The sequence below is a fragment of the Bradyrhizobium sp. LTSPM299 genome (assembly GCF_000938235.1).
In the GTDB taxonomy this organism is placed as follows: domain Bacteria; phylum Pseudomonadota; class Alphaproteobacteria; order Rhizobiales; family Xanthobacteraceae; genus Bradyrhizobium.
In genome coordinates, this window is sequence record NZ_JYMU01000007.1 from 115344 (window position 1) to 172895 (window position 57552).

The window sequence follows — 57552 nt, forward strand, 5'->3', positions numbered from 1 at the left end:
GGCGGGCCATCGATCCCCACATGTCACCGAAAGAGCTGGCCAGCTTTGCGAGCAAGCGTGTCGCCGAGGTGAAGGCAGGCAATCATGTCCGCGAGTTGCAGACCCCTGATAACCGACGCCTCCGGGCGCATTGCACCACGATGGCCGGCGGCGGCCGCATGATCACCTACTACGATGTCACCGATCTGATCCGCAATGCCGAGCAGCTTGAACGGCTCGCGACCACCGACCCGCTCACCGGTCTCTATAATCGACGGCATTTCCTCGAGGCGCTGGACGCCGAGTGGAGCCGCTTCCAGCGTTATTACCGCTCGGTCTCGGTGCTGATGGTCGACATCGATCACTTCAAGGACGTCAACGACCGCTACGGACACGCTGTCGGCGACGAGGCGATCAAGGCCATGACCGAGGCCTGCCTTCACGGCAAGCGGAAATCCGACATTGTCGGCCGGGTCGGTGGCGAGGAATTCGCCATCGTGTTGCCGGAGACAAGCCTGTCGCGAGCGAAAATCGTCGCGGAGCGCATCCGCAAGCGCATCGCCGCGCAAACGCTCGGCGCCCGCGATGGATCTTTCCAGATCACGGCGAGCATCGGCGTCGCCGAGGCCTCGGTCAGCATGTCCGGCATAGAGGCCCTGATGAGCGCCGCCGATCAGGCGCTGTATCAGGCGAAAGACCAGGGGCGGAATTGCTGCGTGTGCTGGTCGCCGCCAGCGCCGGCAAAGCTGGCCGCGGAGTAGCACCTCGACCGCACGACGTCGGCCGTGGACGCTGGACGCGTGACACGAGCAGGTTTGATTTCGGCCGCGCCGCGTGCTCGCGATCGACGGCCACCCTCACTCCTTCAATCCTGCCGCCTCAATCAGGCTTCTCCACTTTTCGATATCGCGGGCGATGAAGCTGGCGAACTCGGCAGGCGTGCCGCCCAGCACCTCGATGCCCTGCGCCTTCAACGCCTCCCGGATCGATGGCTGTTGCAGCGCTTCGTTCGACGCCTTGGCGAGGGTGTCGATGATCTCGGGCGCCGTTCCGGCCGGCGCCAGCAGGCCGATCCAGACGCCGACGTCGAAACCGGTCAAACCCGCCTCCTCCATGGTCGGAACATCCGGCAGGATGGCCGTACGTTTCGACTGGCCGACAGCCAGCGCGGTCAATTGGCCGGACGCCACAAAGGGCGCGAGCGGGGCCGCGACGTTGAACATCAGATTGATGCGCCCGGCCAGCAGATCCGTCACCGCCTGGCTGGCTCCGCCCTGATAGGGCACCGCCACGATGTCGGTCCCCGCCTTCATGTTGAACATCGCGACCGCCATGTGGCTCGCCGTCCACAGTCCGGAGGTCCCGAAGGTCAGCTGGCCGGTCTGTCGTTTCGCGAGCGCGATCAGATCGCCCACTGTCTTCACCGGCAAGGACGGGTTAGCCACGAGGACGTTGGGGACGACACCCAGCAGCGCAATCGGCGCGAGCTCCTTGCCGAGGTCAAAGCCGCTCTTCATGCGCGCTGGATTGATCGTGTTGGCCACCGTCGCCACGAACAGGGTTCGGCCGTCATTCGGCGCACGCGCCACCGCTTCTGCCGCGAGCATACTGCTGTTGCCTGGGCGATTCTCGACAACAACCGGCTTGCCGAGGGCCTCCTCCAGGTGCCTTGCGACCAATCTGGCGACGATGTCGGCGGGCGATGCCGAGCCGAAACCGACGACCAGACGTACCGGCCCTGCCGGATAGGATGCAGCGTTCGCCGGCGCGAATCCGGATGCCAGAGCAAGCGCCAGGAAGATGAAGGCCAAACGCAGGCTGATCGTCCCATTCATTTCGGTTGCTCCGCGCGGCCCAGAGCCGCAGCGGCCAGCCTTGCCCGCCGCCGCGATCACTGTTCATGGCGTAGCATTCTCCGGCTATCCTGCCCATCTGTCACTAGGTCATGTGACTCAGCGATCGCAGCGAGCCTGCTTAACCCGTGCATCCGTCAGGAGAGCGTCATGGAAACAAATCAACATCTTCGCCAGCGCGGCGAGCAGAAGATCGGGGAAATCCTCGGACAGACCGCCGCCGATATCGAGAAGTCCCTGGGCGATCTCGCCCCATCGCTGGCGACCTATGTGCTGGAGACGATCTACGGGCAGATCTATCAGTCGCCGACGCTTGATAGCCGGACACGCCAGATCGTCACCGTGGCAAGCCTCGCAACGCTTGGCACGGCGGACCACAATTGCGGACCCATATCGGTGGCGCTTTGAAATGCGGGGTGACCCGCGAGGAGTTGATCGAGATCATGGTGCAGCTTGTGCCCTATGCCGGCGTTGCAACCGCGATCAATGGCGTCGCCGCATGCCGTGACGTCTTCGCCAAGCTCGATCGACATCCAGACGCATAGGCCTGGGAACTCACACACCGGGACAACGATGCCGCATCCAACCGGCGACATCTCCGTTTCTTCGTCGATGGCAGTGCATCGCTGGCGAGCATCCTGCTCGCCAGCGATGGTGTGTTCCGGTAGACAGCTCTTCGGCCTACGGTCAGCCCTGTGCGCGCCTTGAAACGTCCGACCATGCGTCCCAGGTCGCAAGCCGTTCGGCGTATTGCTTTTGCGCAATACCGAGAGCGATCTCACCGAGGAAGAGCCGGAGTGGCGGCGATGACGCGTCAACGACAACACTCAGGATGGCTTCAGCAGTCGCCACAGGGTTGCCGAGCTTGCGCGACGATGATGCCAGCTTGAGCCGATCCCGAAGCCCGCCATATTCCGACATCGGCGCAAGATGCGTGGAGGAGCTTCCACGCCAATCGGTATCGTAGCCGCCAGGCTCGATCAGCGTAACCTTGATTCCGAAATCTGCGACCTCGGAGGCCAGCGTTTCTCCAAGACCCTCCACCGCCCACTTAGTCGCATTATAGACGCCCGCGGTCGGGAAGGTGATGATGCCCGCGAGGCTGGACGTGATCAGGATGTGTCCGCCGCGCAGGACAGGCAGCGCGGCCTGGATGACCCAAAGCGTGCCAAAGAAGTTGGTGTCGAATTGCGCCCGTGCATTCTCCTCATCGGTTTCCTCGATGGTCCCGAAGACGGCGTAACCGGCATTGCTAACGATCACATCGAGGCGTCCGAACGTCGTCACGGCGGTGTGCACGGCCGCCCTGACGGCCTCCTCGTTGCGCACGTCCAACTCGATCGGCAATAGTGCAGAGCCGTGGACCTCGCGGAGATCCGAGAGTGCTCGTCTGTCTCTGACGCACGCAGCGACTTTGTCGCCACGCGCTAGCGCAGCCTCCGTCCAGGCGCGCCCCAAACCGCGCGACGCTCCCGTGATGAACCAGATCTTTTCGGCCATGGTCAAACTGTTCTCCAACATGGTGCAAGCGGCCCGGAGACAGTGGAGGTCTCACTTGGCCATGACCAAAGCTAACGGCGATGCCCGTCCGACCTGTAATCGATACGCGCCACATAATGCGCCGATCCGGCCATCTTCGTTTGGGCAGGATCACAATCGATCCAATCGGCGGGCAGCGAGAGACGGCGGCTGCCTGCGCGACAGCTACTCACGAACGCGGCTTGGCATGCCGCTGACTGGCCGCCTCGAAATCCACGATGTCCGCGACAGCGGAGGTTTCACTATCGGGAGATCGATCGGCATCGCTGCCGGATTGCAGCAGCTTCCGCGTACCTCGATCGAGGTCACCGGCCGCGGCCTCGGTGAAGTACCGGGCCGGCGTCGTTGCAAGCATTCGCCTGAACATCGCGATGAAGGCGCTCGGGCTTTCATAACCGAGGTCGAACGCGATATTCGTCACGGATTGTCCGGAAGCGAGGCGCTGCAACGCCAGGCCGATGTGCAACTGTTGCCGCCACCGCACGAACGACATGCCCGTCTCACGCTGGAATAGCCGGGTCAGCGTGCGGTTGCTCGCACCAACGCGCGCGCCCCACTCCTCGATCGTGAAGCGCAGTGAAGGATCGTCGATCAACGTTTCAACCAGGCGCCGCAGCCGCCGGTCAGTCGGCATCGGCAGATGCAACGGCTCGAGCGGCGCAGCCTGCAGCTCGTCGAGCAGGACGGAGACCAGCCGCTGCTCGCGCGTATCGCCCTCGGGATAGAGCGATGGCGCTGAGATGAATCGAAGCAGCAGCTCGCGAAGCAGCGGCTGGACGAACACAATCCCACACTCGTCGCGGAGCGAGCCCGCAAGCGAGGGATCGATGTAGAGACTGCCGACCGTGATCCGGCCGGACGCGCGGGCATGATGAGCAACGCCGCTCGGCATCCAGATTGCGCAATGAGGCGGCACAGTCCAGATGCCGCCGGCGGCTTCGACTGTGATGACTCCCCGGATGACGTAGAGCAATTGCGCCTTGCGGTGGCGGTGCGGTTCGGTCTTATCAATGGAGGCAAGGTCGATCGTGAGGCCAACGACGGAGCGCGGCACTTGATCGGGATCGTCCAGGTCCGGAGTGGTCGAAAGGCTCATTGAACCAGCTCCTGCGAGAGGAGGCGCGACTATCGCAATTCGCGCCTCCTCAGCGCATCAGACCCCGGCCATCATCACGTATTTGATCTCGACATATTCATCCATGCCGTGACGCGAGCCTTCGCGGCCGAGGCCGCTTTCCTTGACGCCGCCGAAGGGGGCTACTTCGGTGGTGATCAGGCCGGAGTTGACGCCGACCATGCCCGACTCCAGCGCCTCGGCGACGCGCCAGACGCGGCCGATGTCACGGGAATAGAAATACGAGGCGAGGCCGAACGGCGAGTTGTTGCACATCGCGATCACCTCGGCCTCGTCCTTGAAGCGGATCACCGGCGCCAGCGGACCGAAGGTCTCTTCGTGCGACACCAGCGCGTCCGGCCTCACGTCGGACAGCACCGTCGGCTCGAAGAAGCTGCGGCCGAGCGACGAGCGCTTGCCGCCGGTCACGATCTTGGCGCCGCCCTTCACCGCGTCCGCAATGTGGCGCTCGACCTTCTCGATCGCTTTCATGTTGATCAGCGGTCCCTGGGTCACGCCTTGCTCGGTGCCGTCGCCGATCTTCATCGCCGCGACCTTTTTCGACAGCTTCTCAACGAACGCGTCGTAGATCTTGTCCTGCGCGTAGAGGCGGTTGGCGCAGACGCAGGTCTGGCCCATGTTGCGATATTTCGAAACGATGGCACCTTCGACCGCGGCATCGATATCGGCATCGTCGAACACCACGAAAGGCGCGTTGCCGCCGAGCTCGAGGCCGAGCCGCTTCACGCCGACCGACGCCTGCCGGTAAAGGATCTTGCCGACCGCCGTCGAGCCCGTGAAGCCGACAAAGCGCACCGCAGGATGCTCGCACAGCACCTTGCCGATCGGCGGCGCATCACCGGTGACGATGTTGAACACGCCCTTCGGCACGCCGGCCTTTTCGGCCAGCACGGCGAGCGCGAGCGCCGACAGCGGCGTCTCGTTGGCGGGCTTCAGCACGACGGTGCAGCCGGCCGCCAGCGCCGGCGACACCTTGCGCGTGATCATCGAATTCGGAAAATTCCAGGGCGTGATGGCGCCGCAGACGCCGATCGGTTGCCGGATCGCCAGCAGGCGGGCATCCGGCCGCTGGGTCGGAATGGTCTCGCCATAGACGCGGCGCGCTTCCTCCGCAAAGAACTCGACATAGGCCGCGCCGATGTCGACCTCGCCGAGCGCTTCCGACAGCGGCTTGCCCTGCTCGGAGGTCAGGATCAGCGCGAGGTCCTCGCGGTTGGCGATGATCAGGTCGAACCATTTGCGCAGGATATTGGAGCGCTGCTTGGCGGTCAGCTTGGCCCAGGCCGGGAACGCGCGCTGCGCGGCCTCGACAGCGAGGGTCGTTTCAGCGGCGCCCAGTTGCGCGATCTTGATCAGCTCGACCCCGGTGGCCGGATTGTTGACCGCGAACTCGGGCGTGCCGACCCAGGCGCCATCGATGTAGCAACGGTCGCGCAGCAGCGAGGGGTCCTTCAGGCGGTCGTGGAGGAAAGATGCTGCGGGCTGCGAAGCGCGTGCGGCAACGGGCGGGGTCATGGCGGTGGTCCTCGGCTTTTTGGAGGGGGTTTTCGCCGCCTATATAGGCCGAAACGCAGCGCAATGCATTGTCCGCAAACGCGGCTCTGCTCTTAGCAATTTCGAGGGCCGATGGCGTCAGGCCGCACCGCTCATATAGGTCTCGCGGCGGCCGATCATGCGCTGGGCGGCGGCCTTGGCATCGGCCTTGGTCGAGGTTGCGCAGGTCCGGTATTCGAGCTCGGCCTCCGCCTTGGTATCGCGGCGGCCGAACCAGGATTTCGAGCCGGTCTGCAGCAGTGCCAAAGCCTGCGCCACATTGTCGACTGCCTCGAAAGAGTGCAGCGCACCGGTGCCGGCGTAGCGGACTTCGTAGAGGCCGGGACTGATCGGCGCTTCGATATTCTCGCCACGCCCTAGCCGCGGATAGCGCTTCCACTCACTCCAGGTCGAAATCATTGCCGCGTCCCCGCAACCCCTCAAGAAAGACGATCAATTTTCGTCAAATGAACTCGATTTTCCGCACCGTTTGTGCAGTGATCTGAATGCGTTAATGCAAAAAATCAGGTCCGAAAATCAGTCTCGCAATCACGTTACCGTGGTTGTTCCCAACGGTCACCCGGGATTGCAGCAAAGTCCACCGCAAAATCTCTGCGCGTGGTGAACGTCGGTTGCGCGCGGGCCTTGTGCAAGGCCGTTTCCGCGGCCCTCCGGTTCACGAGATCGCGACTTCATCGCCCCGCGGCCTCCTTGCGGGACCCCGAAAGCGGGAGGATGATCGGCGCCTTCCAAAATAAATAAATCCGGAGGACAACCCCATGCAAAGTAAGGCCCAGATCGATCAGGTGCTGCTTCAGAAGAGCGAGGCAAAGGAGATTCCCGGCGTCGTCGCGATCGCGGCAACCGGCAAGGACATCATCTACCAGGGCGCGTTCGGCAAGCGCGACCTGTCCAAGGACGACGCCATGACCGCGGACAGCGTGTTCTGGATCGCCTCGATGACCAAGGCGGTGACATCGGCGGGCGCGATGCAGCTGGTCGAACAGGGCAAGCTGTCGCTCGATGAGCCGATCGGCAAGCTGTTGCCCGACCTCGCCGCGCCGCAGGTGCTTGACGGCTTCGACGCCAAGGGCGAGCCGAAGCTGCGGCCGGCCAAGTCGCCGATCACGCTGCGCAAGCTCATGACCCACACTGCCGGCTTCTGCTACGACCTGTGGAACGCCGACATGGGGAAGTATATGGAGAAGACCGGCACGCCCGGGATCATCTCCTGCTCGAATGCTGCGCTGAAGACGCCGCTCGCGAGCGATCCCGGCACGCGCTGGGAATACGGCATCAATATCGACTTCGTCGGCAAGGCCGTAGAGGCCGCGAGCGGCAAGAAGCTCGATGCGTATTTGCATGACCACATGTTCGCACCGCTCGGCATGAGCGACACCGGCTTCAAGATCACGGACAACATGCGCAAGCGGCTGGTCGGCATGCATGCTCGCGGCGAGGACGGAGCATTGGCCGCGATCCCGTTCGAGCTCGAGCAGAATCCGGAATTCCACATGGGCGGCGGCGGCCTCTACTCCACCGCGGCTGATTACATCAAGTTCTGCCAGATGATCCTCAACAAGGGCAAAGGCAACGGCAACCAGGTGCTGAAGCCCGAGACCGTCGCGGCCATGGGGCAGAACCAGATGGGCGATCTCACTGTCGGCAAGCTGACATCAGCGGCGCCGCCGTTCACCAACGACGTCGACCTCTATCCGGACATGATCAAGAAGTGGGGGCTGAGCTTCCTGATCAACACCGCCAAGACGCCGGAAGGCCGCAGCGCCGGCAGCCTCGCCTGGGCAGGCCTCGCCAACACCTACTACTGGATCGATCCGTCGCGCGACGTCTGCGGCGTGATCCTGACGCAGCTGTTGCCGTTCGCGGACAAGCACAGCCTGGAAGCCTTCGCGGGCTTCGAGCGCGGCATCTATGCCGGACTCGATGCCGGCAGCGGGCAGAAGGCGGCCTGACGTTCCACCCATAGAACGCCACAGTCCCTCCCCTCGCGGGGAGGGATTTTTTTGCACCCTCGGGCCTGTCCGGCCCGCGCCAAATGACTAAGATCGCGCGCAAAGCGCGGTCACGCGAGGGAGGACGAACTTGGTATCAAAGGCGGACAGCTACGTTTGCGGCATTTCCGATACGCCGCTGCTCGGCGAAACCATCGGCCGCGCCCTCGACCGTGCGCGCGAGCGCTGGGGCGACCGCGAGGCGCTGGTGTCGCCCAGCCACAATGTGCGCTGGACCTGGAATGAATTCGCCTGTCACGTCGAGGCGCTGGCGGCGGGCTTCCTCGCGCTTGGGCTGGAGCGCGGCGAGCGGATCGGCATCTGGTCGCTGAACCGCCCCGAGTGGACGCTGACGCAATTCGCCGCGGCGAAAGCCGGGCTGATCCTGGTCACCATCAATCCGGCCTATCGCCTGACCGAGCTCGAATTCGCGCTTGGCAAGGTCGGCTGCGCCGCGATCGTGTCCGCGACCGCGTTCAAGACCTCGGCCTATATGGAGATGCTGAACACGCTGTTGCCCGAGCTTGCGAGCAGCGAGCCCGGCCATTTGCGATCGGCACGGCTGCCGCAGTTGCGCGCCGTGATCCAGATCGGTGGCCCCCCGTCATCAGGCACCATTCCATTCGACGAGGTCGCGCGGATGGGTGGGCCCCGGCATCATGAGCAGCTTGCAGTGCTCGCTGAGAGCCTGCAGTTCGACGACCCCGTCAATATCCAGTTCACCAGCGGCACCACAGGCTCGCCCAAGGGCGTGACGCTGACCCATCACAACATCCTCAACAATGGCTACTTCACCGGTCGCGCGATGAAGCTGACGGAGCAAGACCGCATCTGTATTCCGGTGCCGCTCTATCACTGCTTCGGCATGGTGATGGGCAACCTCGCATCGGTCACGCTCGGCACCACCATGGTCTATCCGGGCGAAGGTTTTGATCCCTTGGCGACGCTGACGACGATCGCACAGGAGAAATGCACGACGCTGTACGGCGTGCCGACCATGTTCATCGCCGAGCTCGATCATCCGGAATTCTCGCGCTTCGACCTGTCATCGCTGCGCACCGGCATCATGGCCGGCGCGCCCTGCCCGATCGAGGTGATGAAGCGCGTCAACACCGAGATGAACATGCGCGAAGTGACGATCGCCTACGGCATGACCGAGACCAGCCCGGTGAGCTTCCAGAGCGCGACCGACGATCCCTTGGAGCGCCGCGTCTCCACCGTCGGCCGCATCCATCCGCATGTCGAGGTCAAGGTGGTCGATCTCGACGGCAAGGCGGTAGCACGCGGCGAACGCGGCGAACTCTGCACCCGCGGCTACAGCATCATGCTCGGCTATTGGGACGAGACGGAGAAGACATCAGACGTGCTCGACGCCAATGGCTGGATGCACACCGGCGATCTCGCCGTGATCGACGACGAGGGCTATTGCAACATCGTCGGCCGCATCAAGGACATGGTCATCCGCGGCGGTGAGAACCTTTATCCACGCGAGATCGAGGAGTTCCTCTACCGCCATCCAAAAATCCAGGACGTGCAGATCTTCGGCGTCGCCGACGAGCGCTATGGCGAGGAGCTGTGCGCCTGGGTCAGGGTGCGGCCGGGCGAGACGCTGACACCGGACGAGGTCCGCGCCTTCTGCCAGGGCCAGATCGCCCACAACAAGATCCCGCGCTACGTCGAGTTCGTCGAGGAGTTCCCGATGACGGTCACGGGGAAGATCCAGAAATTCGTGATGCGGGACGCGGTGGAGCAGCGGCTCGGATTGAAAGCGGCGAAGACGGCGTAAGGGCTCTTCCCTCTCCCTCTCCCGCTTGCGGGGGAGGGCCGGGGTGGGGGCTCTCTCCGCGAGTCACGTTGTGGAGAGAGCCCCCCACCCGCACCGCATCTTCGATGCGCTGCGACCTCCCCCGCAAGCGGGAGAGGTGAAGAAAGACCGGTGCCTACACCAGCAGCCCCTTTTGCATCGCCAGCTCCTTCAGCGACACCAGCGGCCGCGCGCCGATGTGCTGGATCACTTCGGCCGCCGCAAGCGCACCTAACCTCCCGGCGTTTTCATAACCGGAATTGCGCACCAGGCCGACCAGGAAGCCGGCGGCGAACAAATCGCCGGCGCCTGTCGTGTCGACGAGTCTGTCGATCGGGTGCGCCGGCACGGATGTGACGCCATCCCTAGCCACGACGACACAGCCCTTCTCGCTGCGGGTGACGACGCCGAGTTTGGTGTCGACACCGAACTGTTTTAGCGCGGTGTCGAAATCCGAGGTCTGGTACAGCGAGTGCAACTCGGCCTCGTTGGAGAACACCAGATCCACGATGCCCTTGCGCATCAAATCGAGGAATTCGTCGCGGTAGCGGTCGACGCAGAACGAATCCGACAGCGTCAGCGCGACCTGGCGGCCGGCGCCGTGGGCGATCGTCGCCGCCTTCACGAACGCGTCCTTGGCGTTCTTCGGGTCCCAGAGATAGCCTTCGAGATAGATGATGCCGGCGGCTTCGATCTGCGCGGCGTCGATGTCGTCAGGCGTCAGATCCTGCGCGGCGCCAAGATAGGTGTTCATGGTGCGCTCACCGTCCGGCGTCACCAGGATGTAGGAGCAGCCGGTGGCGGGCCCGCCGGTGGCCGGCTTGGTGTCAAAGGTCACGCCGGCGGCACGAATGTCGTGGGTGTAGAGCCCGCCGATCTGGTCGTTCTTGACCTTGCCGACATAGGCCGCGCGGGCGCCGAAACTGCCGACGCCGACGATGGTGTTCGCCGCCGAGCCGCCCGATATCTCGGTGGCCGGGCCCATGTCGCTATAGATCGCGGTGGCACGGTTTTCGTCGATCAGCTGCATCGAGCCCTTGGTCATGCCGTGACGGGCGAGGAACGCCTCGTCGGTCTGCACCAGCACGTCGAAGATCGCATTACCGATCCCGAGAACGTCATATTTTGCGTCAGCCATTGACCTGCCCTGTTGTCACGAACGGCTGCGGCCTATCACGTTCGGCCCAGCACCAGCAAGCCGCTGGGCTCGCCCGTCATCCTGAAGGAGGCATGTCCGCCTCCCCGTCATTGCGAGGAGCGTTAGCGACGAAGCAATCCATGGTTCCGCGTACGCGGTGCGATGGATTGCTTCGCGGAGCCTGTCATCGGGCGCGCATTCGCGCGACCCGTTGGCTCGCAATGACGGGGAGAGAGCCGCGCAACCCATACCCGTCCCCTGGCCGGGTCTGATAGGCCGGCTGGCAGCAATCCGCACGACTGCTATACAGCCCAAATGATCCGCTCCTTCCTCACCGTCTCTTCGGGAACGCTGGCCTCGCGGCTGCTCGGGTTCGTGCGCGATTCCGTGATCGCGGCGCTGCTCGGCGCCGGACCCGTGGCCGATGCCTTCCTGGCGGCGTTTCAATTGGTCAACGTGGTGCGGCGGCTGCTGTCCGAGGGCGGGCTGAACGCCGCGCTGGTGCCGGCCTGGCTCAGGGTGCGCGACAGCGATGGCGCGGCAGCGGCGCGCGCCTTTGCCGGCCGCGTGCTCGGCACCGTCAGCGCCGCCGTGATCGCAGCCGCACTGGTGCTCGGCGTGCTGATGCCGCTGGTGATCGCAGCAATCGCCCCGGGCTTCATCGGCCGCGACACGCTGCAACTCGCCGTCGACGACGCGCGGCTGATGCTGCCCTATCTCGCCTTCGCCGGCCCCGTCACGGTCATGATGGCGCTGCTCAATGCGCAGGGCCGCTTCGCGCTGACGGCGTTCTCGCCGTTGCTGTTCAACGTCACGCTGATCGCTGTGATGGCCGTACTGCTGGTGCGGCGACAGGATCCGGTTCAGGCCGCCCTGGTCATGGCGGCAACGATCGGCGTCGCCGGCTTTCTGCAGCTCTCGATGCTGGCCTTGCGCAGTGGCAGGATCGCATCGCCCATGCGGGTCTCCTTCGATCAAGAGATGCGTGGCTTCCTCGGCCGCGCGGTGCCCGGCATGATCGCCAGCAGCGCACCGCAATGGCTGATGGTCGCCGGCGCGGTGATCGCATCCACCTCGCCGTCGGCAGTGTCCTGGCTCTATTTCGCCAACCGCCTGCTCGAACTGCCGCTCGGCATCGTCGGCGTCGCGATGGGCACCGTATTGGTGCCGGAGATGACCCGCGCGGTGCGTAGCGGCGAGCATGCCGCGATCGCGCATGCCGAATCGCGCGGCCTCGAGCTTGCGGTCGGGCTGGCCTTTCCCGCAACGCTCGGCCTGATGGTGCTGAGCGCGCCGATCGCCCGCGTGCTGTTCGAGCACGGCGCGTTCGCGACTGAGGACACCGCGGCGACCGCGCAGGCGCTGATCTGGCTGACGCTCGCGCTGCCGGCGCATGTGCTGGTGAAGGCGCTGTCGCCGGCGTTCTTTGCGCGCGAGGACACGCTGACGCCGCTGCTCGCGACCTTGAAAGCCATTGTGGTCGCGATTGCGACCGCCTTCCTGCTCGGCCATTATTTCGGCGCCAACGGGATCGCCGCCGGCATCGCGCTCGGCGCCTGGAGCAACGCGCTGTCGCTGATCCGGAAAGGTGCGGCAAGCTTCGGCTTTTCGGTCGATGCCAACGCCCGCCGCCGGCTGCCGCGCATCCTCGCCGCAACAGCCGCGATGGGCGCCGTGCTGTGGGTTGCGGCAGGCAACCTGCCGGCGGCGAGCGCACATGGTTTTGTGCAGGCTGCGGGACTGCTGCTGCTGATCGCCGCCGGCATCGCCGCTTACGGGCTGTTTTTGCAGCTTTTCGGCGTCACCGGCTGGCGCGAGGCGGTGAGCGCGATCAGGCAAAAGCGCCCTGCCTGACTTGCGCGCACGGGCCTTAAGTGGCAAACGACGCGGCCAAAGCGGCCATTTCCGGGAATTAAGACCATGGCGTTCGTTGAACGGGTTTTCTCAGGCGTCCAGCCGACGGGCAATCTGCACCTCGGCAACTATCTCGGCGCCATCGTCAACTTCGTGAAGATGCAAGAGACCCACAATTGCATCTATTGCGTCGTCGACATGCACGCGATCACCCAAGGCGTCGACGTCTGGGGCGGCCCGGCCGAGCTCGCGCGCAACACCCGCGAGGTGACGGCTGCGTTCATCGCGGCCGGCATCGACCCGAAGAAACATATCGTCTTCAACCAGAGCCAGGTCGCCGGCCATTCCGAGCTGACCTGGATCTTCAACTGTGTCGCGCGCGTCGGCTGGCTCAGCCGGATGACCCAGTTCAAGGAGAAGGCGGGCAAGGACCGCGAGAATGCGTCGGTCGGTCTCTACGACTATCCGGTGCTGATGGCGGCCGACATTCTCTTGTACCGCGCCACCCACGTGCCGGTCGGCGAGGACCAGAAGCAGCATCTCGAACTGTCCCGCGACATCGCGCAGAAGTTCAACAACGACTTCGGCGATTCGATCCGCGGCCTCGGCTTCAATGAGGGCCTGTTTTTCCCGCAGCCCGAGCCGTTCATCACCGGACCGGCAACGCGGGTGATGAGCCTGCGCGACGGCACCAAGAAGATGTCGAAGTCGGATCCGTCGGACAATTCGCGCATCAATCTGACCGACGACGCCGACACCATCGCGCAGAAGATCCGCAAGGCAAAGACCGATCCGGAGCCGCTGCCGTCGGAGGAGAAGGGGCTGGAGCCGCGCCCCGAGGCCGACAACCTCGTCGGCATCTACGCCGCGCTTGCCGACGTCAGCAAGCAGGATGTGCTGACGCAGTTCGGCGGCGGGCAATTCTCCAGCTTCAAGAACGCGCTGGTCGAACTTTGCGTCGCAAAATTGTCGCCGATCGCCGGCGAGATGAAGCGGCTGGTCGCCGATCCCGGCCATGTCGATTCGATCCTGATCGACGGCGCCAACCGCGCACGCGTGATCGCCGACGAGACCATGCGCACCACCAAGGACATCGTCGGCTTCATCCGCCAGCGCTGACACGGCGAACAGGAACCTCGTCACTCCCTCTCCCAAACGGAGAGGGAGTGTGGCAGCATGGGCGTTGTTTGAGCATGATCTTATCGGAAAACCGCTACACACTTTTCCGGATCATGCTCGTGGGCCAAGCACCGGGACATGCATGACCACCCAGCGACGCAGCTACGAGACCGGTCACAAGCCAAAATGCCTCGTCATCGTTGACGACACGGCGGAATGGGACCGCGCGGTCTATTACGCCAGCCGCTGGGCGATCCGGATCGGCGGCGGCGTCGTGATGCTGCGGGTGATCGAGACCGAGGACCAGAACCAGCAGTGGCTTGGTGTTGCCGACATCATGCGTGCGGAGGCCGAGGAAGCCGCCAATGAGGCGCTCGACCGCGCCGCCGGCCGCGCCAACGGGATCGCCGCGATCACCCCGGAGCGGGTGATTCGCGAGGGCGACCCGACCGAGCAGATCCTCGACGTGATCGACAAGGACGCCGACATCGCTGTCCTGGTGCTGGCCGCCAATCCGGGCGCCGAGGGGCCCGGGCCGATCATCACCACCATGGCCAACGCCATGGGCGAATTCCCGATTCCGGTCACCATCGTGCCCGGCGGCCTGACCGACGCCGAAATCGACGCCCTGTCGTAATGCAGGCCTGGAACTGCTGACCTGCACCTTGATCGGTGCTTTTCGGGTCGCCATCTGTTAAGGGAACCCCAACGCGCCGGCCTTGAACCGGCGACGCCGGAGACAGCAGATGTTCATTCAGACCGAAGCCACGCCCAACCCCGCGACCCTGAAGTTCATTCCGGGCCGCACGGTGCTCGACAGCGGCACCCTGGAATTCTCGACCCCCGAATCCGCCACGCGCTCGCCGCTCGCCGAACGGCTGTTCGCCGTATCAGGCGTCACCGGCGTGTTCTACGGCGCCGATTTCGTCACGGTGACCAAGGCGGACGGCGACTGGCAGCACCTCAAGCCCGCGATCCTCGGCGCCATCATGGAGCATTACATGTCCGGCGCGCCGCTGCTCGCCGACGGTACCGCTGGCAGCGATGACGCCCGCGATGAGGAAGACGAATTCTTCAACGAGGAAGACGCCGAGACCGTCGCGCAGATCAAGGACCTGATCGAGACCCGCGTGCGTCCGGCGGTTGCCAACGACGGCGGCGACATCACCTTCCGCGGCTTCAAGGACGGCATTGTCTATCTCAACATGAAGGGCTCCTGCGCCGGCTGCCCGTCATCGACGGCCACACTGCAACACGGCATCCAGAACCTGCTCCGGCACTATGTGCCCGACGTGCAGGAAGTCCGGCCGATGTAACCGACGTAGGGTGGGCAAAGGCGCACTTGCGCCATGCCCACCATCAATAATCGAGCAAGGAGTGGTGGGCACGCTTCGCTTTGACCACCCATCAAGGGGGAACGAACCGTGAGCCGGCGAACCGGAATTAGCCTTGTAATTAGCCTTGGCATTCCATTCGTCATGATGTTCGTCCCATGCTGATCCTCGCCATCGACACCGCGCTCGACGCCTGCTCCGCTGCCGTGCTCGACACATCGGCGGGCAACACCATCGCCCTTGAGTCGCAGCCGATGCAGCGCGGCCACGCCGAAGCGCTGATGCCGCTGATCGCGCGGGTGATGAAGCAGAGCGGCGTCGCCTTTGCCGCGCTCGACCGCATCGCCGTCACCACCGGGCCCGGCAGTTTCACCGGCCTGCGCGTCGGCCTCTCGGCCGCACGCGGCATCGCGCTGGCCGCTGACAAGCCTGCGGTCGGACTGACGACGCTCGCCGCCTACGCCGCGCCCATTGTCGCCGAGAATGGCGCACGTCCGATCCTGTCGGCGATCGATGCGCGGCACGATCACGTCTACTTCCAGGTGGTCGGCGGCGATGGCAGTCCGCTAGTGAAACCCAAGGTGGCGCCGATCGCGGAAGCCCTCGACGCCGCGCAATTCGGCGCCCTGCACCTGGTCGGCAACGCCGCAAAAATCCTCGCCGAGCGCTGGCCCGCGGAGGCAACGCCGCCGGTCCAGGTCGATCCCCAGGCCGCACCCGACATCAACTGGGTCGCCTGGGTCGGCGCAGCCGTGACCCCGGAGAACGCGCCGGCGCGCCCGTTCTATCTGCGGGCACCGGATGCAAAGCCGCCGAAAGATCAACTCCAGACCAGCGCGCAGCTCTCAGGCACATGATCGGCTGGCTGTCACGGTGGTGGCGCGGCGGCAGCACGCCCGCGGTCGAGCCGGCATCGTTGCGCGACGCGGCGCGGTTGGCGCAATTGCACGGCGCCTCGTTCCATCGCGGCTGGGGCGAAGGCGAGTTCGAGACGATGCTGACCGAGCACAACACCCTCGTGCATCGCTTGAGGCAGGGCCGCAAGGTGATCGGCTTCGCGGTGTCGCGATTGGCCGCGGATGAAGCCGAAATTCTCTCGATCGCGATCGATACCGATGAGCGCGGGCGCGGCCTGTCGCGCAGCCTGCTCTTGACCCATCTCGGCCATCTTGCCGGCCGCGGCGTCCGTACCATCTTTCTGGAAGTGGAAGAAAACAATCAGCCGGCGCGCCGGCTGTATGAATGGGCCGGATTCGGCGTCATCGGCCGCCGTGAGCGCTATTACAAGCAGCCCGGCGGGGAACATTTGAACGCACTTCTGATGCGGCGCGACTTGTCGTAATATCCGCGCGGTGGCAGAACAGCCCTGTTACGCCACCCAAGTTTTCTAAACCCATGTTGTCTGAACCGATGTTTTCTAAACCCATGGCCCTGAACTCATGACCACGGTACGAATCCCGCCTGCGCACAAAAATACTGGCATCGAGGCGCGCTGCGCCGCGACCGGCATGCGCATGACCGAACAGCGCCGCGTCATTGCGCGCGTGCTGGCGGAAGCCCTGGATCACCCTGACGTCGAGGAACTGTATCGGCGCTGCGTCGCGGTCGACGACAAGATCTCGATCTCGACGGTGTATCGCACCGTCAAGCTGTTCGAGGACGCCGGCATCATCGAGCGTCACGATTTCCGCGAGGGCCGTGCGCGCTATGAGCAGATGCCCGAGAGCCACCATGACCATTTGATCAATCTGCGTGACGGCAAGGTGATCGAGTTCACCTCCGAGGAGATCGAGAAGCTGCAGGCCGAAATCGCGCGCAAGCTCGGCTACAAGCTGGTGGATCACCGGCTCGAGCTCTATTGCGTTCCGCTTGATGACGAAAAGTCATAGCGGCAAAGCGTTTTCAAGCGAAGTGGGGACCGGTTCGCGTGAAGAAAACGCGTCAAATAATATCATGAGGTTTGATCTCATCATCTTCGATTGCGACGGCGTATTGGTCGACAGCGAAGTGATTTCCTCTCGCGCGCACGCGGAAACGCTGACCCGTCACGGCTACCCGATCACGCCGGATGGCGTGCTGAAGCGCTTCCTCGGCGTATCCGACCGCGAGGCGCGGCAGATCGTCGAAGCCGAGATCGGCCGCAAGCTGCCCGATGATTTCGAGGCACAGGTCAAGCACGCGACACTCAGCTTCTATGCCGACGATCTCAACGCGATCGATCCTGTCGGCGAGGTGATATCAGGGCTCGATATGCCCAAATGCGTGGCCTCGAGCGGCACGCCGGAGAAGATCCGCCACGGCCTCACCTGCGCCGGGCTCTACGATCAGCTCGCGCCGCATATTTTCTCCGCCATGCAGGTCAAGCGCGGCAAGCCGGCGCCCGACATCTTCCTGTTCGCGGCCGCGCAGATGGGAGCCGACCCTGCGCGCTGCATCGTGATCGAGGACAGCATGCACGGCGTCACCGGCGCCCGCGCCGCCGGGATGACGGTGCTGGGTTTCCATGGCGGCAGCCACTGCGCGCCGGGGCACGAAGAGGTGCTGCGCAAGGCGGGAGCGGCCGTGACGTTCGCCGATATGCGCCAATTGCCCGATTTGATCGCCCGGATTGGGGCCGCAGCCCCGGTAGCGTGAGCCATAAAACACTGTCATTCCGGGGCGATGCGTTAGCATCGAACCCGGAATCTCGAGATTCCGGGTTCGCTCCCTCCGGAGCGCCCCGGAATGACGGGGTGGAACGCTGGATTTTCGCCCCTTTAGGCTATATCTGAGCCCCGCCGCCCTGATGGCGCCGTTTCCACAACCCGGGTTCCATGACCACGCCGCGCAAGCTGCACATCAAGTCCTATGGCTGCCAGATGAACGTCTACGATGCGCAACGCATGGTGGACACGCTGGCTGGCGAAGGCTTTGTCGAGACGGCGAGCGCGGAGGACGCGGATCTCGTCATCCTCAACACCTGCCATATCCGCGAGAAGGCCTCGGAAAAGGTCTATTCCGAGCTCGGACGCCTCCGCGTCGCCAAGGACGAGGCCGCACGCCAAGGCCGCGAGATGAAGATCGCGGTCGCCGGCTGCGTCGCGCAGGCCGAGGGCGCGGAGATCATCCACCGCGCTCCGACCGTCGACATCGTGGTCGGTCCGCAGAGCTATCATCATTTGCCGGAGCTGTTGAAGCGCGCAAAAGCCAACGGCCGCGCGCTGGAAACCGAATTTCCGGTCGACGACAAGTTCGGCTTCCTGCCGCAGCCGAAGCCGGCCGCGATCCGCGCGCGCGGCATCTCGGCTTTCGTCACCGTTCAGGAAGGTTGCGACAAGTTCTGCACCTTCTGCGTGGTACCCTATACGCGCGGCGCGGAAGTCTCGCGCCCAGTCGCGAAGATCATCGACGACGTCACCCAGCTCACCGACAACGGCGTGCGCGAGATCACGCTGATCGGACAGAACGTCAACGCCTATCATGGTGAAGGCCCCGACGGCCGCGCCTGGCCGCTCGGCAAGCTCTTGCAGCGGCTGGCGGAGATCCCCGGCGTGGCGCGGCTGCGCTATTCGACCAGCCATCCGCGCGACGTCGACGACTCACTGATCGCGGCGCATCGCGATTTGCCCGAGCTCATGCCGTTCGTGCATCTGCCGGTGCAATCGGGCGCGGACCGGATCCTTGCAGCCATGAACCGCAAACATACCGCCGACGATTACCGGCGCGTCATCGACCGGTTCCGTGCTGCGCGGCAAGACATTGCTTTCTCATCAGATTTTATTGTCGGCTTCCCTGGGGAGAGCGCGGAAGAATTTTCCGCCACCCTCGCGCTTGTCACGCAAATCGGCTACGCTGGGGCATATTCATTCAAATATTCGCCTCGGCCAGGCACGCCGGCGGCGGAGATGCGGGAGACGGTGTCAGCAGCAGAGATGGACGAGCGTTTGGGGCGGCTTCAGGAATTGATCGACAGCCAGCAATCGGCCTTCAACCGGGCCGCGATCGGCACAACGGTCGATGTGCTGTTCGAGCGCGCCGCGCGCAATCCCGGCCAGATCGTCGGCCGCACCGCCTATCTGCAGCCCGCCCATGTGATGGCCTCATCCGACATCATCGGCAAGGTTCTCCCGGTACGGATCGACAGCCTCGAACGCTACAGCCTGATCGGCGAGCTTGCGGCGCCTTTGGCGCCATCCCCCAATTTGCAGATGACCATTGGAGCCTGAAATCCTTGCCCAAAAGCGCATCGGATTCGCCTGCCCTCGCTCCCAGCCGCAAACCAGACCGCGACATGCAAACCCCACCTGAGACCCAGGTCGTCATCGATTTCGACGACAACCGCGCCGCTTCGGCGCTGGTCGGCCCCTACGGGCAGAACCTCGCACTGATCGAGCGACGGCTCGGCGTCGTGGTCGATTCCCGCGGCAACCACGTCACCATTGCCGGCTCCCGCGACGGCTGCGACGCGGCGCGGCGCGTGCTCGAGACGCTCTACGCGCAGGCCGTCGAAGGCCACGACCTCGATCAGGGCGAAGTGGAAGGCGCGATCCGCGTCGTGATCGCGCAGGGCTCGCTGTTCGAGTTCGACAACAAGACGGCCAAAGCGGCCTTCGAGACCATCAATCTGCGCAAGCGCCCGGTCCGCGCCCGCACCGCGGCGCAAGATTCCTACATCCGCGCGCTGAAGCGGCATGAGATGGTGTTCGGCGTCGGCCCGGCCGGCACCGGCAAGACCTGGCTCGCGGTCGCACACGCCGCGCAACTGTTTGAACGCAAGGAAGTCGACCGCATCATCCTGACGCGTCCCGCGGTCGAAGCCGGCGAGCGGCTCGGCTTCCTGCCCGGCGACCTCAAGGAGAAGGTCGATCCCTATCTGCGCCCGATCTATGACGCGCTGTACGATCTGATGGACTCGCGCGTGGTCGAGCGCGCGATGCAGGGTGGCGAGATCGAGATCGCGCCGCTCGCCTTCATGCGCGGCCGCACGCTGACCAATGCCGTCGTCATCCTCGACGAAGCCCAGAACACCACGTCGATGCAGATGAAGATGTTCCTGACCCGGCTTGGCGAGAACTCCAGGATGATCATCACCGGCGATCCGACGCAGGTCGACCTGCCGCACGGTCAGGCCTCGGGGCTTGCGGAAGCCGTGAAGCTGCTCGACGGTGTCGAGGGCATCTCCCAGGTGCGGTTCACCGCCGAGGACGTCATCCGGCACGAACTGGTTGCGCGCATCGTGGCCGCCTATGAGGGATTGCCGCAAAAGCCGGCAAACGCCAGATCTTGAGATTTTCAGCTTCGACCGGGAGCCCGCGTGCGGCGGGTTCCAGCCCCAACGCAGATTTTGGAACGACCGTGTCCGCCTTTCCCGCCACCGAGGTTCTCGTCACGGCCGAATGCTGGCAGACCGAGCCCGATGCCGAGGCGGTGATCCATCGCGCCATCGAAGCCGCCGCCGAGATCGCCGACGCCGATGTCGCCGACGCCGAGCTTGCGGTGATGCTGACCGACGACACCGGCATCCGCACCCTGAACAACAATTGGCGCAGCATCGACAAACCGACCAACGTGCTGTCGTTTCCGGCGCTGCAGCCGACCGGCAACGAGCCCGCTGATGCCCCGCGCATGCTCGGCGACATCGCGATCGCCTACGAGACGACGCGGCGCGAGGCCGACGAGGAACAGAAACCGTTCGACCATCATTTGAGCCATCTTGCGGTGCACGGCTTCCTGCATCTGATCGGCTACGACCACGAGAATGACGACGATGCCGAAGACATGGAGGCTCTCGAGCGCGAGATCCTCAGCCAGCTCGGCATTCCCGACCCCTATGCGGATCGGATCGCCTGAGATGCCGGATTCCGACCCAATCCAAGACAATCCGCGCAGCGTGAGCAACCTGCCGGCCATCGTGCATGACGGCGAGGTGCAGCGGCCGGCGGCCGAGGGCTGGCTGGTGCGCGCGATCCGCACGTTGTTCGGCTGGAAGGCCGGATCGGTGCGCGACGATTTGCAGGTCGTGCTCGACGCCTCGACGCCCGACGATGTCGGCTTCTCGGCGATCGAGCGCACCATGCTGCGCAACATCCTGTCGCTGAACGAGCGGCGGATCGCCGACGTCATGATCCACCGCGCCGACATCGTCGCGGTCAAGCGCGACATTCCGCTCGGCGAGCTGATGAGCCTGTTCGAGAGCGCGGCGCATTCGCGGCTCGTGGTCTACAACGAGACCCTCGACGACCCCGAGGGCATGGTGCACATCCGCGACCTGCTCGCCTTCATGACGGCGAAGGCACGGATCGGCGACACCACCAAGGCGCGGCGCAAGAAGCCATTCCCGGCAGGGCTCGATCTGCGCGCCGTCGACCTCGCGCTGCCGCTGTCGGAGGCCCACATCATCCGCAAGCTGCTCTACATCCCGCCGTCGATGCGCGCGATCGACCTGTTGGCGCAGATGCAGGCTTCGCGCATCCACTTGGCGCTGGTGGTCGACGAATATGGCGGCACCGACGGGCTGGTGTCGATCGAGGACATCGTCGAGCAGATCGTCGGCGAGATCGACGACGAGCACGATTCCGACGAGCCGCCCTCGATCGTCAAGCAGCCCGACAATTCCTTCATCGCCGACGCCCGCGCCAGCCTCGACGACGTCCGCACCGTGATCGGCGAGGACTTCGTCACCGGCGAGGCCGGCGAAGAGGTCGAGACGCTGGGCGGCTATCTGGTCTCGTTCGTCGGCCGCCTGCCGGTGCGCGGCGAGGTGATTTCGGGACCCGGCCATTTCGAGGTCGAGGTGCTCGACGCCGATCCACGGCGGGTGAAGCGACTGCGCGTCACCACCCGCAAGGAGCGCCCGGCGCCGCGCAAGGAACGCGAGAAGGACCGCGAGCGGCGCCGCGAGCAACCGCCGGAATCAGACACGCCGCAGGCCAACGACAATTCTCCGCCGCCATCCGGCGATGGAGCCGGACAGCCGTGAGGCCCTCCGACAAACTCCGCGCGGCAGGGCTTGCGATCATCCTGACCTGGGGATGGAAGCGCGCCGCCATCGCGCTCATCGCCGGCGCGGCGTCGGCGCTGGCGATGGCACCGTTCAACGCCTGGCCGGTTTTGTTTCTGACTTTGTCCGTCGCGGTCTGGCTGATCGACGGCGCCGCGGCCGGGCGCTGGCGCGGCGTGCCCGCGGCGGCGCTGTCGGGCTTCTGGTTCGGCCTCGGCTATTTCGTGCCGGGACTGTACTGGATCGGTTACGCCTTCTTTGTCGACGCGGACACTTTCGCCTGGCTGACGCCGTTCGCAGTGCTGGGCCTGCCGGCCTATCTCGCGCTGTTCACCGCGTTCGGTTTCGCGCTGGCGCGGCTGATCTGGCCGCGCGACGTCTCGCGCGTGCTGGCGCTCGCGGTCAGCCTGACGATCTCGGAATGGCTGCGCGGCCATGTCCTGACCGGCTTTCCGTGGAACACGTTCGGCTATTCGCTGAGCGAACCGCTGGCGCTGGCACAAACTGCATGTCTTGTCGGGCTGTGGGGCATGACGTTCCTCAGCGTTGCGATCTTCGCGAGCCCGGCCGTGCTGATCGACGGCTCCTCGCGCGGCCGCAAGCCGTGGCGGACGCCGGTCGCGGCATTGGTGGTGCTGGCGGCGATGCTGGTGTTCGGCACGGTCCGGCTGTCGCGTGAGCCGACCCGGCTGGTCGCCAACGTCAAGCTGCGCATCATGCAGCCCAACCTGCAACAGGATGTCAGGTTCAACTACTCCGCCAAGGCGGCGGTGATGCAGAAGTATCTCACATTGTCGGATAGGGCATCCGGGCCGCATTCCACCGGCGTGAGCGATGCAACCATCCTGATCTGGCCGGAATCCGCGTTTCCGTTCTTCCTGACCCGGGAAGCCGACGCGATGGCGCAGATCGCCGATCTGCTGCCCAAGGGCACCGTGCTGATCACCGGCTCGGTGCGCGCGCCTGAACTGCCGCCCGGCGTCCGCATCACGCGTGCTTACAATTCGATCTATCTCATTGACCATGACGGCAGCGTGCTGGCCGTCTACGACAAGCTGCACCTGGTGCCGTTCGGCGAGTATCTGCCGTTCCAGGACCTGATGGAAAAGCTCGGCTTCGTGCAGCTCACCAAGGTGCAGGGCGGCTTCATTCCAGGCACCGTCAGGCGAACGATCGACGTGCCGAACGCGCCGCGCGCGCTGCCCTTGATCTGCTACGAGGCGATCTTCCCCGGCAATGTCGTCAGCCGCGACGACCGTCCGGGCTGGATCATCAACGTTACCAATGACGGCTGGTTCGGATTCTCGACCGGTCCCTACCAGCATCTGCAGCAGGCCCGGATGCGATCGATCGAGGAAGGGCTGCCGCTGGTGCGTGCCGCAAATACGGGCATCTCCGCGGTGATCGATCCTGTGGGCCGGATTGTGGCGCAACTCGGGCTCGGCATCGAAGGCGTGCTCGACGCCAATTTGCCGCAGGCCATCGCGCCGACGATCTACGCGCGTATCGGGAATGGTCCCGCCGCTGTGATTGTGATCGTTGCCTTGGCAATCGTGTTGCGGCGGCGTTTTGCCAGGCGAAAAGCCTGACGTCTGCGTATTGGCGTTGCCGTCAGGTCTCAAAGAGTCTCTAAATTCATTGCTGCGCGAATCCACCAGTTGACAGATTGACCGTGCACTTCGCATTGTACGGTTCCGTACGAAATCAGAAGTCCAGTCAGCCACTTTGCGCAAATTATCCGCATTTCGTCCCGATCCTCCTTGCAGGATTTGACAGCCCCCGCGCCTGAGGCAGACTGCGCTTCCAACTTGCCTCATCGACGGGCGCGCTATCCCTAGGAGAAGTTGGTGATGTCGATCAAAGCGCCCAACCCTGTTGACAAATATGTCGGCAGCCGCGTCCGGATGCGACGCATCATGCTCGGCATGAGCCAGGAAAAACTGGGCGAGGCGCTCGGCCTGACGTTCCAGCAGGTGCAGAAATACGAGAAGGGGACCAACCGCGTCGGCGCCAGCCGCTTGCAGCAGATCTCCGAGATCCTGCAGGTGCCGGTCTCATTCCTGTTCGACGGCGGGCCGAGCGGCATCAAGACCGCCGACGGCTTCAGCGAGGGCTCCTCGCCGGCCTATGTCTCCGACTTTCTTGCGACCGCCGAGGGCCTCGCGCTGACCCGTGCCTTCACCCGCATCAGCGACGGCAAGCTCCGCCGCAGCATCGTCGAGCTGGTCGAGCAGATCGCCGCACGCGAGGCCTCCGACCAGGCCTGAGCGCGGTCATATCCGTTTGAGGGATCGGCAAATCTGGACTATGCCATTCCGGTGCGCTCGATCGCGTCATGTTCCCGCGCGTGCACGCGATGAGAAGTCAACTTCCCCTGAAAATTCACGGCAGCTATGTCCAACCCGTTTGATGCAGCAAATATCCTCGACGGCATCCGCCGCTGGGTCGAGATCGAGTCTCCGACGGAGCGGCCCGATCAGGTCAACAAGGTCGCCGACCTCGTCGCTTCAGGCTATCGCGACCTGCCGGCCAGTATTGAACGTGTCCCGGGACGCGACGGCTGCGGCGACCATCTGGTGGCGCGCTCGTCATGGGGCCAGGACGCGCCGGGCATTCTGGTGCTCAGCCATCTCGACACCGTTCATCCGATGGGATTCATCGAACGCCTGCCGTTCAAGGTCGAGGGCGACAGCGCGTTCGGTCCCGGCATCTACGACATGAAGGGTGGCGCCTATCTCGCCTATCACGCCTTCCGGCAGATCTGCGCCGACGGCGCACGCGCCCCGCTCGGCATCACCCAGCTCTACGTCTCCGACGAGGAGATCGGCAGCCCAACCTCGCGGGCGCTGATCGAGGCCGAGGGCCGCAAGGCCAAATATGTGCTGGTGACCGAGCCCGCGCGCGACGGCGGCAAGATCGTCACCGGGCGCAAGGGCGTCGCGCGCTTCGAGGTGTTCATCAAGGGCGTGCCGTCGCATGCCGGCACCCGTCCCGAGGATGGCCGCAGCGCGATCCGCGAGCTCGGCAATGTTATCCAGGCGCTGGAGGCGATGAACGACCTCAAGCGCGGCGTCACCGTCAATGTCGGCGTCGTCAAAGGCGGCACCAAGCCCAACGTGATCGCGGAAGAGGCTTATGCCGAAGTCGACATGCGGGTGCCGACCATCGCCGATGCCGACGAGCTCGTGCCGAAGATCCTCGGGCTGACATCGCGCACCGATGGCGTCAGCGTCAAGGTGACGGGCGAGCTGAACCGTCCGCCCTATGAGAAGAGCAATGCCGGCGCGGCGCTCTACGAACAAGCCCGGACGCTCGCGACCGAGCTCGGCTTCGATCTCGTCGACGTCTTCACCGGCGGCGGCTCCGACGGCAATTTCACCGCGCCGCATACCGCAACGCTGGATGGCCTCGGTGTCGACGGCAAGGGCGCGCATACCCATTACGAGCAGCTCTACGTCTCGTCGATCGAACCGCGCGCGCGGCTGCTGCACCGGCTCTATCAGACGCTGCGATGATCTCGGCACCGCACGAGACCGGCGATCGCGACGCGCCGTCGGACGATGGCGGGATTGCGCATTCGCGCGGCTCGTTCTTCGGGCGGCGCAAGGGCCACAAACTGCGCTCGCATCAGGCCGACCTGATCGACAATCTGCTGCCGCACCTTGCGCTCGATATCGGCATGCCCGCGCCGGACAGGCTCGTCGAGCTGTTCGATGACGGCATCGAACAGGTCCGGCTCGAAATCGGCTTCGGCGGCGGCGAGCATCTGATCGCGGAAGCGCAGGCGTTCCCCCAGACCGGCTTCATCGGCTGCGAGCCTTACGTCAACGGGATGGCAAAAATCCTGGCGCAGATCGAGGCGCACAATATCGGCAATATCAGGCTGTTCGCCGGCGACGCCGCCGAACTGCTGGCCTGGGCGCCGTCGCGATCGCTTGCACGCATCGACCTGATCCATCCCGATCCGTGGCCGAAGCGGCGGCACTGGAAGCGGCGCTTCGTGCAGGATGCAACTGTGACCGCGATGGCGCGGATCCTCAACGCGAGCGGCGAATTCCGCTTCGTCAGCGACATCGACGATTATTGCGCATGGACACTGGCGCATCTGATGCGTTCGCCGGATTTCGCCTGGCTCGCCGAGCGCGCAACCGACTGGCAATTGCCTTGGCCCGGCTACACGATGACACGCTACGGCGCCAAGGCCGCGCGCGAAGGCCGCAAGGCGGCGTATCTGCGGTTCCAGCGTTCGCGTTAGCTGGTCGCCGTAGGATATTGTGCCCATGAGTGTTGCCGATGCGACACGACGGGCAAATCAGCAAAACCTGTCAATCTCCCGCAGCAAAAATATTTCGCTTTATCCGAAGCGCAACTCAGTGTATAGATGTAGCTGCTTGAACGATGACGCGGAAAGAGCTGTGCGCGAGCGATCGCTTCCGACAACGACGCCGCGACTACCGCGACTTCCAGAAATCCACCACGCGCTGTGCCGTCGACGGCATGAGGCGGGCGAAATTGGCCCGCGCGCCTTCAATGTCGGCGGGCGATACAGTCCGGTTCGGCCCGAGCCGCATCAGGATCAACGCGCGCACCGTCGACCATTCCACGCCGATGGTTTTGCTCGCGATCAGGATCGAGTCGTAGCGTTCGCCGCCGATCAGGCGGTCGAGGGTTGCGATCTTCACGCCGGTCATCGCAGCGAGCGCCGCAACGGCCTCCTCGTACTTGAATACCTTGGCGAAGTTGAGCAACGCGCCTTCGGTCAATTGACCGGCGCGATGCAACGCCATCACCGTGCGTTGTGCCTGCGCATAGTCGCGGCGGCTTTCGGCCTGCTCGGTCGCGCCGGTTATTTCGTTCATGGCCTGATTGATCGCAGCCTGCCGCTCCGGCTTGGCCACGGTGAACAGACGGCGGCGGACCACATCGATCGAACCGGCCAGCAGGCTCTTCAGATGTTCCGGCGGAAGGTCGTCGCGGCGGCCGATCTTCAGCGTCAGCACGCCGTCCTGGCCGGCACGCTGGATCAGCGTGGAGAACCCGTCATCCGAGAAGGCCGCGCCGGCATTGCCGGCGGCACATCTGATCACATCGCGATCGCCACGGCGGACGATGACGTCAGTCAGTTCGATCGAGAGCTTTGGCCGCTCAGCCATTGCAAGCAAATGGCCCTGGCCCTTGGCATTGGCGATTTCGACCAGCGCGGAATCGTCGATGACGGGCGATCGGCGCAGCAGCGGACCTGCGATCGCGATATCGTCCTCGTGCGCGAGCTGGCCGACGAGGTGCCGCGGCGCGTTGGCGAGCAGCGAGAGCCGTTCGGCCAGATCGACCCGTGCGGCGGGTTCGGCATGCGGCACCAGGCTGGTCAGCACGCCATCGAACAGATTGATATGGTCGGGACGGAAATTCGCCGCACCCTGCAGGAACAGCTCGCTGATCCGCCGCGCGGCCTCGGCGCGGCGCCTGGGGTCGCCGCGGCGAACGATCTCATCGAGTTCCGTGATCAGCGCGGGGGCTGTCGTCATGATCCTGTCCAAACCGGCCGGTTCGGCGGGTTTGCGGGCAATCTAGGTGCCGTTCGTAAACGGAGCGTTAGGTCGAGCCTGCCCCGGGAAACCCGCAAAATCACCCGTTCCAAAGCTGGGAGGCCTTGCCGGATCGTGGCAAAAGCGCTATATCGGCCGCAACTTATGGTTCTCATACGATCGCGTATTGAGAGTGGGCCCCTCGGGACCCGCTCTTTTTTATTACCTGAAGGGACCCGGCAGGCCGGGCCTCGTTTGGGTAGCGTTAGCGGCCCCTTAAGGCCCACCGAGCAACACGACAGACCAGACCGCCTTTGACATTCGATATGACCGATCCGACCGCCACGTCCGTGGACGCCGAACTGCTCTCCGAGCCGCGGCTCGTCATCGAGCCGGGTGTGGCAGCGCGCGTGGCTGCCGTCGCGGCTCCCGTGCTGCAAGGCATGGGCTATCGTCTGGTGCGCATCTCGGTGTCGGGCGGCGCCGGCTGCACCGTGCAGATCATGGCGGAACGGCCCGACGGCACGATACAGCTCGAGGATTGCGAGGCGATCTCGCACGCATTGTCACCGGTGCTCGATATCGCCGACCCGATCGAGCGCGCCTACCGCCTCGAAATCTCCTCGCCCGGCATCGACCGCCCGCTGGTACGCCGCTCCGACTTCAAGCGCTACAGCGGCAATCTGGTGAAGATCGAGATGGCGGTCGCGCATCAGGGCCGCAAGCGGTTCCGCGGCGTGCTCGGCGGCATCGAAGGCAATGCGGTGCACTTGCGGCGCGACGACGCGCGCCCTGCCGAAGACCCTGAGGTCCTTCTGGTGATGGAGGACATTTCGGAAGCGCGGCTGGTGCTGACCGACGAATTGATCGCGGAATCGATGCGCCGCGGCAGGGCCGCAGAGCGCGAATTGCACCGCAAGCTTGGCCTCATGCCGCCGCAACCGGCCCACGCCAAGAACAGCGATCCGTCGATAAGTTTCAAGCCGAAGCCGAAGCCAAAGTCCGGCAAGAAGCCGGCCCCGACCAACACCAAAGAACACCGTCTGGCCGCCGCGCGTGCGCGCCGAGGCGAGACCGATCCATTCGAAGGAGACTAAGCCATGGCAGTAAGCGCCAACAAACTCGAACTGCTGCAGATCGCAGACGCAGTTGCGCGCGAAAAGTCGATCGACCGCTCAATCGTGATCGCGGCAATGGAAGACGCCATCGCGAAAGCGGCCCGCGCCCGCTACGGCAGCGAGACCGACGTCCATGCCGAGATCGACGCCAAGAAGGGCGAGCTTCGGCTATCGCGCCACATGCTGGTGGTCGACATCGTCGAGAACTCGTCGAACCAGATTTCGCTGGCCGATGCGCAGCGCGCCAATCCGGGCGCCCAGGTCGGCGACACCATCGCCGACACCCTGCCGCCGCTGGAATATGGCCGCATCGCCGCGCAATCCGCCAAGCAGGTGATCGTGCAGAAGGTGCGCGAGGCCGAGCGTGACCGGCAGTATCAGGAATTCAAGGACCGCATCGGCGACATCGTCAACGGCATCGTCAAGCGCGTCGAATATGGCAGCGTGATCGTCGACCTCGGCCGCGGCGAAGCGATCGTCCGTCGTGACGAGATGCTGCCGCGCGAGGTGTTCCGCAACGGCGACCGCGTCCGCGCCTATATTTTCGACGTCCGCCGCGAGACCCGCGGGCCGCAGATCTTCCTGTCCCGCACCCATCCGCAGTTCATGGCAAAGCTGTTCGCGCAGGAAGTGCCTGAAATCTACGACGGCATCGTCGAGATCAAGGCGGTCGCCCGCGATCCCGGCTCGCGCGCCAAGATCGGCGTGATCTCCCGCGACTCGTCGGTCGACCCGGTCGGCGCCTGCGTCGGCATGCGCGGTTCGCGCGTGCAGGCCGTGGTGAACGAGCTGCAGGGCGAAAAGATCGACATCATTCCGTGGTCGCCCGACATTGCGACCTTCGTCGTCAACGCGCTGGCGCCGGCCGAGGTCGCCAAGGTCGTGATCGACGAGGACCGCGAGCGCATCGAGGTCGTGGTTCCCGACACCAACAACCAGCTCTCGCTGGCGATCGGCCGCCGCGGCCAGAACGTCCGTCTTGCCTCGCAGCTGACCGGCTGGGACATCGATATCCTGACCGAGCAGGAGGAGTCGGAGCGCCGTCAGGCCGATTTCGAGAATTCCACGCGGGTGTTCATGGAAGCGCTCAATGTCGACGAAGTGGTCGGCCAATTGCTGGCCTCCGAAGGCTTTACCTCGGTCGAGGAGCTCGCGCTGGTCGACATCAAGGAGCTCGCCGGCATCGAGGGCTTCGACGAGGAGACCGCCACCGAACTGCAGACCCGCGCCCGGGAATATCTTGAGCAGCTCGAGGCCGAGCTGGAATCCAAGCGCAAGGAACTCGGCGTCGACGACGACATGAAGACGGTCCCCGGCGTCAGCTCGAAGATGCTGGTGAAGCTCGGCGAGAACGACGTGAAGACGGTCGAGGACCTCGCCGGCTGCGCCACCGACGATTTGGTCGGCTGGACCGAGCGCAAGGAAGGCAGCGAGCCGACCAAGCATGCCGGGTTCCTCGACGGCACTGAGATTTCGCGCGACGAGGCCGAGGCGATCATCATGCAGGCCCGCGTCAAGGCCGGCTGGATCACCGAGGCCGACCTCGCCAAGCCTGCTGCTGCAGAGGCCGAGGCCGAGGCCGACGCCGACGCAACGGCTTAAAGGAGATGCCGAACGGATGCTCGCATCAGCTGACCCCGATCTCGACGATGGGCCGCGGACCGGTAAGTCCGCGACCACGCGGATGTGCGCGGTCAGCCGCGAGGTGCATCCGATCGACGAACTGATCCGGTTTGTCGTCACCCCCACGGGCGAGGTGATCCCGGATCTCAAGCGCAAGCTGCCGGGCCGCGGAATGTGGATTTCCGCATCGCGGCGAAGCGTTGCGGAAGCCGTCCGTCGTCACCAATTTAGCAAGGGATTCAAGCGCGATGTCCGCGTCGCGCCGACCCTTCCCACCGATACCGACGCACTCCTGGTACGCAGCCTTACCGAGGCCCTGGCGATGGCCGCCAAGGCCGGCCAGGTCGTTTCGGGCTTCGGCAAGGTCGAGGACGCACTCAAGGCGGGCCAAACCGCAGCCCTGATCCACGCTTCCGACGGCGCCGCCGACGGAATCCGCAAATTGGACGCGATTGCCCGGCAAAGGGACGAAAAACGTGGTGAATCGCCGGTAATCGCCGCCGTCAATGTTTTGACGTCGGCAGAATTGGATTTGGCACTTGGGCGGTCAAATGTGATACATGCTGCCCTGCTCGCGGGCCCGGCGAGCAAGACGTTCCTGTCGCGCTGCCAGATGCTGGTTCGATACCGGATGGCCGACGACGACAAGACCGCCGAAGCGGCCAGAAATTCCAGAGCTTGATCCAGGAAGGCGGAGATCGCCTTTCCGACTGGATCACGCTCAATAAAAGACGACGCGTTGAAGGATTTGTGCGGGAAACGCACAGTGAAACGAGATTAGGACTGCTGAATGGTTGATACCAAATCCCCTGGCGACAAGACTCTGAGTGTTCCGACCAAGACGTTGTCGCTGAAGCCGCGCGTCGAGACGGGCACCGTGCGCCAGAGCTTCAGCCATGGCCGGACCAAGCAGGTCGTGGTCGAGAAGCGCGGCAAGCGCCGCGTCGGTGGCGATGGCCCCGGCGAGACGCACGCTCCGGAACCCGTGGTTGCAAAGCCTGCACCGCCCCCGCCCGCCAGGCCGCCGGCCGGCCGGCCCGGTGGCGCGTCAGGTCAGCCCCAGCGCAATGCCGGATCGGGCGTCGTGCTGCGCACGCTGACCGAGGATGAGCGCTCCGCACGCGCCAGCGCGCTGGCCGACGCCAGGCAGCGCGACGTCGAGGAACGCCACCTTGCCGAAGAAGAAGCCAAGCGCCGCGCTATCCGCGAAGTCGCCGAAAAGGCCGAGCGCGAGGCCGCCGAAGTCCGCCGCAAGGCGGAAGACGAGCGCCATCGCCACGAAGAAGAGGCCAAGCGCAAGGCCGAGGTCGAAGCCAAGCGCCGCTTTGGCGAAGGCGAGGCCAAGCCCGGAGCGTCGGCCGCCGCCAGCACCGCGCCCCGACCGACAACCAGTTCTACGCCGGCCCGCACCACGACGTCTGCGCCGGGCCGCACCACGACATCCGCGCCCGTGCGCACCACGACCGCCGCGCCGGGAAGGCCGCCGGCGGTTGCCGCCGAGGCGGAGGAAGATGAAGCTCCGCGTCTGGTGCGCCGGCCCGGCGGCGCCGTGCGCCCCGTCGTTGCGCCCAAGCCCACCCAGAAGCCCGCCCCGCAGAAGCAGCGCGGCCGCCTCACCGTCGTCACCGCGCTCACCGCCGACGACGTGCGCGAGCGCTCGATCGCCTCGTTCCGCCGCCGTACCCAGCGTCTGAAGGGTCATGCCGCGAACGAACCGAAGGAAAAGCTGATCCGCGAGGTGGTGATCCCGGAAGCGATCACGATTCAGGAACTCGCCAACCGCATGGCGGAACGCGCGGTCGAGGTCATCCGCATGCTGATGAAGCAGGGCGCGATGCACAAGATCACCGACGTGATCGACGCCGACACCGCGCAGCTGATCGCCGAAGAATTGGGCCACAGCGTCAGGCGCGTCGCCGCCTCCGACGTGGAAGAAGGCCTGTTCGACGTCGTCGACAATTCCACCGATACCGAGCCGCGTTCGCCCGTGGTCACCGTCATGGGCCACGTCGACCACGGCAAGACCTCGCTGCTCGACGCGCTGCGCCACGCCAACGTGGTCTCAGGCGAAGCCGGCGGCATCACCCAGCATATCGGTGCCTACCAGGTGACTTCGCCGGAAAGCGGCAAGAAGATCACCTTCATCGATACGCCGGGCCACGCCGCGTTCACCGCGATGCGCGCCCGCGGCGCCAAGGTCACCGACATCGTGATCCTGGTGGTCGCGGCCGATGACGGCGTCATGCCGCAGACCATCGAGGCGATCAATCACGCCAAGGCGGCGAAGGTGCCGATGATCATCGCCATCAACAAGATCGACAAGCCTGACGCGAAGCCCGAGCGGGTGCGCACCGAGCTGCTGCAATACGAAGTGCAGGTCGAATCGCTCGGCGGCGACGTCGTCGACGTCGAGGTCTCAGCCAAGAACAAGACCAATCTCGACAAGCTCTTGGAAATGATCGCGCTGCAGGCCGAAATCCTCGACCTGAAGACCAATTCGGAGCGCCCGGCGGAAGGCACCGTGATCGAAGCCAAGCTCGATCGCGGCCGCGGTCCGGTGGCGACCGTGCTGGTCCAGCGCGGCACGCTGCGGGTCGGCGACATCGTCGTCGCCGGCGCCGAGATGGGCCGGGTCCGCGCTTTGATCAACGATCAAGGCGAAACCATCGACGAAGCCGGACCGTCGGTGCCGGTCGAGGTGCTCGGCTTCAACGGCCCGCCGGAAGCCGGCGATCGTCTGGCTGTCGTCGAGAACGAAGCCCGCGCCCGCCAGGTCACGAGCTATCGCGCCCACCAGAAGCGCGAAAACGCCGCGGCCTCGATTTCCGGCATGCGCGGCTCGCTCGAACAGATGATGTCGCAGCTCAAGACTTCGGGCCGCAAGGACTTCCCGCTGATCATCAAGGCCGACGTGCAGGGCTCGCTGGAAGCGATCCTGGGCTCGCTGGAGAAGCTCGGCACCGACGAAGTCGCAGCCCGCATCCTGCATGCAGGTGTCGGCGGCATCTCGGAATCCGACGTCACGCTGGCGGAAGGCTTCAACGCCGCCATCATCGGCTTCTCGGTCCGCGCCAACAAGGAAGCGGCGGCCGCGGCCAAGCGCAACGGCATCGAGATCCGCTACTACAACATCATCTACGATCTGGTGGATGACATCAAAAAGGCGATGTCCGGCCTGCTCGCGCCGACGCTGCGCGAAACCATGCTGGGCAACGCACTGATCCTGGAAGTGTTCAACATTTCCAAGGTCGGCAAGGTCGCGGGTTGCCGCGTCACCGACGGGACCGTGGAGCGCGGCGCCAATGTTCGCCTGATCCGCGACAACGTCGTGGTGCACGAGGGCAAGCTGTCGACGCTGAAGCGCTTCAAGGATGAAGTGAAGGAAGTGGTTTCCGGCCAGGAATGCGGCATGGCGTTCGAGAACTACGGCGACATGCGTGCCGGCGACGTGATCGAATGCTACCGCGTCGAGACGATCCAGCGCTCTCTGTAAGTCCAAATCTTACGAAGCGCCTGGTTCATGACTCACTGAAAATGCCGCGGCGTGGCCGGACCTGGTCCGGCCACCCGTGCATTGCCTGATTTGAAAATTTGGGAATCGATGCCCGTGGTCGGCCGCGGGCATCACGATTTTGGAAGAAGATCATGCCCCGCCAAACCAAGAGCACCGCCTCCGGCGGCTCGCAACGACAATTACGCGTCGGCGAAACGGTTCGCCATGCGGTTGCCGATATTCTGTCGCAAGGTGACGTTCACGATCCGGATCTCGAAGGCCACATCATCACCGTTCCCGAGGTGCGTATGTCGCCGGACCTGAAGCTCGCCACAGTCTATGTGATGCCGCTCGGCGGACGCGACACCGACGTCGTGATCGCCGCGCTCGAGCGCAACAAGAAATTCCTGCGCGGCGAGATCGCGCATCGCGTTAACCTGAAATTCGCACCTGACATTCGCTTTCGCGTCGATGAACGATTCGACGAAGCGGAACGTATCGAGAAATTACTGCGAACACCTGCGGTGCAGAGAGACCTCGCACCCGATTCGGACGACGAGTGATGACTGTGACGACGACCAGCAGCGCGATCGACGCTGATGATGCCGATAAGCGCGACGCCGAGCGAAATATTTTTTCTGAAGCGCGCGGCGACGAGCAGCGCCGGGTCAACAACGATCCGCGCCCGAGGCAGGGCAAGCAGAACCAGCAGCCGCGCCGCGACAAGCGCGACGTGCACGGCTGGGTCGTGCTCGACAAGCCGATCGGCATGACCTCGACGCACGCGGTCGCGGTGCTCAAGCGGCTGTTCTCCGCCAAGCGCGCGGGCCACGCCGGCACGCTCGATCCGCTCGCCTCCGGCGGCTTGCCGATTGCCCTGGGTGAAGCCACCAAGACGGTGCCGTTCGTGATGGACGGCCGCAAACGCTACCGCTTCACGGTGTCGTGGGGCGAGGAGCGCGACACCGACGACACCGAGGGACGCGCCGTCAAGACCAGCGAGATCAGGCCGACCGCCGATTCGATCCGCGAGCTGCTGCCCCGCTTCACCGGGGTGATCGAGCAGATCCCGCCGCAATATTCGGCGATCAAGGTGCAGGGCGAGCGCGCCTACGATCTGGCGCGTGACGGCGAGACCGTGGAACTGAAGCCCCGTCCGGTCGAGATTCACGAATTAATCCTTGTGGAACATGGAGATAACGGCCAATCCGTGTTCGAGGCCGAATGCGGCAAGGGAACCTATGTGCGGGCCCTGGCCCGCGATATGGGCCGGATTCTTGGCTGTTTCGGCCATATCTGCGCGCTGCGGCGGACCCTTGTCGGCCCGTTTACGGAAGCGGACATGATTCCGCTGGAACAGTTAGAGGCTTTATGCAATAGAGCCGCGTCGGGCGAGGGCAGCCTCGCCGACGCGCTTTTGCCCGTTGAGACCGCGCTGGACGACATCCCGGCACTGGCCGTCACACGGGCTGATGCGGCAAGGCTCCATAGGGGCCAGGCCGTTTTGTTGCGCGGACGGGATGCGCCCAATACTAGCGGCACAGTCTATGTCACGGTGGCAGGCCGGCTTCTGGCCCTCGCCGAAATTGGCAATGGCGAACTCATCCCCAAGCGCGTGTTCAACCTGAACGGACTGACTGCCAGTCCGGCTCGCAACAATGGAAGTGTTTGACGATGTCGATTACCGCCGAACGCAAAGCGGAAGTGATCAAGACCAATGCCAACAAGACCGGCGACACCGGTTCGCCCGAGGTCCAAGTCGCGATCCTGACGGAACGCATCACCAACCTCACCGAGCACTTCAAGACCCACGTGAAGGACAATCATTCACGCCGCGGCCTCCTGAAGCTCGTGTCGACGCGTCGTTCCCTGCTCGACTACATCAAGAAGAAGGACGAGGCGCGCTACAAGGCGCTGCTCGAAAAGCACAACATCCGTCGTTGATGTTGAGAAGTACGCGCGCGCGGTTCGCGCGCGTTTTCATATGATCTTCCGGAAAAGCGGACTTTCGAATTGTCGAAAGATGATCATGCGCACTAGCGTCCAGCAGCAATCCGGCCGCCGGACGGGGCAAGATGCCCAGATGACCGAAGGGATGGAAGCCATCCGAAATCCAAAGACCATGGCAGGATCGCCGGATACTGATCGCCAGATCGCGTCAGTATCTAGCCGTCTTGCGCATGGTCTTTGCGTTTCAGGCTCCGTGCTTTCGTGAAACCATGAAAGAAGACCAAAATGTTCAACAAGCATTCTGTCGAGATCGACTGGGGTGGACGTCCCCTCAAGCTTGAAACCGGCAAGATCGCCCGCCAGGCCGACGGCGCCGTGGTGGCGACCTATGGCGAGACCGTGGTGCTCGCCACCGTCGTGGCGGCGAAGACGCCGCGCGAAGGCGTCGACTTCCTGCCGCTCACGGTCGACTACCAGGAGAAGACCTATGCCGCGGGCCGCATCCCCGGCGGCTATTTCAAGCGCGAAGGACGCCCGACCGAAAAGGAGACGCTGGTCTCCCGCCTGATCGATCGCCCGATCCGCCCGCTGTTCGTCGACGGCTGGCGCAACGAGACCCAGGTGATCGTCACCGTTCTCTCCCACGACATGGAGAACGATCCTGACATCGTGGCGCTGGTGGCTTCGTCCGCCGCGCTGACCCTGTCCGGTGCACCCTTCAAGGGCCCGATCGGTGCAGCACGCGTCGGCTTCGCCAATGACGAATACGTGCTCAACCCGACGCTGGACGAGATGACCGAAACCCAGCTCGACCTCGTCGTCGCCGGCACCGCCGACGCCGTGCTGATGGTCGAATCGGAAGCCAAGGAGCTCAACGAAGACGTGATGCTCGGCGCGGTCATGTTCGGCCATCGCCACTTCCAGCCGGTCATCAACGCGATCATCGAGCTCGCCGAGAAAGCCGCCAAGGAGCCGCGCGAGGTCATCACTATCGACAATTCGGCGATCGAGAAGGAAATGCTTGGTTTCGCCGAGCAGGATCTCCGCAAGGCCTATGCGATCCCGGTGAAGCAGGAACGCTATGCCGCAGTCGGCAAGGTCAAGGAAAAGGTGCTCGCGCACTTCTTCCCTGAAGGCCAGGAACCGAAATACGACAAGCTGCGTGTCGCCGGCGTATTCAAGGAACTCGAAGCCAAGATCGTCCGCTGGAACATCCTCGACACCGGCAAGCGCATCGACGGCCGTGACGCCAAGACCGTGCGTAACATCGTCGCCGAAGCCGGCATCCTGCCGCGCGCCCATGGTTCGGCGCTGTTCACCCGCGGCGAGACCCAGGCGATGGTCGTGACCACGCTCGGCACCGGTGAGGACGAACAGTACATCGACGCGCTGGCGGGAACCTACAAGGAAACGTTCCTGCTGCACTACAACTTCCCTCCCTACTCGGTCGGTGAAACCGGTCGCCTCGGCGGCACCAAGCGCCGCGAGATCGGCCACGGCAAGCTCGCCTGGCGCGCGATCCATCCGGTGCTGCCGCCGCATCACGAGTTCCCCTACACGGTACGCGTGGTCTCGGAGGTCACCGAGTCGAACGGTTCGTCGTCGATGGCCTCGGTCTGCGGCGCCTCGCTGGCGCTGATGGATGCGGGCGTGCCGTTGAAGCGGCCGACCGCGGGTATCGCGATGGGCCTGATCCTCGAAGACAAGCGCTTCGCGGTGCTCTCAGACATCCTCGGTGACGAGGATCATCTCGGCGACATGGACTTCAAGGTTGCCGGCACCGAGCTGGGCATCACCTCGCTGCAGATGGACATCAAGATCGAGGGCATCACCGAGGAGATCATGAAGGTCGCGCTCGGACAGGCCAAGGACGGCCGCATACATATCCTGGGTGAGATGTCCAAGGCATTGACCGCCGCGCGTGCCGAACTCGGCGAATACGCGCCGCGCATCGAGACCTTCAAGATCGCCACCGACAAGATCCGTGAAGTGATCGGCACCGGCGGCAAGGTGATCCGCGAGATCGTCGAGAAGACCGGCGCCAAGGTCAACATCGAGGACGACGGCACCGTGAAGGTCGCCTCCAATGATGGCGAAGCGATGAAGGCTGCGATCAAGTGGATCAAGTCGATCGCATCGGATCCGGAGATCGGGCTGATCTATGACGGCACCGTCGTCAAGGTGATGGAGTTCGGAGCTTTCGTGAACTTCTTCGGCGCCAAGGACGGCCTCGTCCACATCAGCCAGCTCGCTTCGGCGCGCGTGCAGAAGACCTCGGACGTCGTCAAGGAAGGCGACAAGGTCAAGGTCAAGCTGCTCGGGTTCGACGATCGCGGCAAGACCCGGCTCTCGATGAAGGCGGTCGACCAGCAGACCGGCGAAGATCTCGAAGCCAAGCAGAAGACCGACGGACCGGCGCCCCGCGAAGCGGCCGGCGAGTAAAGTCTGATTGGAACGAAATGACCAAGGGCGGCCGAAAGGCCGCCCTTTTGTTTGCTACGATGCTCCGGCGATGCGCGATTCCGACGCAGCGTCACAATGACCGTCTTCGAAACTGCGTACGGTGGCTCGCGCGTATCTCGCTGCGCTCTGTCGACGACGGACCCATAGCTTCAGGTGAGGAGAGAAATGATGTCATCCCTATCCCGGCGCCAGCTTGTGTTAGCGGCAACCACGGCCGCAGTGGCTGCCGCCGCTCCGCGCTTCGTGTTCGCACAAGCGACGTCGCCATCGGCGGCCGCGCCGTTCTCGGTCCCGCCGCTGACCTATCCGACGACCGCGTTCGAGCCGCACATCGATGCCAAGACGATGGAGATCCATCACGACAAGCATCATCAAGCCTACGTCACCAATTTGAACAATTTCGCCAAGGACAATCCGCAGATCGCCGAGAAGCCGATCGTGGAGGTGCTCGGCAACCTCAACAATGTTTCGGAATCGATCCGCACCGGCGTGCGCAACAATCTGGGCGGCCACGCCAACCACACGATGTTCTGGCAGATCATGGGGCCGAACGGCGGCAAGCCGGATGGCGAGGTGCTCGCCGCGATCGAGCGCGACCTCGGCGGCATCGAGAAATTCCAGACCGATTTCAATGCTGCCGGCGGACGCGTGTTCGGCTCCGGTTGGGTCTTCGTCACGGTAACCAACGACGGCAAGCTCGCGATCGAGACGCGGCCGAACCAGGACAACCCGATCATGGACGGCAAGCGCGCGTTGCTCGGCAACGACGTTTGGGAGCACGCCTATTATCTGACCTACCAGAACCGCCGGCCGGACTATCTCAAGGCGTGGTGGAATACGGTGAACTGGACGGCCGTCGGCGAGCGCTATGCGGCGGCAAAGGCCGGGACGCTCGGCGTCTGAGCTCGGCTGCGCGGCTCGCCAGCCGAGACGTCATCCGGTAAGCTGAAAGCCACGATCAAGGCCTCGCGGGAGATCGCGGGGCCTTTCGCATCATGAGACATCCACGATAACGCTCCCCACCATTCGCCGCGCCCGACCGGACGAATATGACGAGATCGCCCGCGTCTGGATGGAGAGCTGGGTCTCGACTGGCCTCGCCGAGGCCAGCGATGTCCTGCTGACCGCTCTGCGGGTACGCCTGCGCGAGGAGGTCGAGAACGGCTGGAGCCTGTTCGTCGCCGAGGATCAGGCAACGCTCGCCGGCATGCTGGCACTGCATCTCTCCGACAACTACCTCGACCAGCTCTTCGTCGCGCCGGCCTATCACGGCAAGAGCGTGGGACGACAGCTGCTTGCCTTCACGCGCCAGCTCTTGCCCGACGAAATCTGGCTGCGCTGCGCGGTCGGAAACGAAAAGGCCTGGCGCTGGTATGAGCGCGAAGGTTTTTTGTTCGAAGGAGAGAAGCTCAATCCGCTGAACGGGCTGATGATGAAGTACTATCGGTGGAAGAAGCGATAAGCGCTGCCGCTCGCCTTGCCGAGCCGGAGCGCACGCTCTAGTTTAGCCGTCAGTCGCATCAACTTTCATTCATCGATCATGTTCCGTCGTTTCGTCGCCGCCGCCGTCCTGGCCTCATGCTTTGCCGCAGCGGGATGGGCTCAATCACCTCCGACACCAACCGCCCCCACAAAACCCAACCCCGCCAAGCCGATTGCAAAGAAGCCCGCGCCGAAGGCCAAGGCGGCGGCGAAGCCACCGGTTGCCGTGGAGACCGGTTCGTGCCGGCTCGGCGTGATCTCGGTGCTCGGAAATCAATTCGCGGTGCAAAAATACGGTGTGACGATCATCGGTAACGAATCGATCAACGTTCCAATCGATTGGGGGCTCGACGACCTCGTCTTCGCGCGCGTTCGCGCGGCGACCGGCAATGATCCCGCGGTCCGCAGGATCAGCTATCCGAGCGGTGCCTTCGACCCGTTCTATCATCCGAAACCGCATCTGCTGCCGGATCCAAGCGAGGGCATCCCGGCGATCGTGCAAAGCTTTACAGCCAATGCGAACTGCGAACGCTATCTCGTCGTGACTAAATTCAGGTTGCATCCGCGGGACACCAACCTCAGTCTCGACGGCATCGGCACCTACAATCAGGGCCTCGGCTCGATGCTCAGGCACTCGCATGTATTCGCCAATGTGGCGCTGACGCTGCTCGACGGCAGGAGCTATGCGAGGATCGACCGCACGCTGGAAACTATGGGTAACCGCTTCTCCGAAAGCATGAGAATGACGGAAAACCCGTTCAAGCATCTCGACAATTCGGACTTTCCCGACCCTCCCGAAGCTGCGGCCTCCAGCGCGACGCTGCGCGAGAAGACCCGCGGCTTGGTTGCGGAACAGATCGACCAGGCAATGCCCGCCTATCTCAAGGAGGAGTAGATGACGATGCGTAGCCCGGATGGAGCGAAGCGCAATCCGGGACAAGTGCAAACGCGGAACGAACTCCCCGGATTTCGCTTCGCTGCATCCGGGCTACAGAGTTCGGCCTAACCCGGCACCACGCGCGGATCCACGTCCTGCGTGTAGTCGACGCCGTCGATGCCGAATCCGAACAGGCGCAGGAATTGGCTCTTGTATTCGCCGAGGTCTGCCAGCTCACCGAGCGTTTCCGTGGAGAGCAGAGGCCACCGTCGCGACACCTCCGCCTGAACCTCGGGCGAAAGCTCCCAGTCGTCGAGTCTGACGCGCTGCGCCTCATCAAGCTTGACGTCAGCGCCAAGGCGGGTCCGGAACAGGCGGTCGATCTGCTCGATACATCCTTCGTGGAGTCCGAGATGCTTCATGACCTTGAACAGCACCGTGCCATAGAGCGGCACCACCGGAATGGCTGAACTCGCCTGGGTGACCACGGCCTTCAACGCCACCACGCGGGCCGCGTCGGGGCCAAGCCGGCCGCGAATCGCTTCCGCCTTGCCGTCGAGATCGACCTTGGCGCGCCCCAGCGTGCCGTTCCAGTAGATCGGCCAGGTCAATTCGCTGCCGATGTAGGTGTAGTTGAGCGTGCGGAAACCTGGCGCCAGGACACCGGCGTCCGCTAGTTGGTCGATCCAACGCTTCCAGTCATCGCCGCCCATCACCGCGACCGTGGCCGCGGTTTGATCCTCGCTTGCCGGCTCAAGGGTCGTCTGGAAGACCTCGCCGGTCTCAGTATCGAGGGTCTTGATCTCGACCGGAGCGCCGAGCGGCTTGATGACCGAGCGATAGGTCGTGCCGGTGTCCGGATCGGTCCTGGCAGGAGCGGCCATGCTGTAGACCAGCAGGTCGAGCTGCCCGAACTTTTCGCGCACGCTCGCGATGAAGGCCTTCTTCAGCTCGTCGGAGAAAGCGTCGCCCTCGAGAGTGACGGGAGAGCGCCCGATTTTCTGGGCCTCGATCTCGAATGCGCGATTGTTGTACCAGCCGGCGCTGGCGGTTCTCTTTTCCGAAGGCTCACGCTCCAGCGACACGCCGATGGTGTCGGCACCGCCGGCGAAGGTCGCGACGATGCGGCTTGCAAGGCCGTAACCGGTCGAACACCCCAGCACGGCGACGCGCTTGGGGCACTCAGGAACGGATCCCTGGCGGAGAACATAAGCGATCTGCTCGCGGACATTTTTGGCGCAGCCGACAGGGTGCGCCGTCGTGCAGATGAAACCTCGCACGCGCGGTTCGATAATCATGCCCACTCCGTTTCGGATCGTCGCAAAGTCGCCAAAGACGTCAGGACGGCATCAAGCGTCCAGCCGCCTGAACACCAGCGTCGCGTTGGTGCCGCCGAAGCCGAATGAGTTCGACAGCACGGTCGTGAGCTTGGCATTGTCGATGCGCTTACGCACGATCGGCATGTCGGCGAAGATAGGGTCGAGTTCAGTGATATGGGCGCTCTCGCAGACGAAGCCGTTATTCATCATCATCAGCGAGTAGATCGCCTCCTGGACGCCGGTGGCGCCGAGCGAATGGCCGGTCAACGCCTTGGTCGCCGAGATCGGCGGGCACTTGTCGCCGACGCCGAACACCTTGCGGATTGCCTCCATCTCAGGCGGATCGCCGGCCGGCGTCGAGGTCGCGTGCGGATTGATGTAGTCGATCGGTGTGTTCACGGTCGCGATCGCCATGCGCATGCATCGCTCGGCGCCCTCACCCGACGGCGCTACCATGTCGTAACCGTCGGATGTTGCGCCATAGCCGACGATCTCACCGTAGATCTTCGCGCCGCGCGCCCTGGCATGCTCCAGCTCTTCCAGCACCACGACACCCGCGCCGCCGGCGATCACAAAACCGTCGCGGCTGATGTCGTAGGGGCGCGACGCGGTGGCCGGTGTATCGTTGTATTTCGAGGACATCGCGCCCATGGCGTCGAACAGCACCGACAGCGTCCAGTCGAGTTCCTCGCAGCCGCCGGCGAAGATGATGTCCTGCTTGCCGATCTGGATCGTCTCATAGGCATTGCCGATGCAATGGTTCGACGTCGCACAGGCCGAGGAGATCGAATAGTTCACACCTTTGATCTTGAACCAGGTCGCGAGCGTTGCGGATGCGGTCGACGACATGCCCTTGGGCACCGCGAACGGGCCGACCCGCTTCGGCCCCTTGGTCCGCGCGATGTCGGCAGCTTCTACCAGGGTCCGTGTCGATGGCCCGCCCGATCCCATGATGATGCCGGTGCGGATATTGGAGACTTCAGTCTCCTCAAGGCCGGAATCGCGGATCGCCTGTTCCATTGCGACGTGATTCCACGCGGCGCCTTCGGCGAGGAACCGCATCGCGCGGCGATCGATCATCTCTGATGGATTGAGGGTCGGTGCTCCGTGCACCTGCGAACGGAAACCAAGCTCCGCGGCCTTTACCGCACGCGTGATGCCCGACTTCGCCTCGTGAAGGCTCGCAAGCACTTCCTGGGTGTTATTGCCGATGGACGAGACAATCCCCATCCCCGTTACGACAACCCGCCTCATGTTCGCCTCGCCCTACCGTTATTCTCTCGCATGATGATCCCGCTCAAGATGGAGCCGTGCCCTGCTTGAACAATCCGACCTTCAGATCCTTGGCGCGATAAATAATCTCACCGTCCATGGAAAGCCACCCGTCTGCGATTCCAAGCACAAGCTTTGACCGCATCACGCGCTTGATGTCGATATTGTACACAACCTTGCGCACGTGCGGCAGCACCTGGCCGGAGAACTTCAACTCACCGAGGCCGAGCGCGCGGCCGCGACCTTCACCACCGACCCAGCCGAGGTAAAAGCCGACCATTTGCCACATGGCATCGAGGCCGAGACAGCCCGGCATCACCGGATCGTTCTTGAAATGACAGCCGAAGAACCAGAGATCGGGCTTCACGTCGAGCTCGGCGCGCACCAGCCCCTTGCCGTACTCGCCGCCGGTTTCCGAGATCTCGCTGATGCGGTCGAACATCAGCATAGGCGGCAGCGGCAACTGCGCGTTGCCGGGACCGAAAAGCTCGCCCCGGCCGCAAGCCAGCAAATCTTCGTATTCGTAACCGCCGCGCCGATCCAGCATCCTATTCAGCCTCTCAAATATCCCGATGAAGCGCTTTTGCCGGAGCCGGACCCCTCTTCCCACGGAACGGGGAACATCCCGTCCGTTGGCGCTACCTGGGTACGCTGCCGACCTTGGTCTCTCTGCCGTAAGCGCATATGTGGTCCGCGCGCTCTCTAACATAGGCCCAACAAGGCGGCAAAGCGCGATTCAAGGGAGAAATCATGGCTTCTCCATGGGTTTCGCCTTTACCTTCGATTCGTTCTAGTTGCGAAAAACTTGCATCTGATGGCCATCCTTTTTATATTTATCGGGAATATCGTCCGAGTTAGGTGCATAGAGTGGATATGAACGACGAAGTATCGGTTTTGAACGATGACGCCGTGCACCCGGCTGCGCGGAGCGGTGGGCATCACCCGGCCCTGACCGGCTGCCCCTGGCATGACGTCAACGAGATGCTGCAGGCCGCAGGCCTTCGGCCGACCCGGCAGCGCATGGCGCTGGGCTGGCTGCTATTCGGCAAGGGCGCCCGGCATCTGACCGCTGAAATGCTGTACGAGGAAGCCACGCTGGCCAAGGTGCCGGTGTCATTGGCGACTGTCTACAACACGCTCAACCAGCTGACCGATGCCGGCCTTTTGCGCCAGGTCAGCGTCGACGGCACCAAGACCTATTTCGACACCAACGTGTCGGCGCATCACCACTTCTATCTCGAGCACAATCACGAGCTGGTCGACATTCCCGACCCGAACCTGATGCTCACCAAGATGCCCGAGGTGCCCGAAGGCTACGAGATCGCCCGCGTCGACATGGTCGTGCGGCTGCGCAAGAAGCGCTGATCATCTCACCGCCGATTTGAAATGTTGATGGCCGGGCTCTGTCCCGGCCATTGTCGTTTTGGGAGGCATCGTCATTCCACCTTCTCGTCGGCGTAGACGCCCCACAAGCGCTGCTGCTCGATCCAGCCATCGAATCCAGTGCCGGAGACCCGGCACCAATTGTTGGCGCATTTCTTGACCTGCGTCACCACACCGGCTTGGAGCCGCGCCGCGACCGCGCTGGTGGCGTCGGGGCGATCGTAGACCGATGCGAGATCGTCCTTGTTCTTCATCGTGACGACGGCCGTGCGGCGGCCGGACAGCAGGGAGTGATAGACCCAGCCTTCGGCGCCCTCGGAATCGCGCACCCGGCGCCAATTCTCGAATTCGGCGGTGATTTCGACCGGCAGGCCGGATCGGGTGTAGACCCAGGCGACATCATTGTCCTTGGTCGGGCCGGCCCTGACGTTCACATGATCGGATTTCAGGCTGACATAGCGCGGGATCGGCAGTCCGCTCGTGGTCGGGCTCGCTTCCTTGGCCGAATGGCCGGGCATGACCGACGCACCCAGCATGCACCCGACCAATGCCGCCAACGAACCGAAACGCCAGAACGCCACCATCAACTCGTCTCCCGTCGAGATGACCAACCCGCATTCGGCGAGTTGTAACCCCAAACCCAAGCTTGAAAACCAAGCCTGAAACCCAGACCCCGTCACCGCCCTGTCCGTTCCCCGACCTGCGATTTCCGAGGGGTTCTTGTCTTGGCCCGGCCTTCTGCTAGAGAGGACGGAACGCTTAAGAACCAGACGCCCGAACTTTCCCCGGCAATGCCAGGGCAAGTATCCGGGAACCCAAGGAAACGCGAAGGAAACGCCGGGACAGCGCGGCTATCTGCAGTGTCGAACAACCGGGTTAATGAGGTCTCAACGGCTTGAATTTTGGCAAGCCGCGCGCCTCATGAGAGCAGGACATGTCGGTAAAGAAAAAGCCTCTCGTCGTCGTCACCCGCAAGCTGCCGGACTCGATTGAGACCCGGATGCGCGAGCTGTTCGATGCCAGATTGAATCTCGACGACACGCCGATGACCGCGGAACAGATCGCGGAAGCCGCGCGCAGCGCGGACATATTGGTGCCGACGGTGACCGATCTGATCAGCGAGGACATGATCAACCAGCCGGACTGCAAGCTGAAGATGATCGCGAATTTCGGCAACGGCGTCGACAATATCGACGTCGTGGCGGCGCATGCACGCGGCATCACCGTGACCAACACGCCGAAAGTGCTGACCGAGGACACCGCCGACATGACGATGGCGCTGATCCTGGCGGTGCCGCGGCGGATGATCGAGGGCGCCTCGATCCTGACTGAAGGCAAGCAGCACTGGGCGGGCTGGTCGCCGACCTGGATGCTCGGCCACCGCATCGGCGGAAAACGGCTCGGCATCATCGGCATGGGCCGGATCGGCCAGGCGGTGGCCCGCCGCGCCCGCGCCTTCGGGCTGCAGATCCACTATCACAACCGCCGCCCGGTGGCGCCGAAGATCGCCGACGAGTTGGGGGCGACCTATTGGGAAAGCCTCGACCAGATGCTGGCGCGGATGGACATCATCTCGGTGAACTGTCCGCACACGCCGGCCACTTACCATCTGCTCTCGGCACGGCGGCTGAAGCTGGTCCGGAAAGAGGCCTACATCGTCAACACCGCGCGCGGCGGGGTGATCGACGAGGACACGCTGATCAAGCTGATCGAAGCCGGCGAGGTCGGCGGCGCCGGCCTCGACGTCTATGAGCACGAGCCCGCGGTGAACCCGAAGCTGGTGCGGCTGGCGCGGGCCGGCAAGGTGACGCTATTGCCGCATATGGGCTCAGCCACAATCGAAGGCCGCGTCGAGATGGGCGAGAAGGTCATCATCAACATCCGCACCTTCCTCGACAACCACAAGCCGCCGGATCGCGTGCTGCCGAGCATGCTGTAGACCAACATTCGGTGTCGTCCCTGCGAACGCGGGGACCCATAACCACCGATGTTCATGGCTGCACTGGGCCGTGGCCCCAACCTTCGCAATCACGTCGGACTGTGGTTATGGGTCCCGGCTCAAGGCCGGGACGACGATGCGGCGCTGGTCTACAAATGCCCGCTCAGATCGGTGATGACTGGGGCATCACCGTTGAGCGGGTTCTCCGGATCGCGCGCGTAGCGCAGGGTTTCGAACCGCATCGCGCGCGCATCCACCATCAGCAGGCGACCGACCAGGCTCTCGCCGAAGCCGACGATCTCGCGGATCGCCTCCAGCGCCATCATCGATCCCAAGATACCGGCGAGCGCGCCCATCACGCCGGCCTCGGCGCAGGCCGGCACCGTGCCCGGCGGCGGCGGCTCCGGAAACAGGCAGCGATAGGTCGGGTTGAGATCGCCTTGCGCGTTCCTCTCATGCGCGCGGATCGTGGTCAGCGAGCCGTCGAACTGGCCCAGCGCCGCCGTGATCAGCGGCTTGCCGGCGAGGAAGCAGGCGTCGGAGACCAGATAGCGGGTCTCGAAATTGTCAGAGCCGTCGAGCACGAGATCGTAACCCGCGATCAGCGGCAGCGCATTGACAGTATCGAGCCGCACCGGATGCGCCTCGAACGTCACGTGCGGATTCAGCGCATGAATCTGCGCGGCCGCGCTGTCGACCTTGCGCTTGCCGATATCAGGCGTCGCGTGGATGATCTGGCGCTGCAGATTCGACAGCGACACGATGTCATCATCGACGACGCCGAGCCTGCCGACGCCGGCGGCCGCCAGATACATCAGCACCGGCGCGCCGAGACCGCCTGCCCCGATCACCAGCACCGAGGCCTGCTTCAGCGCGTTCTGGCCGGGGCCGCCGACCTCGCGCAGCACGATGTGGCGGGCATAGCGTTCGAGTTCGTCGGCACTCAGCATATGACTTCCTGGGGCGCCGTTCCCTGAACCGGGGCGCTGTTGTTGCCGACCAAGCAGATGTGCTTAATTGCGTGGACGTCAATGGCTTCAGTCTTTCCCTCCGGGTTTGTCATGAGATCGGTGCTTTCGGCAACATTGATGGTTGTGACCGCATTCGTCGCAGGAATGGGCGCCGCGCAGGCCCAACTGACACCGCCGTCGACCGCCGGCGCCAAGCCGAAGGTCGTGACGACCGTCCCGGTCCGTCCCGCGCTGCAGAAGCCGGAAGACACCGCGAACGCGATGGCGCAGGCCGAGCGGCTGGCGCTGCAATCGGACCTCGCCTGGGTCGGCGAATATAACGGCGCCATCACCGGCGACGTCAGCGATCGCATGGTCAATGCGATCAAGGAATTCCAAAAGAACCGCGGTGGCAAGCCGACCGGCGTGCTGAACCCGCAGGAACGCGGCCTGCTCGCCGACACCGCGCGGCGACGGCAGGAGAATGTCGGCTGGAAGATCGTCACCGAGCCCGCCACAGGCGCACGCCTCGGCATTCCGACAAAACTGGCGCCGCAGCTCACCAGCGATGCCTCCGGCGCCAAATGGACGTCGTCGACCGGTACCATCCAGATACAGCTGACGCGGCGCAAGGAGGCTAGCCCGACCACCGCGAAACTCGCCGAGCGCGAAAAGAAGGAACCAGCCGGCCGTACCATCGACTATACCGTGGTGAAGCCGGATTTCTTCGTGCTCTCGGGCATGCAAGGCCTGAAGAAGTTTTATCTGCGCGGCACCTTCAGGGGCGACGAAGTGCGCATCCTCACCATCCTCTACGACCAGGCGACCGAAAATACCGTCGAGCCGGTGGTGATCGCGATGTCGAGCGCGTTCAATGCGTTCCCGTCGGGCGTGCAGGCCGGTCCGCCGCCGCGCAAAACCGTGGACTATGGCACCGGCGTCGTGGTCAGCGACGACGGCGCCGTCGTCACCGATCGCGTGGTCACCGACGAGTGCATCGCGCTGACGATCCCGGGCTACGGCCATGCCGATCGGGTCGCCGAGGACAAGGAGCACGATCTCGCGTTGTTGCGTATCTATGGCGCGCGCGGGCTGAAGCCGCTCGATATCGCAGGCAACGCGACAAAGACGGCACTCGACATCGCCGGCATCGCCGATCCGCAGAACCAGGGCGGCGCCGCGGCGGCGACCAGCGTGAAGGCCGCGGTGGCGGAAATCGGCGGCGGCAGCGATGCTGCATTGTCGCCGGCGCCTGCGCTCGGCTTCTCCGGTGGAGCGGCGCTCGACAGCGACGGCAAGTTCGCCGGCATCGCGCTGTTGAAGCCCGTCATCGTGGCAGGCCCAGCCAACGCGGCACCTCCCGCCCAAGCCGCGCTGGTGCCTGCGGACACGATACGCGCCTTCCTCAAGGCGAACGGCGTAACGCCATCGGGCGGATCGGCGGATGCCAAGGCCGCCGTGGTCCGCGTGATCTGCGTCAGGAAGTAGGTCTCACCTCAACGCGAATCGGACACCGGCGCGCGCCAGACCGCCCGCAATGCCGATCGGCGTGCCGTCGGCACGCCAGCAGGCCGCGCCCGACATCAGGCCATCGTCGTGGAACTGGATCGCATTCATGCCGCCGGCGACCGTCGCCACCACCTGCACTCTGTGGCCCTTCGCAGTGAGCGCGGCGCGGATCGTCTCCGGCACCGCCTGCTCGACTTCGAGCGCGTTGCCCTCGGTCCAGACCCGCGGCGCCTCGACCGCCTCCTGCAGGCTCATGCCGTGATCGATCAGGTTGATCAGCGCCTGCATCGCGCTCGGGAAGATGCGCTTTCCGCCGGGCAGCCCGAGCGCGTAGACGAGCTTGCCGTCGCGCAGCGCCATCATTGGCGACATCGACGTGGTGACGCGCTTGCCTGCGGCCAGCGACAGTGCATGTCCCGGCCGCGGATCGAACAGATTCATGTAGTTGTTCGGCACCGTGCCGAGGCCCGGGATCAGGATCCTCGCACCAAACAGATTGTTGATGGTCTGCGTGGTCGCGACCACATTGCCCATCGCATCTGCCGCGGTCATGTGCGTGGTATGCGCGCTTTCGAGTTGCGTGACACCCGCGCTCCAGGCTTGCGCGCGATCAGGATCGATGGCGCGGCGTCGCTCGCCGGCATAGGCCTTCGAGGTAAGCCGCTCCACCGGCACGTTGACATAGGCGGGATCGCCGCTCGCGGCCGCGCGATCAGCAAAGGCTATCTTCAGCACCTCGGCGAGATAATGAATGGTCTGGGCTGAGCCAAAGCCGAGGCCTGCGATGTCGTAGCCTTCGAGGATGTTGAGCATCTCGGTGATGTGCACGCCCGACGCGGCCGGCGGCGGCGGTCCCAAGATTTCCCAGCCGCGATAGTCGGCGCGGATCGGCTGCCGCTCGACGGTCCTGTAGGTCGTGAGATCTTCGCGGGCGATGAAGCCGCCGTTCTTTGTCATGTAATCGACGAGGATGTCACCGAGCGGGCCCTGATAGAGCGCGTCCTCGCCATGCTCCGCGATATAGCGCAAGGTCTCGGCATATTCTGCTTGCACCACGCGATCGCCGGGTTTTAGCGGCGTTCCCTTGGGCAGATAGATCGCCGCAATCGGCTTGTCTTTCAGCATCTCCGCGGCACCATCGGTGATGCATTCGTGCAAGTATGGCGTCGCCGCATAACCGCGCGACGCATGCTTGATCGCGGGCTGCATCACGTCGGCGAGACTCATGGTGCCGAAGCGACGCAACGTTTCGCACCAGGCCTTCAGCGAGCCGGGGACCGCGACCGCCTTGGGGCCATTGAGATTCTCATTGCCAACGGTGTCGAACACGTCATGCGCCGAACCCGGCTTCGAGGTGTAGGTGTCAGGCCGCACCGCTTTCGGCACCGTGCTCTGGCCGTCGATGAAGCGATGGCTACCGTCGGAAGTGCGGATATGCGCCATGCCGCCGCCGATGATGCCGACCATCATCGGCTCGACCACGGTCAGCGTGAACAAGGTCGCGATCGCCGCATCGATGGCGTTGCCGCCGCCGGCGAGCATTTCGGCGCCCGCGCTGGATGCCAGCGGATGATTGCTGACGACCATGCCGCGGCTCCCGCTGGCCGGCTGCTTCTGACATTGAAAGCTCGTCGCCGCGCGATCGCGCCAGTTGTTGCTCATGATCGTCCTCGCTTTATTGTTATTTTTGACATTTCGGGCACCAGAACGTCGAACGGCCGTTCTGGACGAAACGCCTGACGATGCCGCCGCAGCCGGCGGTCCGGCACGTTTCGCCTTCGCGATCGTAAACCTGGAACGAGTGCTGGAAGTAGCCGAGCTCGCCATTGGTCAGCCGATGATCGCTGATCGACGAGCCGCCGGCCTTGATCGCCTGGTTGAGCACGGAGTGGATGGCACTGACCACCCGCTTGGAATGATCCGTCGGCTCGGCCTTCTTGGTCGCAAGCGTCGCGGCCAATCGCCGCGGCGACAAATGCGAGCGAAACAGCACCTCGCAGACATAGATGTTGCCAAGTCCCGCCACCACGCGCTGGTCGAGCAGCGCGGCCTTCAGGCTGGTCTTCTTGTTGTGGCAGGACCGCGCCAGCATCACCGCATCGAATTCGTTGCCGAGCGGTTCGGGACCCAGCCCCTTCAGCAGCGGCTCATCCTCGATCGCGTTGCGGGCGATGATCTTCATGTAGCCAAAGCGACGCGGATCGTTGAAGACAACCGCCGCACCCGACGACATATGGAACACGACATGATCGTGCGCGCGATCCTCGCTGCGCGGATGATGGAATTGGCCTGGCGTCGCGTTGACCTCCTCCTTCAGCACGCGGAACGAGCCCGACATGCCCAGATGCATCAGCAGCACATCGCCCGAGGCGAGGTCCGCCATCAGATATTTGGCGCGGCGGCCGAGCCCGGTGACGGTCTGGCCCTCGAGCCGGGCGATAAAGTCTTTTTGAAAGGGAAACCGCAGATCCTTGCGGCGGGCTTCGGCCTTGACAATTTTTGACCCTTCCATGGCCGGCTGCAGGCCGCGGCGGACGGTCTCGACTTCGGGTAATTCCGGCATGGCAGGCATTCACCTTTTGGAAGTGACGTGATAGCGCCATTGCGGCGGGCGCGCTATGGTCCGGCTGGAGCGTTTTCGAGCCAAGCCTGTCCCGCACTTGATGCGGGATGGGTACCGGTTCGCGTGAAGAAAACGCGACCAAAAAAGAGTATGAGTTGATGGATCGGCCAGATCAAACCACCCATTTTGGCTTCAGGGACGTTCCCCTGGGCGAAAAGCAGACGCTGGTGAACGAGGTGTTTCACAGCGTGGCGTCCCGCTACGATCTGATGAACGATCTGATGTCGGCGGGCCTGCACCGGGCCTGGAAGGACATCATGATCACGGCGCTCGATCCGCCGAAGAACGACAAACCGTTCGCGCTGCTCGACGTCGCCGGCGGCACCGGTGATATCGCGTTCCGTGCTGCCAAGGCCGCCGGCGCAGGTTTTCGCGCCACGGTCTGCGACATCAATGGCGACATGCTCGCCGTGGGCCGCGAGCGCGCCGCCAAGCAGCATCTTGATGACCGGGTATCGTTCGTTGAAGGCAATGCCGAAGCCCTGAGCTTCGCCGACCGTTCGTTCGACGCCTACACGATCGCGTTCGGCATCCGCAACGTGCCGCAGATCGACCTCGCACTTCGCGAGGCCTATCGCGCGCTCAAGCCCGGCAGCCGATTCCTGTGCCTGGAATTCTCCACCGTCGACGTCCCCGGCCTCGACCGGATCTACGACCTGTTCTCGTTCAAGGTGATCCCGCCGCTCGGTCGCGCCATCACCGGCGATGCCGAGTCCTATCAATATCTCGTCGAATCGATCCGCAAATTCCCGCGGCCGAACGCATTCGCCGAGATGATCGGCGCCGCCGGCTTCTCGCGCGTGAAGTGGCAGAGCCTCTCCGGCGGCATCGTGGCGCTGCATTCAGGCTGGCGTTTGTGATCTCTGCACTGACCCACATCACGCGCCTCGCTCGCGCCGGTTTCGTGTTTGCGCGCGAAGGCGTGTTCGGCGTCGTCGATCCCTCGCTGGTGCCGCCGCCCGGACAACTCGCGCTGAAGCTGGCACGACTGATCGAGCGGCCCGGCGCCAAGTCAGGCCCACGGCTGTCGCGCGCACTGACGCGACTCGGGCCTGCCTACCTCAAGCTCGGACAATTTCTCGCGACGCGTCCCGACGTGGTCGGCGTGATGATGGCGCGCGATCTCGAAGCCTTGCAGGACCGGCTGCCGCCGTTCTCGCAGGAAGAGGCTGAGGCTGTGATCGCGCAATCGCTGGAACGGCCCGTGGCGCAGGCTTTTGTCAGCCTCGGCCCACCGGTGGCCGCTGCCTCGATCGCGCAGGTGCATCACGCCGAGGTCGAGCGCAACGGCGAGCGGCACCAGGTCGCGGTCAAGGTGCTCCGGCCCAATGTCGCGTCGCGCTTCCGCCGCGACCTCGGCGATTTCTTTTTTGTCGCGAACAATGCCGAGGCCCATTCCGCCGAAGCGCGCCGTTTGCGGCTGATTGAGGTCATCAACACGATGTCGCGGTCGGTCGCGATGGAGATGGATCTGCGGCTCGAGGCGGCCGCACTCTCCGAGATGGCTGAGAACACGCGCGACGATCCGGATTTCCGCGTGCCTTCGGTGGACTGGGACCGCACCGCTCACAACGTGCTGACGATGGAGTGGATCGACGGCATCGCGCTGAACGACCATGCGCGGCTGGAGCAGGCCAAGGTCGACCTGCCGGATCTCGGCCGCAAGGTGATCCAGAGTTTTCTGCGCCACGCGCTGCGCGACGGCTTCTTCCACGCCGACATGCATCCCGGCAATCTGTTCCTCGACGATGCCGGCCGCCTCGTCGCGGTGGATTTCGGCATCATGGGGCGGCTCGGGCTGAAGGAACGGCGCTTCCTCGCCGAGATCCTGCTCGGCTTCATCACCCGCGACTATCGCCGCGTCGCCGAGGTGCATTTCGAGGCCGGCTATGTGCCCAGCCACCATTCGGTGGAGAATTTCGCGCAAGCGATCCGCGCCATCGGCGAGCCGATCCACAACCGCACCGCCGAAGAAATCTCGATGGCGAAGCTGCTGACGCTTCTGCTCGAGGTCACCGGCCTGTTCGACATGCAGACGCGGCCCGAGCTGATCCTGCTGCAGAAGACCATGGTGGTGGTCGAGGGCGTGGCACGCGGCTTCGACCCGAAGTTCGACATCTGGAAGGTCGCCGATCCCGTGGTGCGCGAATGGATCGCAAACAATCTCGGCCCGCTCGGTCGCATCCAGGGCGCGATGTCGGGCGCGGGCGAACTCGGCCGCGTCATAGCCAGCCTGCCGGCGATCGCTAACCGTGCCGTGACGGTGCTTGAGCAGTTGGAGACCATGACCCGGGAGGGTCACATGATGGCGCCGGAGACGATCGAGGCCATGGCCCGCGCCGAGGGCCGCAAGGCCCGGTGGCAGACTATCGGCCTTTGGGTCATCGCCCTCACCTTCATCGGAATCTTGGTCACCCTCCGGCGACTCTGATTGCAAAGATAGCATGATATGCTAGCATTGCTAGCATATCCCCTTTGAGAGTGCGGCCGATGGCCAATCTGACAATCCGAAAGCTCGACGACGCCATCCGCGACGAATTGCGGCTGCGGGCCGCCCGCAACGGCCGCTCGGTCGAGGACGAGGTGCGGGTGATCTTGCGCGAGGCGGCGGGCGAGCCCCCGCCTGCTGCCGCTCCCAGCGCCGCGGCGCGCCCGCAACCCACCAGCGACGTCGCGGGCGGCGAACGGCGCGTCACCCTGATCATCGGCGGCGGGATTGCCGCCTACAAGGCGCTGGACCTGATCCGGCGGCTGAAGGATCGCCGCTTCCACGTCCGCTGCGTGCTGACCAAAGCGGCCCAGCAATTCGTCACCGCGCTCGCCGCCAGCGCGCTGTCGCATGAGCGCGTCTATACCGACCTGTTTGATGCCGAGAGCGAGTTCGACGCCGGCCACATCCGGCTGGCGCGGGAGTGCGACCTGATCGTGGTGGCGCCGGCAACGGCCGATTTGATGGCCAAGATGGCGCAGGGTCATGCTGACGATCTCGCCAGCGCCATCCTGCTCGCGGCCAACAGACCGATCCTGCTGGCACCGGCGATGAACCCGCTGATGTGGAACAATCCGGCCACCCGCCGCAACGTGCTGCAGCTCCGCCGCGACGGCGTCCACACCGTCGGCCCCAATGCCGGCGAGATGGCGGAAGCCGGCGAGGCCGGTGTCGGCCGGATGGCAGAGCCGACCGAAATCGCCGCCGCCGCCGACCACACGCTGCGGCCGCCGCAGCCGCGCCCGCTGGCCGGCAAGCGTGTGCTGATCACCGCCGGCCCGACCCATGAGGCAATCGATCCCGTCCGCTACATCGCCAACCGCTCCTCCGGCAAACAGGGTTTTGCGATTGCCGCTGCCGCGCAGGCAGCCGGTGCCGAGGTCGTGCTGGTGTCAGGCCCGGTCGAGCTGCGCGACCCGGCTGGCGTCGCGGTGATGCGCGTGGAGTCCGCGCGCGACATGCTGCACCGGGTCGAAGTGGCGTTGCCGGTCGATATCGCGATCTTTGCCGCCGCCGTCGCCGATTGGCGGGTCGCGAGTGAGGGCGAGCAGAAGCTGAAGAAGACCGCCGCCGGCATGCCGCCGCTGCAGCTTGTCGAAAACCCCGACATCCTCGCGACGATTTCGAAGCTCAGGGACAAGCGGCCGCCGTTGGTGATCGGCTTTGCCGCCGAGACCGAGCATCTGATCGACAATGCCAAGGCAAAGTTCGCCCGCAAGGGCTGCGACTGGATCGTCGCCAACGACGTCTCGCCGACATCAGGCGTGATGGGCGGAGACCGCAATACCGTTCATCTGCTGTCGCGCGACGGCAATGACGTCAATGTCGACTCCTGGCCGGTTATGACCAAAGAAGAGGTCGCCGCCGAACTGGTGTCGCGTATCGCCAAATCGCTTGAGAAGACCGTGGGAACGACATCGTGAATGCCATGATCAAGGTTGAGATCCACCAGCTGCCGCACGGCGCAGATCTTTTTCTGCCGGCCTATCAGACCGCCGACGCGGCCGGGCTCGACCTGCTGGCAGCGGTGCCGCAGACGGCGCCGGTCATGCTGTTGCCGGGACGATACGAGATGATTCCAACCGGGCTGACGATCGCGCTGCCACCCGGCTTCGAGGCGCAGGTACGGCCGCGCTCCGGCCTTGCCGCCAAGCACGGCATCACCGTGCTGAACTCGCCCGGCACGATCGACGCCGACTATCGCGGCGAGATCAACGTGCTCTTGATCAATCACGGCCAGCAGGCGTTCCAGATCCGGCGCGGCGAGCGCATCGCGCAAATGGTGATCGCCGCCGTCACCCGGGCGGAACTGGTTCCGGTCGATGTGCTGTCCGCGACCGAGCGCGGCAGCGGCGGCTTCGGCTCGACCGGGCGGTAGCCAGCTCAATCTTGCCCGCGCAAATACGGAGTCATTTCGCGTAAAATTCGCGCGATCCGTCGCTGGCGCGTGCATTTTTTCACAGCGGATATAGCGTTCACGGTCTGGACTCTTACTCGCCGACTCCCCTTGGGACTATTCTGGCTTGATTCGAGCACGACGGGGGGTCTTCGTCGGGCTTTCTGGTTCTGCTTGGGCATGACACCCCGCGCAAACGCTACGCGTCTGTCGCGAGGGGAGACCGGTCTCCATTTTTCCGGATCATGCTTAGGAGTTGTGCGTTCTGGGGCAAACTATGACGGGCGTAGCCGCGGCGATGCGTCGAACCCTGCTGTCATGCACCTCACTGGCGCGCGACGGCATGCTGGGGCTCGCCATCAGCGCATTGCTGCCTGCGCGCGCGGCATTCGCCGCCGAGGCGCCTTTCGCCCAGGCGATTTCGGATCATTTCGGCTTCAATCATCAGGAGGTCGCGGTTCTCGCGACGTCGCTTGCGCTGGTCGGCTTTTCCGTCGTCGCCGCGATCCTGTTGATGCGTACCCGCGTCCGCGCGACCCGGAACGAGGAACGGCTGCGCTCAGACATCGTCGACCTGCAGGCGCAGTCGGACCGGCTGCGTGCATTGCTGTTCGCCGAGCCGCAGGTGCTGATCTCCTGGGCCGCGGGCGACAACCGCCCGCAAATCAGTGGCGACATCTCGCTCGTGATGTCGCAGGAGGGGTCTCCGCAGCGCATCCTCGCCTTCGGAACCTGGCTGCCGCCCGAGCCGGCGCTACAAATAGATCACGCGGTCGACGCGCTGCGCGACAAGGGCGAGGCGTTCCTGCTCAACCTGTCGACCTCGGCCGGCCGCGCCGTCGAGGCGATGGGCCGCGCGATCGGCGGCCAGGCGATCGTACGGATCCGCGAACTCGGCGGCCTCAGGCGGGAACTCGCCGAATCGAACCTGCGCTACAAGACATTGCAGGAGGAGAGCGAGCTGCTGCGCGATTTCGCCGCTGCCGCACCCTGGCCGATTTGGGGCAAGAGCGTGGAAGGCAATCTGCGCTACGCCAACGCGGCCTATGTCCACGCCACCGAGGGCAAGAGTGTCGCGGATGCGATCCAACGCAATCTGGAGCTGCTCGAAACCGATCAGCGCACCGAGCTGACCCGGGCGCTCAACGACAATGCGAGCTATGCCGCACGCCTGCCGATCGTCGTCAGCGGCGAGCGGCGGATTTACGACATCCAGGCGCTCAAGCTCGGCAGCGGCAGCGCGGGCATCGCGATCGACGCCAGCGAGGCGGCGGCGCTGCGCGCGGCAATGACGCGGATGGTCGAGGCACACCGGCGCACCCTCGACCAATTGTCGTCCGGCGTTGCCGTGTTCGATGCCGA

Annotated in this window: 55 protein-coding genes (2 of these 55 running past the window's edge); 41 read left to right on the forward strand and 14 right to left on the reverse strand. The window is 64.4% G+C overall.

The genetic code is table 11. The features are described from left to right. A protein-coding gene (locus UP10_RS05015) for a sensor domain-containing diguanylate cyclase (protein ID WP_245321664.1) crosses the window boundary here: on the forward strand, positions 1–740 show its final stretch. It extends 880 nt beyond the left edge of the window; 740 of the gene's 1620 nt are visible here — the last part of the coding sequence; its start codon lies off the left edge, out of view; the stop codon is at positions 738–740. A 96-nt stretch (positions 741–836) separates the two neighbouring features. On the opposite strand, the gene UP10_RS05020 is transcribed toward UP10_RS05015, so the two are convergent. Then, positions 837–1874, reverse strand: coding sequence for a Bug family tripartite tricarboxylate transporter substrate binding protein (locus tag UP10_RS05020; protein WP_050043570.1), 1038 nt, complete (start codon positions 1872–1874; stop codon positions 837–839). A gap of 108 nt (positions 1875–1982) precedes the next feature. On the opposite strand from UP10_RS05020, the gene UP10_RS05025 reads away from it, so the two are divergent. Then, a complete protein-coding gene (locus tag UP10_RS05025) occupies positions 1983–2240 on the forward strand; it encodes a carboxymuconolactone decarboxylase family protein (RefSeq protein WP_050043571.1) in 258 nt (85 codons plus the stop codon). Between the two features lie 8 nt (positions 2241–2248). Beyond that, a complete protein-coding gene (locus UP10_RS42800; protein WP_197086744.1) occupies positions 2249–2377 on the forward strand; it encodes a carboxymuconolactone decarboxylase family protein in 129 nt (42 codons plus the stop codon). 142 nt (positions 2378–2519) lie between these two features. Here the strand turns inward: UP10_RS42800 and UP10_RS05030 are convergent, their stop codons facing one another. The 4 genes from UP10_RS05030 to UP10_RS05045 all read right to left on the reverse strand — a co-directional run bounded on the left by UP10_RS05030 (position 2520) and on the right by UP10_RS05045 (position 6459). Next, positions 2520–3332: an SDR family NAD(P)-dependent oxidoreductase gene (locus UP10_RS05030; RefSeq protein ID WP_044586278.1), complete on the reverse strand. Its 813-nt coding sequence runs from the start codon at positions 3330–3332 to the stop codon at positions 2520–2522. A 208-nt stretch (positions 3333–3540) separates the two neighbouring features. Next, entirely contained in the window at positions 3541–4467 is a 927-nt protein-coding gene (locus UP10_RS05035) for an AraC family transcriptional regulator (protein WP_082076990.1), read from the reverse strand. Between the two features lie 57 nt (positions 4468–4524). Beyond that, positions 4525–6021 (reverse strand): NAD-dependent succinate-semialdehyde dehydrogenase, encoded by a 1497-nt coding sequence (locus UP10_RS05040; protein ID WP_044586279.1) that lies wholly within the window; start codon positions 6019–6021, stop codon positions 4525–4527. 117 nt (positions 6022–6138) lie between these two features. Continuing rightward, positions 6139–6459 carry a hypothetical protein gene (locus tag UP10_RS05045; protein WP_044586280.1) on the reverse strand — a complete coding sequence of 107 codons (321 nt, stop codon included), beginning with the start codon at positions 6457–6459 and terminating at the stop codon, positions 6139–6141. Between the two features lie 359 nt (positions 6460–6818). Between UP10_RS05045 and UP10_RS05050 the strand changes: the two genes are divergently transcribed. Both UP10_RS05050 and UP10_RS05055 read left to right on the forward strand, forming a co-directional pair. Beyond that, a complete protein-coding gene (locus tag UP10_RS05050; protein ID WP_044586281.1) occupies positions 6819–8012 on the forward strand; it encodes a serine hydrolase domain-containing protein in 1194 nt (397 codons plus the stop codon). Between the two features lie 130 nt (positions 8013–8142). Next, a complete protein-coding gene (locus UP10_RS05055; protein WP_044586282.1) occupies positions 8143–9837 on the forward strand; it encodes an AMP-binding protein in 1695 nt (564 codons plus the stop codon). Between the two features lie 154 nt (positions 9838–9991). Here UP10_RS05055 and UP10_RS05060 read toward each other — a convergent pair whose 3' ends face one another. Next, on the reverse strand, positions 9992–10993 hold the full coding sequence (locus UP10_RS05060) for an adenosine kinase (protein ID WP_044586283.1): 1002 nt from the start codon (positions 10991–10993) through the stop codon (positions 9992–9994). Between the two features lie 315 nt (positions 10994–11308). Here UP10_RS05060 and murJ point away from each other — a divergent pair, with 315 nt between their 5' ends. From murJ to UP10_RS05140, 16 genes are all read left to right on the forward strand, one after another. Beyond that, positions 11309–12847, forward strand: coding sequence for a murein biosynthesis integral membrane protein MurJ (gene murJ, locus UP10_RS05065; protein ID WP_044586284.1), 1539 nt, complete (start codon positions 11309–11311; stop codon positions 12845–12847). Between the two features lie 66 nt (positions 12848–12913). Beyond that, entirely contained in the window at positions 12914–13966 is a 1053-nt protein-coding gene (gene trpS, locus UP10_RS05070; RefSeq protein ID WP_044586285.1) for a tryptophan--tRNA ligase, read from the forward strand. A 142-nt stretch (positions 13967–14108) separates the two neighbouring features. Continuing rightward, positions 14109–14603: a universal stress protein gene (locus UP10_RS05075; protein WP_044586286.1), complete on the forward strand. Its 495-nt coding sequence runs from the start codon at positions 14109–14111 to the stop codon at positions 14601–14603. 109 nt (positions 14604–14712) lie between these two features. Next, entirely contained in the window at positions 14713–15282 is a 570-nt protein-coding gene (locus UP10_RS05080; protein WP_044537851.1) for a NifU family protein, read from the forward strand. Positions 15283–15458: 176 nt separating this feature from the next. Continuing rightward, positions 15459–16157, forward strand: a complete 699-nt coding sequence (tsaB, locus tag UP10_RS05085; protein WP_044586287.1) for a tRNA (adenosine(37)-N6)-threonylcarbamoyltransferase complex dimerization subunit type 1 TsaB — start codon at positions 15459–15461, stop codon at positions 16155–16157. Next, positions 16154–16642 (forward strand): ribosomal protein S18-alanine N-acetyltransferase, encoded by a 489-nt coding sequence (gene rimI, locus UP10_RS05090; RefSeq protein WP_044586288.1) that lies wholly within the window; start codon positions 16154–16156, stop codon positions 16640–16642. Before tsaB ends, rimI begins: the two co-directional genes overlap by 4 nt. Positions 16643–16739: 97 nt before the next feature. Further along, positions 16740–17189, forward strand: a complete 450-nt coding sequence (locus tag UP10_RS05095; RefSeq protein ID WP_044537854.1) for a Fur family transcriptional regulator — start codon at positions 16740–16742, stop codon at positions 17187–17189. Between the two features lie 64 nt (positions 17190–17253). After that, positions 17254–17934 (forward strand): HAD family hydrolase, encoded by a 681-nt coding sequence (locus UP10_RS05100; RefSeq protein ID WP_044586289.1) that lies wholly within the window; start codon positions 17254–17256, stop codon positions 17932–17934. A gap of 179 nt (positions 17935–18113) precedes the next feature. Continuing rightward, positions 18114–19505: a tRNA (N6-isopentenyl adenosine(37)-C2)-methylthiotransferase MiaB gene (gene miaB, locus UP10_RS05105; RefSeq protein ID WP_044586290.1), complete on the forward strand. Its 1392-nt coding sequence runs from the start codon at positions 18114–18116 to the stop codon at positions 19503–19505. Positions 19506–19510: 5 nt separating this feature from the next. Next, the gene (locus UP10_RS05110) at positions 19511–20566 is read left to right on the forward strand and encodes a PhoH family protein (RefSeq protein ID WP_082076991.1); all 1056 of its coding nucleotides are present in this window, start codon (positions 19511–19513) and stop codon (positions 20564–20566) included. 68 nt (positions 20567–20634) lie between these two features. Next, positions 20635–21129, forward strand: a complete 495-nt coding sequence (gene ybeY / locus UP10_RS05115) for an rRNA maturation RNase YbeY (protein WP_044537858.1) — start codon at positions 20635–20637, stop codon at positions 21127–21129. Between the two features lies 1 nt (position 21130). Continuing rightward, positions 21131–22258, forward strand: a complete 1128-nt coding sequence (locus tag UP10_RS05120) for a hemolysin family protein (RefSeq protein ID WP_044586499.1) — start codon at positions 21131–21133, stop codon at positions 22256–22258. Beyond that, a complete protein-coding gene (lnt, locus tag UP10_RS05125; RefSeq protein WP_044586292.1) occupies positions 22255–23868 on the forward strand; it encodes an apolipoprotein N-acyltransferase in 1614 nt (537 codons plus the stop codon). The genes UP10_RS05120 and lnt overlap by 4 nt, the downstream gene beginning before the upstream one ends. A gap of 261 nt (positions 23869–24129) precedes the next feature. Further along, entirely contained in the window at positions 24130–24546 is a 417-nt protein-coding gene (locus UP10_RS05130; protein ID WP_044586293.1) for a helix-turn-helix domain-containing protein, read from the forward strand. Positions 24547–24672: 126 nt separating this feature from the next. Continuing rightward, positions 24673–25794 carry a M20 family metallopeptidase gene (locus UP10_RS05135; RefSeq protein WP_044586294.1) on the forward strand — a complete coding sequence of 374 codons (1122 nt, stop codon included), beginning with the start codon at positions 24673–24675 and terminating at the stop codon, positions 25792–25794. After that, positions 25791–26534: a tRNA (guanine(46)-N(7))-methyltransferase TrmB gene (locus tag UP10_RS05140; RefSeq protein WP_044586295.1), complete on the forward strand. Its 744-nt coding sequence runs from the start codon at positions 25791–25793 to the stop codon at positions 26532–26534. Before UP10_RS05135 ends, UP10_RS05140 begins: the two co-directional genes overlap by 4 nt. 196 nt (positions 26535–26730) lie before the next feature. Here the strand turns inward: UP10_RS05140 and UP10_RS05145 are convergent, their stop codons facing one another. Continuing rightward, positions 26731–27804 (reverse strand): DUF2336 domain-containing protein, encoded by a 1074-nt coding sequence (locus tag UP10_RS05145; protein ID WP_044586500.1) that lies wholly within the window; start codon positions 27802–27804, stop codon positions 26731–26733. Positions 27805–28130: 326 nt separating this feature from the next. On the opposite strand from UP10_RS05145, the gene rimP reads away from it, so the two are divergent. The 11 genes from rimP to UP10_RS05200 all read left to right on the forward strand — a co-directional run bounded on the left by rimP (position 28131) and on the right by UP10_RS05200 (position 40828). Then, complete coding sequence (rimP, locus tag UP10_RS05150) at positions 28131–28901, forward strand: ribosome maturation factor RimP (RefSeq protein WP_044586296.1); 771 nt, start codon at positions 28131–28133, stop codon at positions 28899–28901. Positions 28902–28904: 3 nt separating this feature from the next. Then, positions 28905–30524 (forward strand): transcription termination factor NusA, encoded by a 1620-nt coding sequence (gene nusA / locus UP10_RS05155; RefSeq protein ID WP_044586297.1) that lies wholly within the window; start codon positions 28905–28907, stop codon positions 30522–30524. Positions 30525–30540: 16 nt separating this feature from the next. After that, positions 30541–31227: an RNA-binding protein gene (locus UP10_RS05160; RefSeq protein WP_044586298.1), complete on the forward strand. Its 687-nt coding sequence runs from the start codon at positions 30541–30543 to the stop codon at positions 31225–31227. A 108-nt stretch (positions 31228–31335) separates the two neighbouring features. Beyond that, a complete protein-coding gene (infB, locus tag UP10_RS05165; RefSeq protein WP_044586299.1) occupies positions 31336–34038 on the forward strand; it encodes a translation initiation factor IF-2 in 2703 nt (900 codons plus the stop codon). Positions 34039–34190: 152 nt separating this feature from the next. Continuing rightward, positions 34191–34601: a 30S ribosome-binding factor RbfA gene (gene rbfA, locus UP10_RS05170; protein ID WP_044537869.1), complete on the forward strand. Its 411-nt coding sequence runs from the start codon at positions 34191–34193 to the stop codon at positions 34599–34601. After that, the gene (gene truB / locus UP10_RS05175; RefSeq protein ID WP_044586300.1) at positions 34601–35710 is read left to right on the forward strand and encodes a tRNA pseudouridine(55) synthase TruB; all 1110 of its coding nucleotides are present in this window, start codon (positions 34601–34603) and stop codon (positions 35708–35710) included. The genes rbfA and truB overlap by 1 nt, the downstream gene beginning before the upstream one ends. A 2-nt stretch (positions 35711–35712) precedes the next feature. After that, positions 35713–35982, forward strand: coding sequence for a 30S ribosomal protein S15 (gene rpsO / locus UP10_RS05180; protein WP_044537871.1), 270 nt, complete (start codon positions 35713–35715; stop codon positions 35980–35982). Between the two features lie 291 nt (positions 35983–36273). Further along, positions 36274–38430, forward strand: coding sequence for a polyribonucleotide nucleotidyltransferase (gene pnp, locus UP10_RS05185; RefSeq protein ID WP_044586301.1), 2157 nt, complete (start codon positions 36274–36276; stop codon positions 38428–38430). A 189-nt stretch (positions 38431–38619) separates the two neighbouring features. Continuing rightward, entirely contained in the window at positions 38620–39354 is a 735-nt protein-coding gene (locus UP10_RS05190) for a superoxide dismutase (RefSeq protein ID WP_044586501.1), read from the forward strand. A gap of 106 nt (positions 39355–39460) precedes the next feature. Next, positions 39461–39913 carry a GNAT family N-acetyltransferase gene (locus UP10_RS05195; protein ID WP_044586302.1) on the forward strand — a complete coding sequence of 151 codons (453 nt, stop codon included), beginning with the start codon at positions 39461–39463 and terminating at the stop codon, positions 39911–39913. 78 nt (positions 39914–39991) lie between these two features. Further along, positions 39992–40828: a hypothetical protein gene (locus UP10_RS05200; protein WP_044586303.1), complete on the forward strand. Its 837-nt coding sequence runs from the start codon at positions 39992–39994 to the stop codon at positions 40826–40828. A 107-nt stretch (positions 40829–40935) separates the two neighbouring features. Here the strand turns inward: UP10_RS05200 and fabV are convergent, their stop codons facing one another. Genes fabV through fabA form a run of 3 tightly spaced genes read right to left on the reverse strand, consistent with a single transcriptional unit; the run spans position 40936 to position 43948 of the window. After that, positions 40936–42108, reverse strand: a complete 1173-nt coding sequence (gene fabV, locus UP10_RS05205) for an enoyl-ACP reductase FabV (RefSeq protein ID WP_044586304.1) — start codon at positions 42106–42108, stop codon at positions 40936–40938. Between the two features lie 51 nt (positions 42109–42159). Beyond that, positions 42160–43383, reverse strand: coding sequence for a beta-ketoacyl-ACP synthase I (gene fabB, locus UP10_RS05210; protein WP_044586305.1), 1224 nt, complete (start codon positions 43381–43383; stop codon positions 42160–42162). Between the two features lie 43 nt (positions 43384–43426). After that, positions 43427–43948, reverse strand: coding sequence for a 3-hydroxyacyl-[acyl-carrier-protein] dehydratase FabA (gene fabA, locus UP10_RS05215; RefSeq protein ID WP_044586306.1), 522 nt, complete (start codon positions 43946–43948; stop codon positions 43427–43429). Positions 43949–44274: 326 nt separating this feature from the next. On the opposite strand from fabA, the gene irrA reads away from it, so the two are divergent. Beyond that, positions 44275–44766 carry an iron response transcriptional regulator IrrA gene (gene irrA / locus UP10_RS05220; protein ID WP_044586307.1) on the forward strand — a complete coding sequence of 164 codons (492 nt, stop codon included), beginning with the start codon at positions 44275–44277 and terminating at the stop codon, positions 44764–44766. Between the two features lie 71 nt (positions 44767–44837). On the opposite strand, the gene UP10_RS05225 is transcribed toward irrA, so the two are convergent. Further along, a complete protein-coding gene (locus UP10_RS05225; protein WP_044586502.1) occupies positions 44838–45365 on the reverse strand; it encodes an SH3 domain-containing protein in 528 nt (175 codons plus the stop codon). Between UP10_RS05225 and UP10_RS45150 the strand changes: the two genes are divergently transcribed. Together UP10_RS45150 and UP10_RS05230 are read left to right on the forward strand one after the other, a co-directional pair. After that, positions 45301–45447 carry a hypothetical protein gene (locus tag UP10_RS45150; RefSeq protein WP_197086753.1) on the forward strand — a complete coding sequence of 49 codons (147 nt, stop codon included), beginning with the start codon at positions 45301–45303 and terminating at the stop codon, positions 45445–45447. The two genes, UP10_RS05225 and UP10_RS45150, sit on opposite strands and share 65 nt — an antisense overlap. A 271-nt stretch (positions 45448–45718) precedes the next feature. Beyond that, positions 45719–46723 (forward strand): 2-hydroxyacid dehydrogenase, encoded by a 1005-nt coding sequence (locus UP10_RS05230; protein ID WP_044586308.1) that lies wholly within the window; start codon positions 45719–45721, stop codon positions 46721–46723. 149 nt (positions 46724–46872) lie between these two features. On the opposite strand, the gene UP10_RS05235 is transcribed toward UP10_RS05230, so the two are convergent. After that, complete coding sequence (locus UP10_RS05235; RefSeq protein ID WP_044586309.1) at positions 46873–47673, reverse strand: HesA/MoeB/ThiF family protein; 801 nt, start codon at positions 47671–47673, stop codon at positions 46873–46875. A 111-nt stretch (positions 47674–47784) separates the two neighbouring features. On the opposite strand from UP10_RS05235, the gene UP10_RS05240 reads away from it, so the two are divergent. Beyond that, entirely contained in the window at positions 47785–49161 is a 1377-nt protein-coding gene (locus UP10_RS05240; protein WP_044586310.1) for a serine protease, read from the forward strand. A gap of 3 nt (positions 49162–49164) precedes the next feature. Here the strand turns inward: UP10_RS05240 and ggt are convergent, their stop codons facing one another. Continuing rightward, positions 49165–50844 carry a gamma-glutamyltransferase gene (ggt, locus tag UP10_RS05245; RefSeq protein WP_044586311.1) on the reverse strand — a complete coding sequence of 560 codons (1680 nt, stop codon included), beginning with the start codon at positions 50842–50844 and terminating at the stop codon, positions 49165–49167. A gap of 19 nt (positions 50845–50863) precedes the next feature. Then, positions 50864–51745 (reverse strand): bifunctional DNA-formamidopyrimidine glycosylase/DNA-(apurinic or apyrimidinic site) lyase, encoded by an 882-nt coding sequence (mutM, locus tag UP10_RS05250; RefSeq protein ID WP_044586312.1) that lies wholly within the window; start codon positions 51743–51745, stop codon positions 50864–50866. 158 nt (positions 51746–51903) lie between these two features. On the opposite strand from mutM, the gene ubiE reads away from it, so the two are divergent. The 5 genes from ubiE to UP10_RS05275 form a co-directional block, all read left to right on the forward strand. Further along, positions 51904–52665: a bifunctional demethylmenaquinone methyltransferase/2-methoxy-6-polyprenyl-1,4-benzoquinol methylase UbiE gene (ubiE, locus tag UP10_RS05255; protein WP_044586503.1), complete on the forward strand. Its 762-nt coding sequence runs from the start codon at positions 51904–51906 to the stop codon at positions 52663–52665. Continuing rightward, a complete protein-coding gene (ubiB, locus tag UP10_RS05260) occupies positions 52662–54236 on the forward strand; it encodes a 2-polyprenylphenol 6-hydroxylase (protein ID WP_044586313.1) in 1575 nt (524 codons plus the stop codon). Before ubiE ends, ubiB begins: the two co-directional genes overlap by 4 nt. 59 nt (positions 54237–54295) lie before the next feature. Continuing rightward, positions 54296–55717 (forward strand): bifunctional phosphopantothenoylcysteine decarboxylase/phosphopantothenate--cysteine ligase CoaBC, encoded by a 1422-nt coding sequence (coaBC, locus tag UP10_RS05265; RefSeq protein WP_044586314.1) that lies wholly within the window; start codon positions 54296–54298, stop codon positions 55715–55717. Positions 55718–55722: 5 nt separating this feature from the next. Next, positions 55723–56172 (forward strand): dUTP diphosphatase, encoded by a 450-nt coding sequence (gene dut, locus UP10_RS05270; protein WP_502692168.1) that lies wholly within the window; start codon positions 55723–55725, stop codon positions 56170–56172. A 295-nt stretch (positions 56173–56467) separates the two neighbouring features. Then, positions 56468–57552 carry the beginning of a PAS domain-containing sensor histidine kinase gene (locus tag UP10_RS05275; RefSeq protein WP_044586316.1) on the forward strand. 1417 nt of this gene lie beyond the right edge of the window, so the window shows 1085 of its 2502 coding nt (coding positions 1–1085); it begins with the start codon at positions 56468–56470; its stop codon lies beyond the right edge, outside the window.

Coding starts and splice junctions, on each gene's coding strand:
- UP10_RS05025 (WP_050043571.1), top strand. CDS start 1,983: ATGGAAACAAATCAACATCTTCGCCAGCGCGGCGAGCAGAAGATCGGG.
- ggt (WP_044586311.1), bottom strand. CDS start 50,844: ATGAGCAACAACTGGCGCGATCGCGCGGCGACGAGCTTTCAATGTCAG.
- UP10_RS05075 (WP_044586286.1), top strand. CDS start 14,109: ATGACCACCCAGCGACGCAGCTACGAGACCGGTCACAAGCCAAAATGC.
- mutM (WP_044586312.1), bottom strand. CDS start 51,745: ATGCCGGAATTACCCGAAGTCGAGACCGTCCGCCGCGGCCTGCAGCCG.
- UP10_RS05160 (WP_044586298.1), top strand. CDS start 30,541: ATGCTCGCATCAGCTGACCCCGATCTCGACGATGGGCCGCGGACCGGT.
- trpS (WP_044586285.1), top strand. CDS start 12,914: ATGGCGTTCGTTGAACGGGTTTTCTCAGGCGTCCAGCCGACGGGCAAT.
- rbfA (WP_044537869.1), top strand. CDS start 34,191: ATGCCCCGCCAAACCAAGAGCACCGCCTCCGGCGGCTCGCAACGACAA.
- UP10_RS05030 (WP_044586278.1), bottom strand. CDS start 3,332: ATGGCCGAAAAGATCTGGTTCATCACGGGAGCGTCGCGCGGTTTGGGG.
- fabA (WP_044586306.1), bottom strand. CDS start 43,948: ATGCTGGATCGGCGCGGCGGTTACGAATACGAAGATTTGCTGGCTTGC.
- irrA (WP_044586307.1), top strand. CDS start 44,275: ATGAACGACGAAGTATCGGTTTTGAACGATGACGCCGTGCACCCGGCT.
- UP10_RS05080 (WP_044537851.1), top strand. CDS start 14,713: ATGTTCATTCAGACCGAAGCCACGCCCAACCCCGCGACCCTGAAGTTC.
- UP10_RS45150 (WP_197086753.1), top strand. CDS start 45,301: ATGACCGACGCACCCAGCATGCACCCGACCAATGCCGCCAACGAACCG.
- UP10_RS05120 (WP_044586499.1), top strand. CDS start 21,131: ATGCCGGATTCCGACCCAATCCAAGACAATCCGCGCAGCGTGAGCAAC.
- UP10_RS05045 (WP_044586280.1), bottom strand. CDS start 6,459: ATGATTTCGACCTGGAGTGAGTGGAAGCGCTATCCGCGGCTAGGGCGT.
- infB (WP_044586299.1), top strand. CDS start 31,336: ATGGTTGATACCAAATCCCCTGGCGACAAGACTCTGAGTGTTCCGACC.
- truB (WP_044586300.1), top strand. CDS start 34,601: ATGACTGTGACGACGACCAGCAGCGCGATCGACGCTGATGATGCCGAT.
- rimI (WP_044586288.1), top strand. CDS start 16,154: ATGATCGGCTGGCTGTCACGGTGGTGGCGCGGCGGCAGCACGCCCGCG.
- rimP (WP_044586296.1), top strand. CDS start 28,131: ATGACCGATCCGACCGCCACGTCCGTGGACGCCGAACTGCTCTCCGAG.
- coaBC (WP_044586314.1), top strand. CDS start 54,296: ATGGCCAATCTGACAATCCGAAAGCTCGACGACGCCATCCGCGACGAA.
- UP10_RS05200 (WP_044586303.1), top strand. CDS start 39,992: ATGTTCCGTCGTTTCGTCGCCGCCGCCGTCCTGGCCTCATGCTTTGCC.
- UP10_RS05240 (WP_044586310.1), top strand. CDS start 47,785: ATGAGATCGGTGCTTTCGGCAACATTGATGGTTGTGACCGCATTCGTC.
- UP10_RS05040 (WP_044586279.1), bottom strand. CDS start 6,021: ATGACCCCGCCCGTTGCCGCACGCGCTTCGCAGCCCGCAGCATCTTTC.
- UP10_RS05140 (WP_044586295.1), top strand. CDS start 25,791: ATGATCTCGGCACCGCACGAGACCGGCGATCGCGACGCGCCGTCGGAC.
- UP10_RS05100 (WP_044586289.1), top strand. CDS start 17,254: ATGAGGTTTGATCTCATCATCTTCGATTGCGACGGCGTATTGGTCGAC.
- tsaB (WP_044586287.1), top strand. CDS start 15,459: ATGCTGATCCTCGCCATCGACACCGCGCTCGACGCCTGCTCCGCTGCC.
- UP10_RS05095 (WP_044537854.1), top strand. CDS start 16,740: ATGACCACGGTACGAATCCCGCCTGCGCACAAAAATACTGGCATCGAG.
- ubiE (WP_044586503.1), top strand. CDS start 51,904: ATGGATCGGCCAGATCAAACCACCCATTTTGGCTTCAGGGACGTTCCC.
- UP10_RS05130 (WP_044586293.1), top strand. CDS start 24,130: ATGTCGATCAAAGCGCCCAACCCTGTTGACAAATATGTCGGCAGCCGC.
- UP10_RS05135 (WP_044586294.1), top strand. CDS start 24,673: ATGTCCAACCCGTTTGATGCAGCAAATATCCTCGACGGCATCCGCCGC.
- nusA (WP_044586297.1), top strand. CDS start 28,905: ATGGCAGTAAGCGCCAACAAACTCGAACTGCTGCAGATCGCAGACGCA.
- miaB (WP_044586290.1), top strand. CDS start 18,114: ATGACCACGCCGCGCAAGCTGCACATCAAGTCCTATGGCTGCCAGATG.
- pnp (WP_044586301.1), top strand. CDS start 36,274: ATGTTCAACAAGCATTCTGTCGAGATCGACTGGGGTGGACGTCCCCTC.
- fabV (WP_044586304.1), bottom strand. CDS start 42,108: ATGATTATCGAACCGCGCGTGCGAGGTTTCATCTGCACGACGGCGCAC.
- UP10_RS05060 (WP_044586283.1), bottom strand. CDS start 10,993: ATGGCTGACGCAAAATATGACGTTCTCGGGATCGGTAATGCGATCTTC.
- rpsO (WP_044537871.1), top strand. CDS start 35,713: ATGTCGATTACCGCCGAACGCAAAGCGGAAGTGATCAAGACCAATGCC.
- UP10_RS05035 (WP_082076990.1), bottom strand. CDS start 4,467: ATGAGCCTTTCGACCACTCCGGACCTGGACGATCCCGATCAAGTGCCG.
- UP10_RS05145 (WP_044586500.1), bottom strand. CDS start 27,804: ATGACGACAGCCCCCGCGCTGATCACGGAACTCGATGAGATCGTTCGC.
- UP10_RS05050 (WP_044586281.1), top strand. CDS start 6,819: ATGCAAAGTAAGGCCCAGATCGATCAGGTGCTGCTTCAGAAGAGCGAG.
- UP10_RS05235 (WP_044586309.1), bottom strand. CDS start 47,673: ATGCTGAGTGCCGACGAACTCGAACGCTATGCCCGCCACATCGTGCTG.
- dut (WP_502692168.1), top strand. CDS start 55,723: ATGATCAAGGTTGAGATCCACCAGCTGCCGCACGGCGCAGATCTTTTT.
- UP10_RS05190 (WP_044586501.1), top strand. CDS start 38,620: ATGTCATCCCTATCCCGGCGCCAGCTTGTGTTAGCGGCAACCACGGCC.
- fabB (WP_044586305.1), bottom strand. CDS start 43,383: ATGAGGCGGGTTGTCGTAACGGGGATGGGGATTGTCTCGTCCATCGGC.
- murJ (WP_044586284.1), top strand. CDS start 11,309: ATGATCCGCTCCTTCCTCACCGTCTCTTCGGGAACGCTGGCCTCGCGG.
- UP10_RS05230 (WP_044586308.1), top strand. CDS start 45,719: ATGTCGGTAAAGAAAAAGCCTCTCGTCGTCGTCACCCGCAAGCTGCCG.